This is a genomic window from Cupriavidus sp. 05L411 (assembly GCF_056398045.1).
Genome location: NZ_JBFTOQ010000034.1, coordinates 1 through 56179 on the forward strand (window position 1 = coordinate 1; position 56179 = coordinate 56179).

At 66.8% G+C, this 56179-nt stretch carries 51 protein-coding genes (1 of these 51 cut by a window edge); 33 read left to right on the forward strand and 18 right to left on the reverse strand.

From position 1 onward, the window contains the following. Positions 1 to 167: 167 nt before the first annotated feature. Complete coding sequence (locus tag AC1DQR_RS29680; RefSeq protein ID WP_416052707.1) at positions 168 to 1199, reverse strand: SPFH domain-containing protein; 1032 nt, start codon at positions 1197 to 1199, stop codon at positions 168 to 170. Positions 1200 to 1354: 155 nt separating this feature from the next. Between AC1DQR_RS29680 and AC1DQR_RS29685 the strand changes: the two genes are divergently transcribed. Further along, positions 1355 to 2068, forward strand: coding sequence for an NUDIX hydrolase (locus tag AC1DQR_RS29685; protein ID WP_416052706.1), 714 nt, complete (start codon positions 1355 to 1357; stop codon positions 2066 to 2068). Positions 2069 to 2122: 54 nt separating this feature from the next. Here the strand turns inward: AC1DQR_RS29685 and AC1DQR_RS29690 are convergent, their stop codons facing one another. After that, positions 2123 to 2443 (reverse strand): hypothetical protein, encoded by a 321-nt coding sequence (locus AC1DQR_RS29690; RefSeq protein ID WP_416052705.1) that lies wholly within the window; start codon positions 2441 to 2443, stop codon positions 2123 to 2125. 172 nt (positions 2444 to 2615) lie between these two features. Between AC1DQR_RS29690 and AC1DQR_RS29695 the strand changes: the two genes are divergently transcribed. Beyond that, a complete protein-coding gene (locus AC1DQR_RS29695) occupies positions 2616 to 3086 on the forward strand; it encodes an Lrp/AsnC family transcriptional regulator (RefSeq protein WP_045240794.1) in 471 nt (156 codons plus the stop codon). A 16-nt stretch (positions 3087 to 3102) separates the two neighbouring features. Here the strand turns inward: AC1DQR_RS29695 and bluB are convergent, their stop codons facing one another. The 6 genes from bluB to AC1DQR_RS29725 form a co-directional block, all read right to left on the reverse strand. Next, positions 3103 to 3780, reverse strand: coding sequence for a 5,6-dimethylbenzimidazole synthase (gene bluB, locus AC1DQR_RS29700; protein WP_416052704.1), 678 nt, complete (start codon positions 3778 to 3780; stop codon positions 3103 to 3105). A 198-nt stretch (positions 3781 to 3978) separates the two neighbouring features. Then, on the reverse strand, positions 3979 to 4224 hold the full coding sequence (locus AC1DQR_RS29705) for a FitA-like ribbon-helix-helix domain-containing protein (RefSeq protein ID WP_416052703.1): 246 nt from the start codon (positions 4222 to 4224) through the stop codon (positions 3979 to 3981). A gap of 58 nt (positions 4225 to 4282) precedes the next feature. Beyond that, a complete protein-coding gene (metC, locus tag AC1DQR_RS29710) occupies positions 4283 to 5500 on the reverse strand; it encodes a cystathionine beta-lyase (RefSeq protein ID WP_416052702.1) in 1218 nt (405 codons plus the stop codon). Between the two features lie 105 nt (positions 5501 to 5605). Continuing rightward, positions 5606 to 6613 carry a Bug family tripartite tricarboxylate transporter substrate binding protein gene (locus tag AC1DQR_RS29715; RefSeq protein WP_416052701.1) on the reverse strand — a complete coding sequence of 336 codons (1008 nt, stop codon included), beginning with the start codon at positions 6611 to 6613 and terminating at the stop codon, positions 5606 to 5608. Positions 6614 to 6898: 285 nt separating this feature from the next. Further along, entirely contained in the window at positions 6899 to 8539 is a 1641-nt protein-coding gene (locus tag AC1DQR_RS29720; protein WP_416052700.1) for a rhodanese-like domain-containing protein, read from the reverse strand. Positions 8540 to 8684: 145 nt separating this feature from the next. Continuing rightward, the gene (locus tag AC1DQR_RS29725; RefSeq protein ID WP_416052699.1) at positions 8685 to 9272 is read right to left on the reverse strand and encodes a cysteine dioxygenase family protein; all 588 of its coding nucleotides are present in this window, start codon (positions 9270 to 9272) and stop codon (positions 8685 to 8687) included. Positions 9273 to 9409: 137 nt separating this feature from the next. Here AC1DQR_RS29725 and AC1DQR_RS29730 point away from each other — a divergent pair, with 137 nt between their 5' ends. Further along, positions 9410 to 10276 carry a LysR substrate-binding domain-containing protein gene (locus AC1DQR_RS29730; RefSeq protein WP_416052698.1) on the forward strand — a complete coding sequence of 289 codons (867 nt, stop codon included), beginning with the start codon at positions 9410 to 9412 and terminating at the stop codon, positions 10274 to 10276. 60 nt (positions 10277 to 10336) lie between these two features. Here the strand turns inward: AC1DQR_RS29730 and AC1DQR_RS29735 are convergent, their stop codons facing one another. Beyond that, entirely contained in the window at positions 10337 to 11893 is a 1557-nt protein-coding gene (locus AC1DQR_RS29735) for a methyl-accepting chemotaxis protein (RefSeq protein ID WP_416053274.1), read from the reverse strand. 332 nt (positions 11894 to 12225) lie between these two features. Between AC1DQR_RS29735 and AC1DQR_RS29740 the strand changes: the two genes are divergently transcribed. Next, on the forward strand, positions 12226 to 12846 hold the full coding sequence (locus tag AC1DQR_RS29740; RefSeq protein ID WP_477134294.1) for a methyl-accepting chemotaxis protein: 621 nt from the start codon (positions 12226 to 12228) through the stop codon (positions 12844 to 12846). A gap of 262 nt (positions 12847 to 13108) precedes the next feature. Continuing rightward, positions 13109 to 16102 (forward strand): transglycosylase domain-containing protein, encoded by a 2994-nt coding sequence (locus AC1DQR_RS29745; RefSeq protein ID WP_477134281.1) that lies wholly within the window; start codon positions 13109 to 13111, stop codon positions 16100 to 16102. Between the two features lie 23 nt (positions 16103 to 16125). On the opposite strand, the gene AC1DQR_RS29750 is transcribed toward AC1DQR_RS29745, so the two are convergent. The 3 genes from AC1DQR_RS29750 to AC1DQR_RS29760 all read right to left on the reverse strand — a co-directional run bounded on the left by AC1DQR_RS29750 (position 16126) and on the right by AC1DQR_RS29760 (position 17884). Continuing rightward, positions 16126 to 16305 carry a hypothetical protein gene (locus tag AC1DQR_RS29750; protein WP_043355544.1) on the reverse strand — a complete coding sequence of 60 codons (180 nt, stop codon included), beginning with the start codon at positions 16303 to 16305 and terminating at the stop codon, positions 16126 to 16128. A 123-nt stretch (positions 16306 to 16428) separates the two neighbouring features. Continuing rightward, positions 16429 to 17571 carry a DUF1275 domain-containing transporter gene (locus AC1DQR_RS29755; protein ID WP_477134282.1) on the reverse strand — a complete coding sequence of 381 codons (1143 nt, stop codon included), beginning with the start codon at positions 17569 to 17571 and terminating at the stop codon, positions 16429 to 16431. A 25-nt stretch (positions 17572 to 17596) separates the two neighbouring features. Next, on the reverse strand, positions 17597 to 17884 hold the full coding sequence (locus AC1DQR_RS29760; protein ID WP_437341740.1) for an HPr family phosphocarrier protein: 288 nt from the start codon (positions 17882 to 17884) through the stop codon (positions 17597 to 17599). Positions 17885 to 18104: 220 nt separating this feature from the next. On the opposite strand from AC1DQR_RS29760, the gene AC1DQR_RS29765 reads away from it, so the two are divergent. Next, positions 18105 to 19460 carry a M20/M25/M40 family metallo-hydrolase gene (locus AC1DQR_RS29765; RefSeq protein ID WP_416052695.1) on the forward strand — a complete coding sequence of 452 codons (1356 nt, stop codon included), beginning with the start codon at positions 18105 to 18107 and terminating at the stop codon, positions 19458 to 19460. Positions 19461 to 19500: 40 nt separating this feature from the next. On the opposite strand, the gene AC1DQR_RS29770 is transcribed toward AC1DQR_RS29765, so the two are convergent. After that, positions 19501 to 22068 (reverse strand): sensor domain-containing protein, encoded by a 2568-nt coding sequence (locus AC1DQR_RS29770; RefSeq protein WP_416052694.1) that lies wholly within the window; start codon positions 22066 to 22068, stop codon positions 19501 to 19503. A 241-nt stretch (positions 22069 to 22309) separates the two neighbouring features. Here AC1DQR_RS29770 and AC1DQR_RS29775 point away from each other — a divergent pair, with 241 nt between their 5' ends. The 8 genes from AC1DQR_RS29775 to AC1DQR_RS29810 all read left to right on the forward strand — a co-directional run bounded on the left by AC1DQR_RS29775 (position 22310) and on the right by AC1DQR_RS29810 (position 29918). After that, positions 22310 to 22999 (forward strand): cobalt-precorrin-7 (C(5))-methyltransferase, encoded by a 690-nt coding sequence (locus tag AC1DQR_RS29775; protein WP_416052693.1) that lies wholly within the window; start codon positions 22310 to 22312, stop codon positions 22997 to 22999. 165 nt (positions 23000 to 23164) lie between these two features. Next, a complete protein-coding gene (locus AC1DQR_RS29780; protein WP_416052692.1) occupies positions 23165 to 24016 on the forward strand; it encodes a universal stress protein in 852 nt (283 codons plus the stop codon). 96 nt (positions 24017 to 24112) lie between these two features. Next, a complete protein-coding gene (locus AC1DQR_RS29785; RefSeq protein ID WP_416052691.1) occupies positions 24113 to 24433 on the forward strand; it encodes a metalloregulator ArsR/SmtB family transcription factor in 321 nt (106 codons plus the stop codon). Positions 24434 to 24447: 14 nt separating this feature from the next. Further along, positions 24448 to 24882 carry a YeeE/YedE family protein gene (locus AC1DQR_RS29790; RefSeq protein ID WP_416052690.1) on the forward strand — a complete coding sequence of 145 codons (435 nt, stop codon included), beginning with the start codon at positions 24448 to 24450 and terminating at the stop codon, positions 24880 to 24882. Between the two features lie 8 nt (positions 24883 to 24890). After that, entirely contained in the window at positions 24891 to 25355 is a 465-nt protein-coding gene (locus AC1DQR_RS29795) for a DUF6691 family protein (protein ID WP_416052689.1), read from the forward strand. 68 nt (positions 25356 to 25423) lie between these two features. Next, positions 25424 to 26374 (forward strand): cation diffusion facilitator family transporter, encoded by a 951-nt coding sequence (locus AC1DQR_RS29800; RefSeq protein WP_174425909.1) that lies wholly within the window; start codon positions 25424 to 25426, stop codon positions 26372 to 26374. A 191-nt stretch (positions 26375 to 26565) separates the two neighbouring features. Beyond that, positions 26566 to 27960: a DHA2 family efflux MFS transporter permease subunit gene (locus AC1DQR_RS29805; protein WP_477134283.1), complete on the forward strand. Its 1395-nt coding sequence runs from the start codon at positions 26566 to 26568 to the stop codon at positions 27958 to 27960. Between the two features lie 257 nt (positions 27961 to 28217). Next, positions 28218 to 29918 carry an ABC-F family ATP-binding cassette domain-containing protein gene (locus AC1DQR_RS29810; protein ID WP_477134284.1) on the forward strand — a complete coding sequence of 567 codons (1701 nt, stop codon included), beginning with the start codon at positions 28218 to 28220 and terminating at the stop codon, positions 29916 to 29918. A 16-nt stretch (positions 29919 to 29934) separates the two neighbouring features. Here the strand turns inward: AC1DQR_RS29810 and AC1DQR_RS29815 are convergent, their stop codons facing one another. Continuing rightward, positions 29935 to 30879 (reverse strand): LysR substrate-binding domain-containing protein, encoded by a 945-nt coding sequence (locus tag AC1DQR_RS29815; RefSeq protein WP_150984633.1) that lies wholly within the window; start codon positions 30877 to 30879, stop codon positions 29935 to 29937. Positions 30880 to 31036: 157 nt separating this feature from the next. Between AC1DQR_RS29815 and gtdA the strand changes: the two genes are divergently transcribed. The 12 genes from gtdA to AC1DQR_RS29875 all read left to right on the forward strand — a co-directional run bounded on the left by gtdA (position 31037) and on the right by AC1DQR_RS29875 (position 44799). After that, complete coding sequence (gene gtdA / locus AC1DQR_RS29820) at positions 31037 to 32083, forward strand: gentisate 1,2-dioxygenase (RefSeq protein ID WP_477134285.1); 1047 nt, start codon at positions 31037 to 31039, stop codon at positions 32081 to 32083. Positions 32084 to 32138: 55 nt separating this feature from the next. Further along, on the forward strand, positions 32139 to 32837 hold the full coding sequence (locus AC1DQR_RS29825) for a fumarylacetoacetate hydrolase family protein (protein WP_309406479.1): 699 nt from the start codon (positions 32139 to 32141) through the stop codon (positions 32835 to 32837). Positions 32838 to 32886: 49 nt separating this feature from the next. Continuing rightward, entirely contained in the window at positions 32887 to 33531 is a 645-nt protein-coding gene (maiA, locus tag AC1DQR_RS29830) for a maleylacetoacetate isomerase (protein WP_416052685.1), read from the forward strand. Positions 33532 to 33592: 61 nt separating this feature from the next. Next, on the forward strand, positions 33593 to 34801 hold the full coding sequence (locus AC1DQR_RS29835) for a 3-hydroxybenzoate 6-monooxygenase (protein ID WP_416052684.1): 1209 nt from the start codon (positions 33593 to 33595) through the stop codon (positions 34799 to 34801). Positions 34802 to 34945: 144 nt separating this feature from the next. Continuing rightward, entirely contained in the window at positions 34946 to 36289 is a 1344-nt protein-coding gene (locus tag AC1DQR_RS29840) for an MFS transporter (protein ID WP_416052683.1), read from the forward strand. A 315-nt stretch (positions 36290 to 36604) separates the two neighbouring features. After that, positions 36605 to 38455, forward strand: a complete 1851-nt coding sequence (locus AC1DQR_RS29845; RefSeq protein ID WP_477134286.1) for an OPT/YSL family transporter — start codon at positions 36605 to 36607, stop codon at positions 38453 to 38455. Between the two features lie 409 nt (positions 38456 to 38864). After that, a complete protein-coding gene (locus AC1DQR_RS29850; protein WP_416052681.1) occupies positions 38865 to 41684 on the forward strand; it encodes a monovalent cation/H+ antiporter subunit A in 2820 nt (939 codons plus the stop codon). After that, on the forward strand, positions 41684 to 42070 hold the full coding sequence (locus AC1DQR_RS29855) for a Na+/H+ antiporter subunit C (RefSeq protein WP_416052680.1): 387 nt from the start codon (positions 41684 to 41686) through the stop codon (positions 42068 to 42070). Before AC1DQR_RS29850 ends, AC1DQR_RS29855 begins: the two co-directional genes overlap by 1 nt. After that, positions 42067 to 43599: a monovalent cation/H+ antiporter subunit D gene (locus tag AC1DQR_RS29860; RefSeq protein ID WP_477134287.1), complete on the forward strand. Its 1533-nt coding sequence runs from the start codon at positions 42067 to 42069 to the stop codon at positions 43597 to 43599. The genes AC1DQR_RS29855 and AC1DQR_RS29860 overlap by 4 nt, the downstream gene beginning before the upstream one ends. A 4-nt stretch (positions 43600 to 43603) precedes the next feature. Beyond that, positions 43604 to 44107 (forward strand): Na+/H+ antiporter subunit E, encoded by a 504-nt coding sequence (locus AC1DQR_RS29865; protein ID WP_416052678.1) that lies wholly within the window; start codon positions 43604 to 43606, stop codon positions 44105 to 44107. Next, a complete protein-coding gene (locus AC1DQR_RS29870) occupies positions 44092 to 44367 on the forward strand; it encodes a K+/H+ antiporter subunit F (RefSeq protein WP_043355509.1) in 276 nt (91 codons plus the stop codon). The genes AC1DQR_RS29865 and AC1DQR_RS29870 overlap by 16 nt, the downstream gene beginning before the upstream one ends. 24 nt (positions 44368 to 44391) lie before the next feature. Continuing rightward, on the forward strand, positions 44392 to 44799 hold the full coding sequence (locus AC1DQR_RS29875) for a Na+/H+ antiporter subunit G (protein ID WP_416053271.1): 408 nt from the start codon (positions 44392 to 44394) through the stop codon (positions 44797 to 44799). Between the two features lie 18 nt (positions 44800 to 44817). Here AC1DQR_RS29875 and AC1DQR_RS29880 read toward each other — a convergent pair whose 3' ends face one another. After that, a complete protein-coding gene (locus AC1DQR_RS29880; RefSeq protein ID WP_174425926.1) occupies positions 44818 to 45135 on the reverse strand; it encodes a high-potential iron-sulfur protein in 318 nt (105 codons plus the stop codon). A gap of 220 nt (positions 45136 to 45355) precedes the next feature. On the opposite strand from AC1DQR_RS29880, the gene AC1DQR_RS29885 reads away from it, so the two are divergent. Next, entirely contained in the window at positions 45356 to 46063 is a 708-nt protein-coding gene (locus AC1DQR_RS29885) for a hypothetical protein (RefSeq protein WP_416052677.1), read from the forward strand. A gap of 109 nt (positions 46064 to 46172) precedes the next feature. Here AC1DQR_RS29885 and AC1DQR_RS29890 read toward each other — a convergent pair whose 3' ends face one another. After that, entirely contained in the window at positions 46173 to 46937 is a 765-nt protein-coding gene (locus AC1DQR_RS29890; RefSeq protein WP_416052676.1) for an SDR family oxidoreductase, read from the reverse strand. Positions 46938 to 47275: 338 nt separating this feature from the next. Between AC1DQR_RS29890 and AC1DQR_RS29895 the strand changes: the two genes are divergently transcribed. The 3 genes from AC1DQR_RS29895 (at position 47276) to AC1DQR_RS29905 (ending at position 50299) form a co-directional block, all read left to right on the forward strand. Then, a complete protein-coding gene (locus tag AC1DQR_RS29895) occupies positions 47276 to 47962 on the forward strand; it encodes a hydrolase (protein ID WP_416052675.1) in 687 nt (228 codons plus the stop codon). An 85-nt stretch (positions 47963 to 48047) separates the two neighbouring features. After that, positions 48048 to 49919 carry an amidohydrolase gene (locus AC1DQR_RS29900; protein WP_416052674.1) on the forward strand — a complete coding sequence of 624 codons (1872 nt, stop codon included), beginning with the start codon at positions 48048 to 48050 and terminating at the stop codon, positions 49917 to 49919. Between the two features lie 92 nt (positions 49920 to 50011). Continuing rightward, a complete protein-coding gene (locus AC1DQR_RS29905) occupies positions 50012 to 50299 on the forward strand; it encodes a XapX domain-containing protein (protein ID WP_416052673.1) in 288 nt (95 codons plus the stop codon). A gap of 68 nt (positions 50300 to 50367) precedes the next feature. Here AC1DQR_RS29905 and AC1DQR_RS29910 read toward each other — a convergent pair whose 3' ends face one another. Next, positions 50368 to 50586 (reverse strand): DUF2188 domain-containing protein, encoded by a 219-nt coding sequence (locus AC1DQR_RS29910; protein WP_416052672.1) that lies wholly within the window; start codon positions 50584 to 50586, stop codon positions 50368 to 50370. An 86-nt stretch (positions 50587 to 50672) separates the two neighbouring features. Next, positions 50673 to 51398, reverse strand: a complete 726-nt coding sequence (locus AC1DQR_RS29915) for a GntR family transcriptional regulator (RefSeq protein WP_150984617.1) — start codon at positions 51396 to 51398, stop codon at positions 50673 to 50675. A gap of 170 nt (positions 51399 to 51568) precedes the next feature. Between AC1DQR_RS29915 and AC1DQR_RS29920 the strand changes: the two genes are divergently transcribed. The 3 genes from AC1DQR_RS29920 to AC1DQR_RS29930 all read left to right on the forward strand — a co-directional run. Further along, the gene (locus AC1DQR_RS29920) at positions 51569 to 52789 is read left to right on the forward strand and encodes a pyridoxal-phosphate-dependent aminotransferase family protein (RefSeq protein ID WP_416052671.1); all 1221 of its coding nucleotides are present in this window, start codon (positions 51569 to 51571) and stop codon (positions 52787 to 52789) included. A 247-nt stretch (positions 52790 to 53036) separates the two neighbouring features. Further along, a complete protein-coding gene (locus AC1DQR_RS29925; protein ID WP_416052670.1) occupies positions 53037 to 54305 on the forward strand; it encodes an MFS transporter in 1269 nt (422 codons plus the stop codon). 210 nt (positions 54306 to 54515) lie between these two features. Next, positions 54516 to 56179 carry the 5' portion of an FAD-binding and (Fe-S)-binding domain-containing protein gene (locus AC1DQR_RS29930; RefSeq protein ID WP_477134288.1) on the forward strand. It continues 1381 nt past the right edge of the window, so the window shows 1664 of its 3045 coding nt (coding positions 1-1664); it begins with the start codon at positions 54516 to 54518; its stop codon lies off the right edge, out of view.

Sequence of the window (56179 nt, forward strand, 5' to 3'; positions counted from 1 at the left end):
TGACTCATCTCATCCAAGAACTCGCGCTTACGCGTGCGCTTTGTCGACAGGTTCAATCCCAATTCTCCTTGCTTCATGGCAGCTTCCTCCTGACTATTGCAACGTAGGGGAAGCGCCACTCGCTGACACGTTTTGCAGAGAATCCTTAAAGCTGCGCCGATCTTCGGTTATTTTGCGCGGCCGCTGCTCTGTGGTGCCAGCAGCGACTGAAGCAGTTCAGGCGACATATTCAGCTGCCCGATCTTTTCGGCCTTGTCGGCAATCCCGCCGAAGGCCTGCGCGATCAGCTGGCCCGGCGCCATGCCCGATGCGGCCAGCGCCTGCACGATGCGCGCGTCGGCGCCTTGCAGGGCCTGCATCACCGCGCCCAGGCGGTGTGCCTCGGCCTCGGCGGTGGTGCGTGTGTTGTCGGCCTCCAGGCCCACGAACTCCTTGCGGCGCGCTTCCAGCGTGATCTGCGCCTCCATGGTGCTGGCCTCCAGTTCCGCCTGTTTCTTCTGCACGGCGGCTTCGGCTTCCATCTGGGTTTCTCGGATCGTGCGCTGCTTGAGCTCCACCGCGACTTCGGTGTCGAGCTCGCTTTCCTTGATGGCGCGTTCGTTTTCCACCGCGGCGTTGCGGCGGGCGTAGATGGCGTCGTCGGCCGCCTTCAGGATCTGCTCGCGGACCTCGGCTTCCAGCGCCCGCGCGGTTTCGGCGCGCGGCTTCACGGCCACCATCGAGAACGACAGGATTTCCAGGCCGAGGGCCAGCACGTCCGGATGCGCCTTGAGCGCGCCTTCGACCTGGCGGGCCATGCGGTCGGACGCCTGCAGCGCGGAGCGCAGCGTTTCGGCGCTCACGGCCTGCTGCACCAGTACCTCCACCACGCCCTCCACGCGGGTGCGCAGGTTCTGCGGATCCTCGGAGATGTAGTTGCGGCCGTCCGGCTTGAGCGCGAAATTGAGCATGGCGGCCGTCTTGCGCGGCTCGGTGATGCGGTAGGAGAGGTTGCCTTGCACGGTGACGGACTGGAAGTCGGTCGTGATCAGCTCGAAGATATACGGCAGGATCTGGCTGCCCACGGGCACCGCAACGAGGGATGTGGTGGGCGCGTAGTAGTAGAACGACTGACCGCTGCCTTCGCGGATGATCTTGCCGCTCTTCATCTGCATCAGATAGGTGGTGGGATCTGCCTTGATGAATCGGATGCCGAACATGGTGGTCCTTTCCGGTGGTGGTGTTGGATTCGCCCGCGCCGGGCGCCTGGCATTAAGTGTGTCTGTGCCACTAATATAAGTGTGGCTGAGACACTTGTCAATCTATAATCCGGCGTGAATCGCTTGAATCGCCTCCTTCCAGGAACGCCCGCCCGATGACGAAACCCACCACCGCCGCATTCCCGCGCCCGCTGACCACCGTCGACGTGGTCATCCTGACGATCCGTGCGGGGGCGCTGCAGGTCCTGCTCGTGCAGCGGCCGCAGCAGTCCGGCGAGCCATTTCCTGGCCAATGGGCCTTGCCGGGCGGCTTTGTCGATATCGAACGGGACCAGGATCTGCAGAGCAGCGCGTTGCGCAAGCTGGCGGAGAAGACCGGGGTCAATAGTCCCTATCTGGAGCAGGTAGGCAGTTGGGGCAGCGCCACGCGCGACCCGCGCGGATGGTCCACCACCCATGTCTACGTTGCCTTGCTGGCGGATGACACGCTGGATCTGCAGAAGGGCGGCAACGCCGCCGACCTGCGTTGGGCGCCGGTGGAGGGCGATGGCGTGGGGATGGCGCTGGCCTTTGATCACGCCACGCTGCTGAGCGCGGCGCTCGGGCGCGTGCGCGGCAAGACCGAGTACACGTCGCTGCCCGCGCATTTGCTGCCGGCCGCGTTCACGTTAGGCGAACTGCAGCATGTCTACGAGATCGTGCTGGGCCGTCCTCTCGAAAAAAAGGCCTTCCGCACCCGCATGCTCGCGGCGGACTTGCTGGAAGACCTGGGCGCGCAAAAAGAGACCGGGCGCCGCCCGGCCTCCTTGTACCGCTTGCGCGAGCAGGCCGGCCTGGTCTACTTCACGCGCAGCTTCGAGCAGCGCTGAATCAGGCGGGCGCGGTGCCGGGCTGCGTACCGGGGCCCGTTCTTTGGCAACCGCCTAGGCTAATGCTAGTGAAGGTTCCACCTCGTCACGCCGCGCCTCGACGTGCGCCGGCGCCTCGGCAGCACGTTTGCCCGGCGCCGCGATCTCGAAGACTTCCAGCACGTCCACGCCGTTTTCCAGGCGCCTGACGAACAGGTCCAGCCGGTCCGCATCGTCCGCGCCGACCGACAGCGTGAGCTGGTAGGGCGCGGCCGCTTGCCCGAAGCACAGGTCGATCAGGTGCAGGCCGGTGCGGCGGGCGTTGGCCAGCGTCCATTCGACGGCGCCGAAGAGGTCAGTGCGGTCCAGCCGCAGGGCGAGGTTCAAGGTTGACATGGTATCGGCGGCAGGTTTAGTGAGGTTTGTGGCCGGGAAGGCATGTGACAAATTTACCAGCGCCACCCCAGAATGGGCTTCTTTATTGCCTCCGGTTTTGATCAATTTGGAGATAAATTATCTGTGGATGGTAGAGTTACGGGTGATTACTTCCTTATCCTAGGCAGAAGACATGGCAACCTCCCCAAAACTGGACGAAACCGACCGCCGCATCCTGCGCGCGCTGCGGCGCGACGGCAGGCTCTCCAACCTCAAGCTGGCCGAGCAGGTTGGCTTGTCGCCCACGCCGTGCTGGAACCGCGTGCGCGCTTTGGAAGAAAGCGGTGTGATCGAAGGCTATGCGGCCCTGCTGAACCAGAAGGCGCTCGGCCTGCCCGACACAGTGCTGATCGAGGTCACGCTGGACCGGCACGACGACGACATGCTGGATCGCTTCGGCGAAGCGCTGGCCGAATTGCCGGAAGTGATGGAGGCGTATCTGCTCACCGGCGAATACGATTACCTGATCAAGGTAGCGGTGGCGGGCACGGAAGGGTACGAGGAATTCCTGCGCCACAAGCTCTACAAGCTGCCGGGCTTGCGGCACAGCCATTCCACCTTCGTGCTGCGCTGCATGAAGCGGGAGCCGTCAGTGGCGCCTTGAGTGGCCCGATGGGGCCTCAGGCGTCCGGGTGGTCCCAGGTGTCCGTGGACATCAGGTCCGCGAGCGGGCGGCCCTGGCGCCAGCCTTCCAGCTCCAGCATCGGCGCGGGGTAGAAGGCCTGCACGGGGCCGAGACAGAGAATGGCGATAGGCTGGCCACCCGGCGGCAACCGCAATACCGCAGCCAGCGCATCGGGCGCGAACATCGAGACCCAGCCCAGCCCGAGGTTCTCCACGCGCGCCGCCAACCAGAGGTTTTCAATGGCGCAGGCCGCCGAGCACAGCGCCATCTCGCGCGGCATGGTGCGCCGGCCAAACACGGTGCCGTCATCCGGTGCCATCGCCACCACCAACAGCTCGGCGCACTCGCGCACGCCTTCCACCTTCAGCCGCAGGAATTCGCCATCGCGCTCGCCCAGCGCCACGGCGGTCTTCTGCCGTTCGGCCTCGACCAACGCGGCGATCTCTTCCCGCAAGGCCGCATCGGCGACGCGGATAAAGCGCCACGGCTGCATCAGCCCCACCGAAGGCGCACTGTGCGCGGCCCGCAGCAGGCGCATCAGGACCGCGTCATCGACCGACGCGCCCGCAATGAAATGCCGCATGTCGCGCCGCGAAGCGATGAGACGGTAGAAGCTCTCCTGTTCCTCGGGCGAGAAAACGGCGGAGTGGCTTTCGGTCAGGGGTGCAGGCATCGCGGGGCGCAAGGGCAAAAGCCGGCATTGTATGCCTGTGCGAAGCGGCGGATCGCAAGGTGGGCTTGCGAGGGGCACGGTCAGGACGTAGCGATGAGTCTTTGCGCTGACACGCTTGATGTCAGTCGAGCCAACGTATGACCGCTGGCTCAGGCCGGCTTCGCATGAATTCGGGCACCACATTGGTGTCGAGTACGATCATTCGGATAAATCCGCAGCCCGCGGTTGCGCTTCGCGCAGGGGAAGCTCGGGCACTGGATCGGACAGGCTTACGAAGCGCTGGCGCAGTCGACTTCCAAATGCGCCGGGGCCCGGGGGTTTGTTCAGCGCACGCCGCAGAATGGCGCGAACTTCCTCTTCCATCGAGTGGCCGTGCTGCGCGGCCTCCATGCGCAAACGTGCCTTGAGTTCCTCATCCACATGACGGATGGTCAGTGTTGCCACATCAATCTCCTGCGCAAGCAATGCATGCAATGCTAGCGCAAGACTGCAGATTGGTTCACTACGCCGTATCCAGGCGCGCCTCCAACACGCGCCCCGCAACCCGGCCGGCGCCAATCACCTCGAACCCCCGTGCCAGATCCGCCAGCAGGTCATCCACATCCTCCAGCCCGATATGCAGCCGGATCACCTGGCCGCGCCTGGACCAGTCGGTGACGCTGCGCGCGCCGCGCATGTCGGCGATCACGGCGAGGCTTTCGAAGCCTCCCCAGGAGGCGCCGATGCCGAACAGTGCAAGGCTGTCTATGAAACGTTCGGCGGCGTCCGGTGCCGCGGCGCGCAGCGAGAACGACAGCAGGCCGTTGGTGCCGTGGCAGTCGCGCTGCCAAAGCGCGTGGCCGGGGTCACCGGGCAGGGCGGGGCAAAAGACCTCCGCCACTTCGGGGCGGGTGCGCAGCCAGTGCGCGACCGCCAGCGCACTGCGCTCGTGCTGCGACAGGCGCGCGCCGAGGGAGCGCATGCCGCGCTGGACCAGGTAGGCGTCGTCCGGGCTGACGCTGATGCCGAAGGCGTCGGCCACCGCGGCGAGTGCCGGCCAGGCGGCTTCCAGGGTACAGACCGTGCCCATCATCACGTCCGAATGCCCGGACAGGTATTTGGTCGCGGCCATCAGGGAGATATCGGCGCCCAGCGCAAGGGGCTGGTACAGCAGGCCGGAGCCCCAGGTGTTGTCAGCGGCCACCAGCGCGCCGTGCCGGTGGGCGATGTCGGCGATGGCCGGCAGGTCGCACATTTCATAGGCCAGCGATCCGGGCGCCTCCACGTACACCAGCCGGGTTTCGCGCCGCAGCCTGGCTTGCAGGTCGTGGCCATCGGCCGCGTAGAAGCTGGCGGCGATGCCGTGCTGCGCCAGGAAACCTTCGGCCAGCTTGCGCACCGGCTCGTACACGCAATCGGGCAGCAGCACGTGCTGGCCGGGGCGCAGGTAGGCCAGCAGCGTCATCGCAGCGGCTGCCAGCCCGCTGGGGAACAGGCGCGTGCGGTAGCCGCCTTCCAGCTCGGTGACCATGTCTTCGAGCGCAAACGCCGTGGGATTGCCGCGCGCGCCGTAGGTGAACAGGCGTTCGCTGCCGCGCCGCGAGCGCATCTCGCGCATCTGTGCCACCGAGTCGAACAACACGGTGCTGGCGCGCACCACGGGCGGGTTGACGGGCTGTCCGCCATCCACGGCGCTGGCGCGGCCGGCGTGCGCGAGGTGGGTAAGGATGCTGGGCTTCATGGCTTGGCCTGGTGGGGTGCCGCGCCAGGGTGGCGCGGCTGGTATGACAACTTGTGGTGGCAGGCAGCAGCAAGAGCCATGCCGCCTGCACCGGCTGCGCCCGGATCAGTCCACGCGGGCGCCGGAGAGCTTGACGATCTGCGACCAGCGCGCGATGTCGCCCTTGAGCTGTGCGGCGAATGCCTCCGGCTTGCTGCCCACCACGTCGCTGCCGCCTTCGTTGATCAGCTTCACCACCTCTGGCATCTGCAGTACCTGCAGGATGGCGCGGTTCAGGTAGGCCACGCGCTCGGGCGAGGTGCCGGCGGGGGCGAATACGCCGTACCAGTCCTCGAAACGGGCATTGCGGTAGCCCAGCTCCTCCAGCGTCGGCACCTTGGCGAACACGCCCAGGCGGCGCGGGCTGGTGACCGCCAGCGCGCGCATGCGGCCGGCCTGGATAAAGCCCGCCACCGAGGAGGTCGAGGTGATCAGCACGTTCACCTGCCCGCCCAGCAGGTCATTGATGGCCGGGCCGGCGCCTTTGTAGGGCACGTGCTGCAAGGCGATGCCGCCATCCTTGTCCAGCACCACGCCGACCAGGTGCGAGAGCGTGCCGTTGCCGGGCGTGGCAAAGGTGATCTTTTGCGGCTGGGCCTTGGCCTGCGTGGCCAGTTCGGCAAAGGTCTGCCAGGGCGCGTTGGCTGCCACCACGATGGCCAGCGGCGCCGCATTGATTTGCGTGACCGGCATGAAGTTCTTGATCGGGTCGAAGCCAGGCGCGCTGTACAGCGTCGGGTTCACGGCCATGACCGACACCTGCGAGGTCAGCAGGGTGTAGCCGTCTGGCTTGGCCTCGGCGACGAAGCGCGTGCCGATATTGCCGCCGGCGCCGCCGCGGTTGTCGGTGACGGCGGTCTGCCCCAGCACTTCGCCGAGCCGCGTGGTGACGATGCGCGTGACGGCATCGTTGCCGCCGCCGGCGGGAAACGGCGAGACGAAGCGCAGCGGCTGCGAGGGAAAGCCGCCGACCGGCGCCATCGGCTGTGCGCTGGCGGGGGCGCCGGCCATGGCGAGGGTGACGGTGGCGACGGTGGAAAAGGTGCGGGTCAGGACTTGCTTGATGCGTGACATGAAAAACCCCTGTGTATGTAGAGAGATGTCAGAGCGAAGGGCGGCTGGGCAGGCTTCTTTGGCCCCGCTGGCCGCCGTGGCGTACCGGCTGTTGCCTCTTGCCCCTGTATCCCCGGAGTGCCGGGGCGTCCCCTTGGCGCTGCACCGTCGAGCCGGATGGGAATCAATGCCTTGCGACTCGCCTTGCCAGCCATGCGTACCGTTGCCCACCGCGAGAGGCGGGAGGTGGCTGCGTGACGGGCTCGGTCGCTGATGGCGGGTCATGTTGAAAGGACGCTGTGCGGATCAGGCGAAGCGGAAAGTGGCCAGTTCCTGGGCGTCGAGCTGGCCGATCAGGTTGGTTTCCCAGGCCAGGTAGCGGCGAGCGGCCTCCTTGTTGCCGTCGTGACGGTCGTGGACGAAGAACAGGAAATCGATGCAGCGCGCGTCGGGCAGGCTGCTTGCTGCATCGCCATCCCCGGCATCGCTTGCCAGCACATGGCCTGCCGCCTGCCAGGCGCCTGTGCCACCGGCGAGCAGCCTGATGTCGCTGTAGCCCAGTGCGGCCAGTTCGCCGGCGGCCAGCGCGGCCACACCCGGTTGATCGTCATCGCCGATGAGCGCGATCGGCGTGTCGCGCGGCACACCAGCGAGGTCGCGGGCAAACACCGGGCGGATCGACCAGCGGCTGCCCGGCACGTGCCCGGCGCGATACGCCATGCTGGCGCGCACGTCGAGCGCCAGCAGCTGCCGCCCGGCCAGGCCCGCCGCCAGCGAGCTGGCATCGATGCCCGGCAAGGCACGGGAGGGCGCCACGGGGCCGGCGGGCGCGGCGAGGCCGCAGGCAAGCGCAGCCGCAAGCCCGCCTTCGAGCACCACGGCGTCATGGCCCATCTGGCGCAGCCAGCTCGCCACCACCGTGGCGCGCACGCCATCGGCATCGATCAGCACGAGGCGCGCGCGGCGCACGCCCACGTATTGGTCGGTGGCCTGCATCAACTGGCCGCCCGGCGTGTTCTGGGCGCCGGGCACGGAGCCGGCGGCGTATTCCTGCGGCGTGCGCACGTCGCACAGGAAGGTGGTGCGCGAGCGGTCGTTGAGCCAAGCCCCCGCTTCGGCGGCGTCAATGTGCGGCACCGCAAAGCGCACCGCCATCGTCTGCGCCGCGGCCTGAGCGGCATTCAGCCCGGCAGGCGCGGCGCTGTCGGGATAGCGCCGGGTGCCGCCGTGCTCCAGCTTGTAATCGTTCAGGTACCAGCCCTGGGTGCCGTTTTCCAGCGCGAACACAGGGTTGGGCACGCCGAAGTTGATCAGGGTTTGCGCGCCGATGATGCTGCGCGTGCGGCCTGCGCAGTTGATCACGATGGGCGTGGCCGGATCCGGCACCAGGTCGCGCAGCCGGTAAGCCAGCTCGCCGTTGGGGCAGCAGATGGCACCGGGAATATTCATCTTGCGGAATTCCGAGACGGGCCGGCCATCAAGCACCACCGGAGCTGGCTCGCCTGCCTGCATGGCCGCCAGCTCCGCGGCTGAGACGCGCGGCGTGCCGTAATGGTGCTCGGCCAGCTCGCCGAAGGTCTTGGAGGGCACGTTGACGCCAGCGAACAAGGCGTAGCCGGCGGCCTGCCAGCCCGGCACGCCGCCGTCCAGCACGAACAGGCGGGTGTAGCCGAGGGTGGACAGGGCCTGCGCGGCGCGCGCTGCCACGCCGTCGGCGTTGTCCGCCAGCACGATGCGCGCCGCGGTGTTGGGGGCCAGGCGGCCGATATCCAGTTCCAGCCGGCTAAAGGGGAGCGGCACTGCGTAGAACGGATGGCCTTCGCCATACTGGCCATGCTCGCGGATATCGAACAGGGCGATCTCGTCCTGGTCGTGCAGCCAGCCCTTGAGGGTGACCGGGTCGACCTGGGTGTAGCGGGTGTCGGGCGTGTTCAGGATGGCGGGCATGCGTTTGTTCAGGCAAAAAGGGGGCCAGGCCTCCTGGCCGCGCGCGGGCGGGAGGCAACTGGAAAGGTGTTGGATATGGGCTTCGGCGGAAGCCGGGAGGTGCGGGTTGTGGGGGGGGCGTAACGCCGCACCTCCCGGGTGCCGTTTAGCGGCGCGTCTTGACGCCCACGCTCATGGCCTGGCAGCGGCCGGTCTCGAGGTCGTAGGCAGTGCGCCCGGTCAGGGTTTCCAGCGCGCGGCCGTACATGTGCAGGTGGCGGATCACGGATTCGCCGCGGATCTCCACCGAGTGGATGTCCTCGGGCAGCAGCGCGATGCCCGACCCCGGGCCCACTTCCACCGTGTGCGAGTGCTTCAGCGTGCCGACACCCGGCTCGCTGCCATCGTCGGTGCGCAGGTAGACGTCGTTGTACTCGGTGCCCACCACGCCGGCCACGCAGGCCCAGGTGGTGTGGTCGTGCGGGGGGATGCGCTTGCCGGGGCGCATGACGTTGAGGTACAGCGCGAAGGTCTGGTCGGGATCTTCGGCGATCAGGTAGCGGGCCTGGCGTTCGCCTTCCTCCGGTGGGGCGAATTCACTCTGCCCCCACAGGTGCGGCTTGGCCGCGAGCTGCTCCACCTGGCCCAGCACGCTGGCCAGCGATTCGCGGGTGACGCCACCGCTAGCTACGATTTCCTTGATGGATTGAATTGTGTCCCCGACGGCGGCCTGGCGTTGTTGTGCGATCGACATGTCTCTAGAATCCTTGCTGAGTCTTGATGGTTCTTGGTTTGCGGGGTGGTACATCACCTTGCATGGTTTCACTGTAATGAAGGCTGGCACCTGAAACCACTTAATCACTCATGAAAATACTTAAGCAAGTCTAATGAATGCGTAATCTCGATCTGGACCTCTTGCGCACCTTGGTGGCCATTGCCGATCACGGTACCTTTGCCGCCGCGGCGCAGCGGCTGCACCGCACCCAGTCCGCCGTCACCCAGCAGATGCAGCGGCTGGAGGAGCAGGTGGCGCTGGCGCTGTTCGAGCGGCACGGGCGCGGCAAGCAGCTCACGCGGCACGGCAACAAGCTGGTGGAATACGCGCGGCAATTGCTGAACCTGAACGACGAGGCACTGCGCGTGCTGCGCGAGGGCGACCTGACAGGCTCGCTGCGGATCGGGGCGCCGCACGATGTGGCCGACACGATCCTGCCGCCGCTGCTGTCGCATATCGCGCGCGCGTCGCCCGCCCTGCGGCTGGAGATCCATGTGGGACGCAGCCCCTTCCTGATGGAATCGTTGCGGCGGGGGGAGATCGACCTGACCGTTTCCACCCGGGAAGACACCAGCCTGGACGGCCTGGTCTTGCGCACCTCACCCACGATCTGGGTTTGCGCGGCGGATTTCGCCTATGAGAACGGCAGCACGGTGCCGCTGATCCTGGCTGACGAGCCCAGCCTGTTTCGCAAGCTGGCGCTGGATGCACTGAAGGAGGCCGGCGTGCCCTGGCGCGCGGCGTATTTCGCGCCGAGCCTGATCGGCATCAAGGCGGCGATCCGCGCCGGGTTGGGGATCACGGCGCGCAGCATCGACCTGCTGGGCGCCGACATGCGGGTGTTGGGCGACAAGGACGGGCTACCGCGCCTGCCCGATGTGACGTACTACTTGTGGGCGCGGCCCAATGCGGCCAACCCGGTGGCGCGGCAGGTGTTCTCCATGCTCAAGACCACCTTGCAGCGCGGCATCACGGCCGTGTGAAGGTGGCTTGAAGGTGGCTTGAGGATGGCTTGAGCTTGGCTTGGGGGGGCCAGCAGTCCCTCAGGCTGCCGGCGCAAGCCGGAAGGCACCCACCGCCTCGGCAAGCTGGCGCGCCTGCGCTTCCAGCGATCCGGCCGCGGCGGCTGCCTGCTCAACCAGCGCCGCGTTCTGCTGGGTGACGGCTTCCATCTGCGTCACCGCCTGGCTGACCTGCACGATGCCGGCACTTTGTTCCAGCGACGCCGACGAGATGTCTTCCATGATCCGCGCCAGGCGGCCCACGGCATCCACGGTCTCGCTCATGGTCTGGCCGGCCTGGGCGACGAGCGCGTTGCCGGCGCCCACCTTGCTGGCCGAGTCGTCGATCAGCGACTTGATCTCCCGTGCCGCGTTGGCGCTGCGCTGCGCCAGGGCGCGCACCTCGCCCGCCACCACGGCAAAGCCGCGGCCCGCCTCGCCCGCGCGCGCCGCTTCCACGGCGGCGTTGAGCGCCAGGATATTGGTCTGGAAGGCAATGCCGTCGATCACGCCGATGATGTCGGCGATCCGTTGCGAACTGCTGCTGATGTCGCCCATGGTCTGGACCACGCCGCGCACGTCGTTGCCGCCGCGCGTGGCCAGCCGCGCCGCTTCTGCGGCCAGCGCGCTGGCCTGGCGCGCGCTCTCCGTGTTGTTGCTCACCGTGGAGGTGAGCTCCTCCATGCTGGCCGCGGTTTGCTCGAGCGACGCGGACTGCTGCTCGGTGCGCGAGGACAGGTCTGTATTGCCGGCCGCGATCTCGCGCGCGCCGATGTTGACCGAGTCCGAGCTGGCGCGCACCTGGCTGACGGTGCGCGTGAGCGCCACCTGCATGCGCGCCACGGCGGCGAGCACGCGGCCCACCTCGTTGTTGCCGGCGGCCGCGGCGGGATGGCTCAGGTCGCCCTGCGCCACACGGTCGAGGTGCTCGGCGGCCGTGGCCAGCGGCGCCACGATGGCCGCGCGCAGTCCGAGGTGCACCGCCACGATCAGGCCCAGCGCGGCGGTGATGCCAACCACCACGAGCCGCACCACCCACTGGTAGCGCGAGCTGCTGGTCTCGGTTTCCTGCCGCGCCAGCTGGCTCGCCTGTTCCTGGAAGCGCTCGACGCCCACTGAATACTCGGCCCCGGAGGTGGTGATGTCGCGGTCGTTGATCGCCGCGTAGGCGGCGGGGTCCCCCGCGCGCAAGGCGGCCAGGGCTCGCTCGACCGTGCCGGCATGCCGGCGCGCGGCATCCACGGCCTGGCGGCGCTGGGCGTCGTCCTGGCCTTCCAGCGGAGGTGCGGCCTCGAAGCGCTGCAACGCCTCGGCCGAGCGCTTGAGCGATTTGCCGGCGGCATCGAGCGCGCCGGTGTTGACTTCAGTGCTGCCCTCGCGGGCCGAGGCGTAGGCGCGCGCGAGCGCCGAGCGCGCCCGGGTCATGTCCTTGTACGCATCGTTGAGCAGCAGGGCGCTGGCGGAGAGTTGCTCCACGCGCCCGGTCGCCTGGTCCGCGGCGCGCAGCGCGAGCACGCCAACGCCCGCGCCGAACACGATCATGCAGGCAAAGGTCACCAGGACTGCCAGCAGGGCAGTACGCACGCTCAGGTTTTTCATCATCGTCTGGAACAGGGGTTTGAGATCACTGGGCTAACGGACGGCTTTGGCCGGACTTGACCGAGGCCGTCGCGCGGACGCATGAAAGTTTGCGCAAAATCAATCGCGGGGCCTGAATTCGCCCTCCAGGTGCGGTCTTGCGCACAGCGGATAGCGCAGCCTCAAGTTGTTGCTGCACCGCCAGCCTTGCGCTTACCGTGGGGCGGGTGCGCCAGGGCTCGGATGCGATCACGGCGGCCACCCGGCAGATCGCCGCGGGCAACGCGGATTTGTCCAGCCGCACGGAAGCGCAGGCTGCCTCGCTCGAGGAAACGGCCTCTAGCATGGAGCAGATGACCTCCACCGTGCGCCAGAACGCAGACAACGCGCGCCAGGCCAGCCAGCTTGCCGTCAGCGCGGTCGAGGTGGCTAGCCAGGGCGGAGCGGTGGTGGGCGATGTGCTGGCCACCATGGGCGATATCAGCACGGCGGCCAGGACGGTCGCAGAGATCATCGGCGTGGTCGACGGTATCGCCTTCCAGACCAATATCCTGGCGCTCAACGCCGCCGTGGAAGCTGCCCGCGCCGGGGAGCAGGGGCGCGGGTTCGCCGTGGTTGCCGGCGAAGTGCGCGGCCTGGCCCAGCGCAGCGCCGGGGCGGCCCGCGAGATCAAGTCCATGATCGAGACGTCGCTGGCGCATGTGGCTTTGGGCAGTGGCCAGGCCGGGCGCGCGGCCAGCACCATGGAGGAGGTGGCCGCGGCGATCCGCCGGGTGACCGACATCATGAGCGAGATTGCGGCGGCTTCGGTCGAGCAGAGCAGCGGCATCGAGCAGGTCAATCAGGCGGTGGCGTCGATGGACCAGTCCACCCAGCAGAACGCGGCGCTGGTCGACGAGGCCGCTGCTGCTGCCGCGTCGATGGAGGACCAGGCGCGCCAGCTTAACCAGGCTATCGCGGCGTTCCGCATATAGGCGGCCGGGCGGCCAGGCGGGCCGGGAGTGCCGGCGCGCGGCAGGAAATGACGGGAACATGGCAGCAAACGCCGGGATGGCGCACGCGCACTTTGTGCGTTAGGCCCCATTAGACTAGGGTATACGTTGTGACGAGAGTGGCGGAATAGTGCCATCGTTGCCAGCAGGCGCCCGGCATAGGCCGACGCGCCGGGAAAAGCCCCGGTTTCCTCGCAAACGGACCTGAATCGTGCGTCGACGTGTCTGGCCCAGGCTCCTGGTATTGGCTCTGCTTGTAGGGGGCGGTTACCTCCTTTGCGCCGTCGTTGCCGAGGAACTCGCCACCTCGCGGTTGCAGGCGCGCTACTTCGCCGGGCGGGCGAAAGACGTCGCCTTCGCGGTAAAGGACGGCCCGAGCGACCGCATCCGCTTTCCGGACGACGGCCCCTATGACCTGCGCTTCGGCTATAGCCGGATGCCGCAGTTCACCGAATTGCTGGAAGCACGGGGCTTTCGGCGCGAACGCCAGGCACAGTGGTCCGACCGCATGCTGGAACTGACGGACTCCGGCCTGTTCGCGCCCTATCACGAGAAGACCCAGGCCGGCCTGGACCTGCTTGACTGCAATGACCTGCCATTTGGCGCCAGGCGCACGCTGCCTCGTACCTACGCCAGCTTCGAGGACATTCCGGTCCTGCTCGTGAACGCGCTGCTCTTCATCGAGAACCGCGATCTGCTCGATCCCGAATTTCCCACGCGCAATCCCGCGCTGGATGTGCGGCGCTTCACGCGCGCCGCATTGGATCAGGGCGTGCATTTCTTCAATGACAAGCACGACGCCGCCGGCGGCAGCACGCTCGCTACCCAGATCGAGAAATACCGGCATTCGCGCTCCGGCCGCACCGGTTCGCCCAAGGAAAAGTTGCGCCAGATGGCTAGCGCATCGATGCGCGCCTACCTGGACGGCCCGAACACCGTGGCCGCCAGGGAGCGCATCCTGCTGGATTACCTCAACACCGTGCCGCTCTCGGCCCGGGCCGGCCTGGGCGAGGTCAACGGACTGGGCGATGGCCTGTGGGCCTGGTACGGGCAGGACTTCGACGAGGCCAACCGCTTGCTGGCGAATGCCGCCGGGCCGGGACCCGGCGCGGGACAGGGCGAGGGCGAACTCGGCCAGCGGCAGGCGCGGGTGTTCAAGCAAGCGCTCTCGCTGATCATTGCCCAGCGCGGGCCATCGCATTTCCTGCGGCGCGATACAGCCACGCTGGTAGAGCTGACCGACAGCTATATCCGCTTGCTCTCGGCCGCTGGCGCCATTCCGCCCTGGCTGCGCGACGCTTCGCTGGCCCAGTCCTTGACGCTGGGCGCCCCGGCGCTGGACCGGCCGGAGGTGTCATTTATCTCGCGCAAGGCCATCAGCGGGGTGCGCACCGATTTGCTGCGCTATCTTGACCTCGGCAGCAGCTACGAACTGGACCGGCTCGACCTGACTGCCCACAGCACCATCAATACGGGCCTGCAACGGGTGGTCACCGAGGCGCTGCTGCGGGCGGGTACGCGTGACGGCGCGCATGGCTTCGGGATGTACGGCCACAACCTGCTGCGCGAGGGCGACGACCCGGGCAAGCTGGCGATCAGCTTCACGCTCTACGAGAAGGTCGACGGCGCCAACCTGCTGCGCGTGCAAGCCGACAACCTGGACCTGCCGTTCGACCTGAACCGCGGCGCGCGGCTGAACCTGGGCTCGACCGCCAAGCTGCGCACGCTGGTGACCTACCTGGAAATCCTCTCCGAGCTCCACGAGAAATATGCCGGCATGTCCGCGGCCGAGCTGCGCGAAATCAAGCCGGCCAAGCTGGATGCACTGACCCAGTGGGTGGTGAGCTACCTGCTCGCCGCGCCCGACAAGAGCCGCCGCGCCATGCTGGAAGCCGCCATGCTGCGCCGCTATTCCGGCGGCGCGGGAGAGGCCTTCTTTACCGGGGGCGGGCTGCAGACGTTTACCAACTTCGAGCGCTGGGAAAACATGAAGATCATGACCGTGCGCGAAGCGTTCGAGCACTCGGTGAACCTGGTCTTTATCCGCCTGATGCGCGATATCGTGCGCTACGAAACCTATCGCTTGCATCCCGATGCCGACGACTGGCTGAACAATCCGGCCGCGCCGCAGCGCCGCGCGTACCTGGTGCGCTTTGCCGACAAGGAGGGCAGCGACTACCTGCGTGCCTTCTACGGGAAATATCGCGGCATGACCCAGCAGGAAGCGGCCAGGCGCGTGCTCCAGAACCGCCACTTCTCGCCAGTGGGGCTGGCGGTGACGCTGCGCAGCATCGATCCCGACATCGATCCGGCGCAGTTCAACAAGGTCATGCTCGCCATCCTGCCCAAGGCGGGGCTGACCGATGAGAAGCTGGCCAAGCTGTACAGCAAATACGGACCGACCAGCTTTTCGCTGAATGACCGGGGCTACCTGGCGCGGGTGCATCCGCTTGAGCTATGGCTGCTCAATTACCTGCGCCAGCGCCCCGATGCCAGCCTGGATGAAGCCTTGCGCGACAGCACCGAGCAACGCCAGGAGGTGTATGCGTGGCTGTTCAAGACCCGCCATCCCGGCGGCCAGACGCGCCGCATCCGCAGCCAGCTGGAGCGCCAGGCCTTTGTAGAAATTGCGCGCCGGTGGCAGCGCCTGGGCTATCCGTTCAGTGCGATCACGGCGTCCTATGCCTCGGCGATCGGCGCGGCGGGGGACCGGCCGGCTGCGCTGGCCGAGCTGGTCGGTATCGTGCAGGGCAATGGCGTGCGCCAGCAGGCCACGGCGCTGCGCAGCCTGGAGTTTGCGGCGGGCACGCCGTACGCGACTGATTTTGGGTTGGGGCAGAAGGGCACGCGCTTGCTGAGCGAGGATATCACCGAGGTGGTGCGCGCCGCGCTGATCGGCGTGGTGGATTCGGGCACGGCGGGCATGCTGAAGTCGGCGCTGGGTGGCAGCGGCATCGTGGCAGGCGGCAAGACAGGCACGGGCGATCATCGCTACGAAGTCTACGGGCCAGGCGGCAGGCTGATTTCCTCGCGCGTGGTCAGCCGCTCGGCCACCTTCGTGTTCTTCCTTGGCGACCGTTACTTCGGCAACGTCACGGCGTACGTGCAAGAGCCTTACGCCGCGCGCTATGCCTTCACCAGCGCGCTGTCCGTGCAGTTGCTGAAATCGCTGGCGCCGACCATCCTGCCGCTGGTGCGCGACGGCGGCGTGCGTTCACCGCTGGCATGCAAGCACTGAGCGGCAGCGCTGCCGGGGCGAGTCTAGTCCCAGCTATGTCGTCGGGCGCAGTAATTGTCTTCGGAGGTGCGGGCGTGCCGTTCGTACTCGGCAATGACCTGCAAGGTGGCGGACTGGAGCAGGGAGCCTGCGGTGAGCAGGGCCGCGAGATCGCGCAGGCCCTGCAGGCAGGTCACGGTGGGGGGTAAGGCTTGGTCCTGCATGATGCGTTGCTGGCTCGGTGATGGGCGGGATGTGCCTCCCGACAATTCGATTGTAGGTAGCGCCGGCCGTGCCAAATGCAAACCAATGTGTCCGCGCGTACCTTCAGGGCCTGGAATCGCAAATCAGTTGCTTCGGAGCCACGGAACATAGCGCGCGAGCAGCGCCGCCATCACAAGCGCGCTTCCAATCCACAGCGCGATGATGACCGCGGCCGCCACGCGGCTGCTTGGGCGTTGCCCGGCCGCAACGGCGGCGGCCCGATACTCGCGCATGAGGTCCGGCGGGATCATCCGGATGGCTAGCATGACCCCGAGCGGCACCAGCACGACGTCGTCCAGGTAGCCGAGCACCGGGATGAAGTCGGGGATCAGGTCGATCGGCGACAGCGCGTAGCCCGCCACCAGCAGGGCCATGGCTTTTGCGTACCACGGCGTGCGCGGATCGCGCGCGGCCAGCCACAGGGCATGGACATCGCGCAAGACCTCGCGCGCCCATGTGCGCCCGTAGGCGGCCAACCGCGCGCCGTGGGCCCGCACGTCGTCCACCACCGGCACGAATGCCAGCACCAGCAGCAACGCCGCCAGCGCCAGCGTGGCGCTGAATCCCAGATGCTTGAAGCCCAGCGCGCCAACGACGCCGCCGAAGAAGAACAGCGCCACCAGCATGGCCAGCATGCGCAGCCGGGACCGGTTGGCCAGCACCGGCGGCCTGGCCTCGTCGGATTTGGCGAGGTTCCAGTAGAACAGCTTGCCGAGTTCGATGCCGATATCGGTCACCATCCCGGTGATATGGGTAGTGCGGATCTCGGCGTGGGAAATCTTGGTGATCATGGCGTTTTGCAGGCCCATGATGAAGCACAGCACCATCACCGTGGCGGGTATGAACAGCCATTGGTGATTGCCAAGGTTGCCGCCGAGCAAGCCAAAGCACAGCAACAAGAAGGCCTCCAGCATCAGGGGCAGGGCATATTCGCTGTTCAGGTGCTCGCGCCGTGCCCAGTTGATGAGCACGGCGGAAGTGGCCGCGCCAGCCAGGAAGGACAGCAGCGCGCCAAGTCCCTCCAGGATCAGCCCGACCTGCCCCAGCGCCAGGTGGTCCRCCATGGCCGAGACGATGCCCGTCATGTGAGAGGTGTACTGCTGCACGGCAAGGAAGCCCCCGGCGTTGGTGGCGCCGGCCACAAAGCTCAGATAGCCGGCAAGCTGCCGGTTGGCGCGCGGGCTGCGTACCCGTCCGGTGAGGTTGCGCAGGTAGGTGATGGGCATGGTCGCTGACTGCCGGGCCGGCCGCTTAATCGGTCAGCAAGGCGCAGATGACGCGCAGCGCCACCGACTCGTCCGCGCCGCTGGCCTGGATGCGCAAGCGCAGGCCGGCGCGCGCCGACAAGCGCATGACTTCGGACACATTCTTGGCGTCCGCCGTGCAGTCGTTGCTGCTCAGCTGGATGTTGCACTCGAACTGGCTGGCCGTGGTGGTCAGCCGTGTGGCCCTGCGGCCCTGCAGGCCGTGAGGGCTGGACATCTCAATCGTTGCTTCTACCACATCACCCTCGGTAAAACCGCTATGCAGCGTGGACACCGGGCAAGCCGGAAGGCGGGCAACAGGCACGGCATCGCCTGCCGCCAAGTATTGAATGGTAATCCAATTACCTTGCCCGGCACATGGATGCCTCATGCCGCCCACTGCTTGCCGCCCACTATCTCCCGCCTCGCTGGCAGAATATGGCTTCGCCCGGCCAGGCCCGATGCCTGTGCCGTTTGTCTTGCCGCCATGTCCTTTCCGGAGCCATCGCCCCACCATGCAAGCACGCCCCCAATCTGTTGCCATCCCGTTCCGTCCGCTTTCCCTGGCGCTCGCCCTGGCAGGCACCCACGCCGTTGCGCAGACCATCCCCGTGCCAGCGGTCTCGCCTGCGGTGGAGCGCACCTACGCCACGCTCGAAGCCGCCCCGCTGGTCAAGAAGGTGCTGGCCGACGTGAAGGCAGATGACGCGCGCTCGCTGGGCGATCTCAAGGCGCTGACCGAGATCCCCGCGCCGCCGTTCAAGGAGAAGGCACGGGCCGAGCATTTCCTCTCCCGGCTCAAGGCGCTTGGCCTTGCCGATGCGCATATCGATGCCGAGGGCAATGCCATCGGCATCCGCAAGGGCAGCGGGAACGGCCCCAAGCTGCTGATCTCGGCGCATCTGGACACGGTCTTTCCCGAAGGCACCGATGTCACGGTCAAGCCGCGCGATGGCCGTCTCTATGCGCCAGGCATCTCGGATGACACGCGCGGGCTGACGGTCCTGTTGTCATGGCTCAAGGTGCTCAACGACAACCAGGTGCGCACCGTGGGCGACCTGGTGTTCGTTGGCAACGTGGGCGAGGAAGAACTGGGCAACCTGCGCGGCATGAAGGCCGTGTTCCGCGACCACCCGGATATCGACGGCATGGTCGGGCTGGAGCCGGGCGTGGGCGACCGGGTGCTGTCGCTCGGCACCGGCAGCCATCGTTACGAGGTGACGTTCCGTGGCCCGGGGGGCCACAGCTTCGGCGCCTTCGGCCTGCCCAGCGCCATCCACGCGATGGGACGGGCCATTGCCAAGGTGAGCGACGTGCGCCCGCCGGAGGATCCCAAGACCACGTTCACGGTGGGCACGGTGGGTGGCGGCACGTCGGTSAACGCGATTGCGGGCGATGCGCGCATGGCGGTGGATATCCGCTCCAACGCTACGCCGTCGCTGCTGGAAACCGAGAAGCAGATCATGGCTGCCATCGAGGCCGGGGTTGCGGAGGAAAACCGCCGCTGGCATCCGGCCGACGCCGCCAGCCAGATCACTTACCAGGTCAAGCAGATCGGCGACCGTCCGGCGGGCCGCACGCCACCTGACGCCACGATCGTGCAGGCGGCGGTGCGCGCCATCAAGGGTTACGGCAAGGGCACGCCCAGCCTGCGCGGCGGCAGCACCGACGCCAACGTGCCGATGTCGCTCGGCATTCCCGCCATCATCATCGGCAGCGGCGGCAAGACCGGCGGCTTCCATGCCCGCGATGAGTGGTACGACCCGACCAACGCCTGGGAAGGCGCCCAGGTCGGGCTAACCACCGTGCTCGGGCTGGTGGGCGTGCAGGGCGTGAGCCAGCCGTTGCTGGAAAAGCGCGCCGCCAAGTAGCCAGCGGGCGGTGCCGGCCAAGTTGCCACCGCCTCTTCTTTCAACGCCGCGAATGCAGCTCTCCATGTTCCGCCGGCTGCCGCTCAACCGCCCGCGGCGCGGCGATCCATTTCGCCACCGCCAGGGCATCCAGCGGGCGCGAGAACAGGTAGCCTTGCCCCATATGGCATCCCTGCGATAGCAGGAAGCGCCGCTGGGCTTCGTTTTCCACGCCTTCGGCGATCACCGCGAGCTTCAGGCTGTCGCCGATGCGGATGACGGCGCTGGCCAGCTCGCGGGCGGCGGCATCGCTTTCCAGATCGATCACAAAGCTCTTGTCCAGCTTGAGCTGATGCACGGGCAACTGCCTGAGGTAGCCCAGGCTGGAATATCCGGTGCCGAAGTCGTCCATGGACAAGCGCACGCCCTGCGCGTGGATGGCGGCAACGGTGGCGGCGAGTCCCGCGTCATCTTCCATCAGCAGCCCTTCGGTCATTTCCAGCACCAGCGCCTGGGCGGGCAGCCCATGGCGGGCCAGGGTCTCGGCCACTTGCGCCGGCAGCCCCGGGTCGCGGAAGCTGGCGGGAGAAATATTGACGGAGATCGTGGGTACGGAAAGCCCTTCCTCGCGCCAGGCGGCTAGCTGTGCGCACGATTGCTCCAGCACCCAGCGATCTAGCGTGCCGATCAGGCCGCTGTCTTCGGCCAGTGGCACGAAGCGGTCCGGCGACACCATCCCAAAGTGCGGGTGGTGCCAGCGCACCAGCACCTCCAGGCCGTAGAGGCGCCCATCGCGCAGGAACACCTGGGGCTGGAAGTTGAGATGAAGCTCCTCGGCCAGCAGGGCGTCGCGCAGCGCGGACTCCAGCGCCAGGCGCTCCTGGGCGGCCCAGTTCATCTCGATGCTGAAGAAGCGGAACAGGTTGCGCCCCGCGGCCTTGGCGTCGTACATGGCCATCTCGGCGCAGTGCAGCAGGTAGTCCAGCGCATCGCCGTCGGCCGGGAACATGCTGATGCCGATGCTGGCCGAGGGCGCAATGCTGGCGTGGTCGATGCGCAGCGGCTGGCGCAGCGCGGCCAGGATGCGCTTGCCCGCCGCAATGGTCTGGGTGCGGTCGCTGTCGGGCAGCACCAGCGCGAATTCGTCGCCCGACAGCCGCGCCACCAGCGCGGTATCCCCGGCGTGCGCGCTAAGGCGTTGCGCAACCTCGCGCAGCAGCTTGTCGCCGCCGACGTGGCCGAGCGAGTCGTTGATATGCTTGAAGCGGTCCAGGTCGACGAACAGCACGCTGAGCGTGGTGCCGGCCGAGCGCGCCGCGAGCAGCAGGGTGCCGGCCTGCATCTGCAGCAGGCTGCGGTTGGGCAAGCCGGTCAGTGAATCGTAGTGGTCGAGCTGCAGGATCCGCTCGGCGGCTTCTTCGCGCTCGAACGCGAGCTTGCACAGCGAGGCGCATACCTCGGCCAGTTGCTGGTGGAAGGCGTCGGGCTGGCGGACGGTGCGGCAGTAGAAGGCCAGCGTGGCAAGCACGCGGCCATCGCTTGCCTTGATCGGATAGGACCAGCATGCCGCCAGGCCGAGGGGTAGGGCAAGATCGCGAAAATCCGCCCATAGCGGATCGTTGGCGATATCGCTGACCATCACCGGCTCGCCCAGCCAGGCGGCTGTGCCGCAGGAGCCCACGGATGGCCCGATGGTCAGGCTGTCCAGCGCCGCCGAATAGTCCGGCGGCAGGCCGGGCGCGGCCAGCGGGTGCAGGCGCCCATCGGCGTCCACCCGCAGCACGGACGCGATCACGGAGGGTGCCACGCGTTGTACTTCTTCGCAGATCAACTCCATCACGGCCGGCAGCGGCTGCTCCATCACCATGGCTTGCAGGACCTTTCGCTGCAGCATCTCGTAGGTCCGCTGCTGGGTGATGTCGGAGAGGATGACGATGGCGTGATGCCGGTCGCCGGTCGCACTGACCAGGTGGCGCACGGTGGCGCTGACCCAGAGTGCGCTGCCGTCGCGCGCATACACCAGGGCCTCGTGGCGCTCGCCGCCCGGGGATGAGCGCTGGGCATGCAAGCGCTGCATCACGCCGGGATCGGTGAACTCGCCGGCCAGTATCTCGCGCGGGGTCTTGCCCCTCAGCTCGCAGGGCTTGTAGCCCAGCATGCGCGTGAGCCCGGCGTTGGCATACACGATGTGCCAGTCGGCATCGACCACCAGCACGGCACTGTCGATCTCGTCGGCGATGACGGATAGCAACGGGTGATCGTCGCGGCTGGCATCCCGGTGGCTGGCCACCTTCACCAGCAGCGTGCGCAGTGTAACGTCTCCCAGGCGGGTGCTGGATTCCGCGACATGGCCAAAGCGAAGTTCGCCATCCGGCCTCAGGATCTGGACGGCTGGCAAGGGCTGGGCACGCTGCGCGTCGGCATCCGGCAGCTTTTGCACCAGCGCCTCCACGTTCATGCCGAAGACTTGCGTACGGGATGCGCCATAGAGTGCCTCCGCAGCAGCGTTCAAGAAGATCACCTTGTTGTCCGTGTTCAGGATGAAGACGGCATCGGTGGCTTGCTCGAGCGAATTGCGGAACAACTGATGGGGGTCGGCTATGCTGAGCGCTTTGTCTCTATCTGGCATGAGTGAGGTAAACGTCGCTAACGACCGAGGATGCCTGCCTTGCCCGGTGGGGCTCGCGGGACATTGACTCGGCTCTGAAGCAGCTATCGGCATCCTGTGCCGGATCCTGAAGTACTTTTTTTTGCGCCAGGCGTTCCTCGGCGCAGGCCTCGCGCTCCGATGGCTTGGCATAATTGCGCCCTGTCTTGACGGGGCGATGCGCGCGCCGTCCCCTTGTGCATCGATCGAACCGGGATTCTTCATGATCATCTGCGCCGGCGTTGGCCCCGGGCACCTTGACTTCCTGACCCACGGCGTGGCGGAACTGATCCGTGGCGCCGACATCGTGGCCGGCTTCGACACCGTCATCGACGTCATCCGCCCGCTGGTGCCGCCGGCGGCCCAGGTGGTCACCATGGGATACCAGGACCAGGTGGAGCGGCTTGCCTGGGTTGCCGCCGAGCACCATGGCGGCCGGCGCTGCGTGGTGCTGTTCATGGGCGACATGCATTTCAGCGGTTTCCAGTACCTGGAGCGGGTCGAGCGGGCATGCGGCCATCCGGTGGATACCGTGCCCGGCATCTCTTCGGCCCAGGTGCTGGCTGCGCGCGGCAAGGTTTGCTTTGACGAGACCACCTTCCTGACTTTTCACCGGCGCGGAGACCTGGAGCCGTTCAAGCGCCATCTGGTGCACGTGCTGGCGGACCAGCGCAACGCCATCGTGATTCCGCGCCCGTGGGATTTCATGCCCAGCGATATCGCCGCCTGGCTGGTGGCACAGGGCGTGCCGCCCGAGCATCCGGTCGAGGTCTGGGAGAATCTGACGCTGGCCGATGCGGACTGGCGTGGCACGCTGGCCAGTTGCACACTGGCGTTCACCGATATGAGCATCATGCTGATCCGTGCGCTGGCGCCAATGGCCAGCCAGATCGAGCCGCCGCCGCTTGCGTAGCCCCGCGCGCCGGCCGCGCCCGGTGGGGCCTCGGCGTTGATCTGCCGCAAGTCGCCCGCATTGCCCGCTTGCGCTGCCCCGCGCACGGAGTAGAGTCCATTTTCGGATAGTCGGAAAAACGTCTGCAACCGTGTGCAGGGGTCTCCGGATCGGAGGGAAAACATCATGGATTTCAAGACCGTGCTGGTCGAACTCGGCGCCGACCCCGGCTGTGCGGATCGCGTCAACCTGGCGGCGGAACTGGCGCAGCGCTCGGCCGGCCATGTGATCGGGGTAACCGCCACCGGCATGCGGCTGGAGCCGTTCCGGGGCGCGGGCGACGAGGCGGGATACTACGCGGAACTAGCCCGGCGCCAGTTGCTGGCGCAGGGCGCCGAAGCCAGCGCCGCATTTCATCGGGCCATGAGCGAAGCGGCGCCCGGCGTGGGTTTCACCCACAGGGTCATCGAGGACGATGTGGGCTGGGCGCTGGTCCAGCAAGGGCGGGTGGCGGACGTGGTAGTCCTGGCCCGCTTGCCCGGGCCGGAGTCCATTCCCGTGCTGGTGGCACAGACCCCGGAATATGTGTTGCTCAACACCGGCCGCCCGGTGCTGCTGGTGCCGCCGGGCGTGCGGCATCTGCCCTGCGAGCATGTCGCCATCGCATGGGATGGTGGGCGCGAAGCCGCCCGGGCCGTGGCCGATGCGATGCCCCTGCTGCGCCTGGCCAAGCGTGTCACCGTGGTGTCGGCGTCCAGCACGCATGACGGCTCGGCGACCCACGGCATGCCCGATGTGCCCGGTGCGCACGCCGGCCTGCGCGATCACCTGGCGCGCCAGGGCATCACCAGCGTCATGCACGCCGTGCAAGGCAGCCATGGGATCGGCCAGTTGCTGCTGGAGGCGGTGGGGCACTTGCAGGCCGACTTGCTGGTGGCAGGTGGCTATGGGCACGCCCGGTTGCGTGAACTGGTCACTGGCGGCACCACCCGCACCCTGATGCGCCACGCCGGCATTCCGGTGTTGATGTCGCATTGAAGGTCGGTCTCGGCTGGCATCAATATACTTTTTGATATAATATTCAGCCGTATATTGATTAGCAGGCCGGGGTCTCGCCCGGCCCTTGCCGAACCCATGCAAGCGGCTTCTCCCTCGCTGAGCCTGGACACGATGCGCGCCGCCGCGGGCGACGCCACCGCCATGCTGCGCGCCCTCGCCAATGAAGACAGGCTGCTGCTGCTTTGCCAGCTCAGCCAGGGCGAGATGTCGGTGGGCGAACTCGAAGCGCTGCTCGGCATCCACCAACCCACCTTGTCGCAACAACTCGGTGTGCTGCGCGCGGAAGGGCTGGTCAACACGCGGCGCGATGGCAAGCGGATTTTTTACGCGGTGGCCGATGCGCGGGTGCTGGCCGTGCTCGAAACGCTCTACGCCTTGTATTGCCCCGCTGAATGAAGGAGCCACTGGCCATGATCATTGACTGGACACACTTCACGCCCTGGTCCGCGCTGGGCGGGGGCCTGCTGATTGGCTTGGCCGCCGCCGCGCTCGTGCTGCTCAACGGGCGCATCGCGGGCATCAGCGGCATCGTTGGTGGCTTGCTGCGGCCAGCGCGCGCGGAAGCGGGCTGGCGTATCGCCTTTGTGCTTGGCCTGCTGGCGGCGCCGCTGCTGTGGCGCCTGTTCGGCGCGCTGCCGCAGATCCGCGTCCATGCCGGCGCCGGCCTGCTGGTCGTGGCCGGCTTGCTGGTGGGATTGGGTACCCGCTACGGCGCCGGCTGCACCAGCGGGCATGGCGTCTGCGGGCTGTCGCGGCTCTCGCCACGCTCGCTGGCGGCCACCGCGGCCTTCATGGCGGCCGGTTTTGCGACGGTCTTTGTCGCACGGCACCTGCTCGGCGCATGAGGAGCGATATGAACCGCCTTTTTTCCTTGCTGATCTCGCTGGCCTCTGGCCTGGTGTTCGGCCTCGGGCTGATCCTGGCCGGCATGGCCAATCCGGACAAGGTGCTCGGATTCCTCGACCTTGCCGGGCGCTGGGATCCCTCGCTGGCGCTGGTGATGGGCGGTGCGATCGCGGTGGGCGTGGTGGCGTTCGGCATCGCCCGGCGGCGTGCCGTCTCGCTGCTGGGCTTGCCCATGCAACTGCCGGCGTCGCGCCGGATTGACCGGCGCTTGCTTGGTGGTAGCCTGTTGTTCGGCGTGGGCTGGGGGCTGGCGGGGATCTGCCCGGGGCCCGCGCTGGTACTGCTGGGCGCGGGCGCATGGCAAGACGCGGTCTTTGTGCTGGCCATGCTGGCCGGCATGGCGCTGTTCGAGTGGCTAGAATGGCTGGGGCGCGGCCGCGCTTTAGCCGGCAAGGCATTAACTGGACGTTAGCCGGACATTAGCCGGACGCTATTTGGACATGAACCGGACGTTAACCGGACAACAGGAGTCATCCATCGATGCGAACTGATGAGGTCATCGACGAGGCCGAGGTAGAAACGCCTGCCAGGGCTCAGGCGGCGCGGCGCAGCACCTGGGTGAGCGTGGCCGTGAATATCCTGCTGACCTGCATGCAGCTGGTGGCGGGCGTGGTGGCCGGCTCGCAGGCGTTGATCGCGGATGCCATTCACTCACTCTCCGACCTGGTCTCGGACTTTGTGGTGCTGTTTGCCAGCCACCATAGCCGCAAGGGCGCGGATGCCGACCACCAATACGGCCACCAGCGTTTCGAGACCGCCGCCTCGCTGGCAATCGGCTTGCTGCTGCTCGCGGTCGGCGTTGGCATGCTGTGGTCGGCCGTGCAAAAGCTGGAGCATCCCGAGTTGATCCAGCCGGTCAAGGGTGTTGCGCTGTGGGTGGCATTGGGCGCGCTGGCGGCAAAGGAATCGTTGTTCCGCTACATGCTCGCCGTGGCCGAGCGCGTGCGCTCCAGCATGCTGGTTGCCAACGCATGGCATGCGCGCTCGGATGCGGCATCGTCGCTGGTGGTCGCCGTGGGCATCGGCGGCAACCTGCTCGGCTACCACATGCTCGACCCAGTGGCCGCCCTGGTGGTCGGGCTGATGGTGACCCGGATGGGCTGGAAATTCTCCTGGGATGCTCTGCATGACCTGATGGACCGTGCCGTGGACGCGCAGAGCATCGAGGCGATTCGTCAGGCCATGCTGGCCACGCCAGGCGTGCTGGGCCTGCATGACCTGAAGACCCGCAAGATGGGCGACGCGATCCTGGTCGACGTGCATCTGGAGATCGATGGCGCAATGACGGTCGAGGCAGGGCACCGTATTGCGGTGGAGGCGCGCCTCGCCGCCATGCAGATTCAGGACGTGCTGAATGTGATGACCCATGTCGACCCGGTGCGCGTGCCGCAGCGCCAGGCGGAGGACCCGGCGCGCGCAGGCGCGGCATGATGGACTGACCAAAGCGTGGGCCGGGCGTGGGCAAACGTCGTTTGCCGATGCCCGGTATGATTGCCATCCTGGCTTGAAATGGCTCTCCCGGTGGCAAAAAGCGGTCCGCCCGCTTCGCCGCGCAGACACGCAGACACGCAGCCCCCCGCACCCGCCGCTCCATGGACCAAACGCGAACCCAGTCATCGTCGATGAGATTCCTGCCGTATCTCGTCGCCGCTACCTTCTTCATGGAGTACCTCGATACCACCGTGCTCGCCACTGCGCTGCCGCAGATGGCGCAGTCGTTCGGGGTCGGGCCGAATGACCTGAGCCTGGGCATGACGGCCTATATGCTGGCGCTGGCGGTGTTTATCCCGATCAGCGGATGGATCGCTGATCGCTTCGGGTCAAGGACGGTGTTCGGCGGGGCGATCGTTGTTTTCACGGTGGCCTCGGTGCTGTGCGGCGCATCGAACGGGTTGTTCGCGTTCACCGCGGCGCGCGTGCTGCAGGGCATTGGCGGCGCGATGATGGTGCCGGTCGGGCGGCTGATCGTGGTGCGTAACACGGATAAGCGCCAGTTGATCAAGGCCATTTCCACCATCACCTGGCCGGCCATCGTGGCGCCTGTGGTGGGACCGCCCATCGGCGGGTTCATCACCACCTACGCCTCCTGGCGCTGGATCTTCCTGCTCAACGTGCCATTCGGCATTGCGGCGCTGATCGCCACCTTCATGATGATCCGCAACGAACGCGCGAACGAGCCCAAGCCGCTGGATATCGTTGGCTTTTTGCTCAGCGGCGCCACGCTCACCTTCGTGCTGTATGGCACGGAGCTGGCCAGCCAGCAAGGCTCCAGCCTGGCAACGGCGGGCGCGTTCGTGGCCGCCGGCCTCGCCCTGGGCGTGCTGGCCGTGCGCCATGCAGCGGGGCGCGAGCACCCGCTGCTCGATTTCACGACGCTGCGCGTGCCGACGTTCTCGGTCACCGTGATCACCGGGTCCGTCACCCGCATCGGCATCGGGGCGGTGCCGTACCTGATGCCGCTGCTGTTCCAGGTGGGCTTCGGGCTGTCCGCGTTCCGCTCCGGGCTGTTGCTGCTCGCCAGCGCGCTCGGCAACCTCGGCATGAAGGCCTTGACCACGCGCGTGCTGCAGTACTACGGCTTTCGCGCCACCGCGATCGTCGACGTGGCTTTTGCCAGCGTGTTCATCGTCGCGTGCGGGTTGCTCACGCCCGAGACGCCGCTCGCCATCGTGCTGTTCGTGGTGTTTATCTACGGCGTGACGCGCTCGATGCAGTTCTCCACGCTCGCCACGCTGGCCTACGCCGATATCCCGCAAAACCAGATGAGCAGCGCCAATACGCTATGGAATGCTGCCCAGCAGATGTCGATCGGCCTTGGCATTGCGTTTGGCTCGCTGTCGCTGAGGATTGCCGCATCGCTGCGCGGCGAGGCCAGCGACGTGCCGCACTTTACGCTCGGTGATTTTCGCTGGGCGTTTCTCTTCGCGGGCGCGCTCACGCTGGTGTCGTTGATCGGGTATGTCCGGCTCGCGCCGGATGCGGGGCGGCATCTGTCGAGCCGGCGGGCGGCTGGATGACAGGGTCCTCCCGATATGGCGAGGGACGGGCGAGCGTGAGCCGGGCGAACACGCCGCAATGCTCGCCCGCTGCGGGCTACACAAACTGAACGGAACTCGGCAGGGGCCTGACCGGTCACACCATCCGTATCCACCGGAGTCAACGCAACATGATCCTGTAAGCCCACTTCAAACCTGTTCGCGCTTGCTGAACCCTTGTTGTGCCCTCCTTGAGCACTTGGGTTCCAGGCGCGCTACCTGTCTTGTCTGGAGCTTGCATGGCTGACTTCACATCGATTCCGTTCGCGGTTTTCTCCGCGCCGCCGTCCTGCGGCAATTCTGGTGCTACCCCCATAGCTACCCCCATAGATTCCCACTCAGGTTCGCAGCCGGCGTTCTGGATTTCCCTGCGCCACGTCACCGTGGCGCTGCCCGATGGGCGGGTGCTGCTGGACGACCTGAGCGACACCTTCCCGCCCCGGCGCATCGGCCTGGTTGGCCGCAACGGCACCGGCAAGAGCGTGCTGGCAAAGGTGCTGGCGGGCCTGGTCACGCCGGATGCCGGGCGCATCGTCAGGCATGCCACCGTTGCCTATGTGCCGCAAGACGGCAGGCTGGCGCCAGGCGCGACGCTGGCGGATGTCGCCGGCCTGACGCCGGCTTTCGATGCGCTCGCCCGTGTGGAGCGGGGCGAGCCGGAGGGCGCGGACTTCGACCTGCTGGAAGGGCGGCTGGCCTGCGAGGCGGCTGGCCTGGGACATCTGGAGCCGGAGCGGCTGGCCGCCAGCCTCAGCGGTGGCGAACTCACGCGCGTGGCGCTGGTGGGGGCCTTTCTTTCCAGGGCAGATGGACTGGTGCTCGACGAGCCCAGCAATCACCTGGACCTCGTCGCCCGGCAATGGCTGCGCGCTCAGTTGCGGCAATGGCGCGGCGGCGTGGTGGTGGTCAGCCACGACCGCGAATTGCTGGAAGACATGGACCATATCGCCGCGCTGACGCCGGATGGCTTGCGCCACTACGGCGGCAACTACACGCTGTATGCGGCGCAGCGCGATGCCGAAGCCGTCGCCGCGCAGGCCGCGCTGGATCACGCGCGGACCAGCCGCAACTCGGCCTTGCGCGACTTGCGGCGCCAGCACGATGCCCATCAGCGCCGTGCCGCGCGCAACGACCGCGCGGGCACGATGGCCAACCTGCCCGGCATCTACCTCAGCCGGCTGAAGGACGGTGCGCAGGCGTATTCCGGCCGCGAGCAGCGGCGCCAGCAGGAAACCCGCGCAACGCTGGACGATGCCGTGCGGCAAGCCGCGCAGCGCATCGAGGCTGGCCCGCCGGTGGCGCTGATGCTGCCCGGTGCGGTGGTCGCCGCGGGCAAGCGCGTGGTGCACGCGCAAGATGCGATCCTGCCGTTTGCGGCCGGCGCAAAGCCGCTCAGCCTGACGCTGGCGGGGCCGGTGCGCATTGCCGTGACCGGGCCGAACGGCTGCGGTAAAACCACGTTGCTCAAGCTGCTGGCCGGCGTCGAGAACCCGGCGTCCGGGACCTGCTCGGCAGGTGTTCCCAATGCCTGGCTCGATCAGCAGGCGGCGACCCTGCTGCCGCCGGCAATGTCCGTGCTGGAGCGGCTGCGCGAATTGGACAGCCCCTTGCCGGAGGGCGTGCTGCGCAGTCATTTGTCGTTGCTCGGGCTGGGTGCGGCGCTGGTGCGGCAGCCTTCCGGCGAATTGAGCGGGGGCGAGCGCCTGAAGGCGGCGCTTGCCTGCGCTTTATGGGCCGCGGAGCCTGCCCAAATGCTCTTGCTCGATGAGCCTACCAATCACCTCGACCTGGATTCGGTGCGCGCGCTGGAGCAGGCCTTGAGCGCCTATCCCGGCGCCATCCTGGTGGCGTCGCACGACCGGCGCTTCCTCGACGCGCTGGGGTTGACCCACATGCTGGCGTGGCAAGGCGGGGACTGGGAACTGGCGGCTTGCAGGTAAGCCGCGCGGGCTGGTGTCACCCGTGCGTGTCGTCGGGGATTTCATCGACCGAGCGCACCGCCGCGCGCCGCAGGGCATCCAGCGCGGCACTGACCGCGATACGGCCAAAGCCGTCGTCGCGCCAGTACATGGATACCGAGCCAAAGCCCGCCAGCCGCAGCGGCAGGATGCGCAGGGCGCCGAGATGCTCCAGGCGCCGTGCGGTCCGGTGCGAGGCCACGCCGATCATATTGCTGTGGTTGAGCAAGGTCAGGTTGAGGATGACCGAGTTCGACTCCACGCAATCGGCCGGCATGCCCTGGCCAGCCGCGTTCAGCGCCGACTCCAGCGTGTTGCGGATGGGCGTGCCGCGTGGCCACACGATCCACCGGTATGCCTGCAGGTCGCTCCAGCCCGGTTCGGCCAGCTCAAACAGCGGATGCCGCGGGCGCGTGACGAAATGGATCGGCTCCATGTAGAGCGCCTCGGCGCGCATTTGCCCGTCCTGCAGTTCCGGCGCGGAGCGGCCCACCACGATATCGACCTCGCCCCGGGCCAGTTGCGCCATCAACAGGTTCATGGTGCTTTCCACCAGCCGGACATGGGCTTTCGGCAGACGCTGCAACAGCGAGGTGACGGCTAGCGGCACGGTATCGGCAGCCGACGCGCCGGAGGCGCCGATCACCACCAGGCCGCTGCCGCCTTCGCGCATGGCCTGCATGTCGTCGCGGGCGGTATCCAGGTGCGCCTCGATGCGCCTGGCATGGGCAATCATCGATTCGCCATAGGGCGTGGGGCGCAGGCCGCGCGCGTGGCGCTCGAACAGCGGCAGCCCGATGTCGTCTTCGAGTTCCTTGAGCCATTTCGACAAGGCGGGCTGCGTGGTGCTGAGAGCGGCGGCTGTCTGGCTCATGTTTCCGGTCTGCGCCAGGCTAAGCAGCATCTGCAGGTTGCGCAGCCGAAGCCGCTGGGTCCAATCCATCAGGGTATTCCCTTTGAGGTATATCCATATTCATATGGATAAGAGGAATCTGTCATTTTACAAGGTATATCTCCGGGCGTATAAATCTTCCATCGCACCCCGCAGCCCATAGCGGCTGCCCAGCGCCCCGACCGGGCGATGAATCGGAGACAAGGCCATGCCAGACGCAAAGAAGAGCACCGACCGTTCAGCTTATTACAGCCGCATCGGCCGCAACCAGATGGCGCCCCTGTGGGAATCGCTGCACGCGCTGGTCCCGCGCGAGCCTCGTCCGCAAGCGCAGCCGGCGATCTGGAAATACGCCGAGATCCGCCCGCTGGTGATGCAGGCGGGCGAGGTCATCAGCGCGGAAGAAGCCGTGCGCCGCGTGCTGGTGCTGGAGAATCCTGGCCTGCCCGGCAAGTCCAGCATCACCTCCACGCTGTACGCCGGCTTGCAGCTGATCCTGCCCGGCGAGATTGCCCCCAGCCATCGCCATACCCAGTCCGCGCTGCGCTTTATCGTGGAGGGCCGCGGCGCCTGGACCGCCGTCAACGGCGAGCGCACCACCATGCATCCGGGCGATTTCATCATCACGCCATCGTGGACCTGGCATGACCACGGCAACCCGTCCGTGGCGCAGGGCGGCGAGCCGGTGGTCTGGCTCGACGGGCTGGATATCCCGCTGCTGCAGCACCTGGACGCCGGTTTTGCGGAAAACTACCCCGAAGCCTCGCAGCCGGTGCTGCGTCCCGAAGGCGACAGTTTTGCCCGCTTCGGCCACAACATGCTGCCGGTGCGCCACCGCGTCACCGATCCCACCTCGCCCATCTTCAGCTATCCCTATGCCCGCAGCCGCGAGGCGCTGGACCAGCTCTACCGCAACGGCGAGCTCGATGCCTGGGATGGCGTGAAGCTGCGCTATGTGAACCCGGCCACCGGCGGCTGGCCGATGCCGACCATGGCTACCTTCATGCAATACCTCCCTGCCGGTTTCCAGGGCAAAACGTATCGCAGTACCGACGCCACCATCTATTCCGTGGTGGAAGGGCGCGGCACCGTGCGCATCGGCGAGGCGCAGTTCCAGTTCGAGCCGCGCGACACCTTCGTGGCGCCGTCCTGGCAGCCGGTGCAACTGGCTTCGGTCGAGGACACGGTGCTGTTCAGCTATTCCGACCGCCCGGTGCTGTCCGCGCTCAACCTGCTGCGCGAGGAGCGCACCTGATCCGGCGCAGTCCCATTTCTTTGTCTTTTTCCCGTTTCCTTGCCTGAGGTCTTCCATGTCTTTCGTCATTACCCCTCCCGCTGCCGTGGCCGTGCCGGTCGTTGGCACCAGCGACCAGTTTCCCGTGCGCCGCGTCTACTGCGTGGGCCGCAACTACGCCGCGCATGCCCGCGAGATGGGCTTCGATCCGGACCGCGAGCCGCCGTTCTTCTTCTGCAAGCCGGCCGACGCCGTGATCCCGGTCGCCTATGGCGAAACCCTGACGCTGGCGTACCCGGCCCAGACCAGCAACTACCACTATGAATCCGAGCTGGTTGTCGCCATTGGCAAGGGCGGCTCCGATATTCCGCTGGAACAGGCGCTGGAGCACGTCTGGGGCTATGCCGTGGGCCTGGACATGACCCGCCGCGACCTGCAGATGAAGATGCGCGAGATGGGCCGCCCGTGGGAAATCGGCAAGGCCTTCGATGCCTCGGCGCCGATCGGCCCGATCCATCCGGCCAGCGATGTGGGGCATTTCGAGCAGGCCGCGATCTGGCTGACCGTCAACGGCGCCGACAAGCAGCGCAGCGACGTCACGCACCTGATCTGGTCGGTGGCCGAGACCGTGGCGGACCTCTCCAAGTACTTCCGCCTGGAACCGGGCGACCTGATCTACACCGGTACGCCGGAAGGCGTCGGGGCCGTCAAGCCGGGTGACCTGATGGTTGCCGGCGTGGAGCGCCTCGGCGAGCTGTCGGTGCGGGTGGCCTGACGGCGTCGAGATTCCGGGATTTCGAGATTTCGAGAAAAAGGGCTTCACCGTGCAGATCTATAGTTTCTTCAACAGCTCCACGTCGTACCGCGTGCGCATCGCGCTGGCGCTCAAGGGCCTGCCGTACGACTACCAGCCGGTCAACATCCGCGTGGGCGAGCATCGCGTCGCGGACTATGTGACGGCCATCAACCCCTCGGCGGTGGTGCCGGCGCTGGTGGACGGCGACTTCCACCTGGGCCAGTCGATGGCGATCATCGACTACCTCGACGCCCGCCATCCCGAGCCGCGGCTGATCCCGCAAGCGGCGGAGCTGCGCGCGCGGGTGCTGGAGCTGGCCAATGTGATTGCCTGCGATATCCATCCGGTCAACAACCTGCGCATCCTGCGCTACCTGCAGGACACGCTGGGCGTGACGCCGGAGCAAAAGGACGCCTGGTACCAGCATTGGGTGGACGAAGGACTGGGCGCGGTGGAGCGGCTGCTGGCGCAGCACGGGCGCGGCCCGTGGTGTTTCGGCGACCAGCCCACGCTGGCCGACTGCTGCCTGGTGCCGCAGATCGCCAATGCGCAGCGCATGGGCTGCCGTACCGAACATTTCGAGCGCGCCATGGCGGTCTACCGCCATGCCTGCGAGCACCCGGCCTTCCAGCAGGCAGAACCTCAGCGGCAGCCGGACTACACGGCGCGCTAACCAACGCGACAGGGCACCCCGAGGCCGGATGGCCACCGGGTGCGCACCCAAGGAGACGAACATGAACAACACGCGCAGCACGGACCGCAAGGTGATCGTGGTCGGCGGCGGCATCGGCGGCCTGGCCGCCGCACTGGCGCTCGCCCGGCAGGGCATCCGCGTTGAATTGCTGGAACAGGCGGCCCAGATCGGTGAAATCGGCGCCGGCATCCAGCTTGGTGCCAACGCCTTTGCCGCGCTGGATGCCTTGGGCGTGGGCGACGCCGCGCGCAAGCGCTCTGTTTTCACCGACTACCTGGTGATGATGGATGCGATCGACGCCACGGAAGTCGCCAAGGTGGATGTCGGCGAGCGCTATCGCCAGCGCTTCGGCAACCCCTATGCGGTGATCCATCGCGCTGACATCCACCTGTCCATCCTGGAAGCCGTGCGGGATCACCCGCTGATTCAGTTCCGCACCGCCACCACGGTGTGCGCGCTGGAGCAGGACGAGCGCGGCGTGACCGTGATCGACCAGCACGGCGAACGCCACCAGGGCGATGCCGTGATCGGCTGCGACGGCGTGAAATCCGCCGTGCGCCAGGCCTTGCTCGGCGACGAACCGCGTGTGACCGGCCACGTGGTGTACCGCGCCGTGGTGGATGTGGCCGACATGCCGGCCGACCTGCAGATCAATGCGCCGGTGGTGTGGGCCGGCCCCAACTGCCATCTGGTGCACTACCCGCTGCGTGGCGGCGAGCAGTACAACCTGGTGGTGACCTTCCATAGCCGCGAGAAAGAAGTCTGGGGCGTGCGCGATGGCAGCAAGGAAGAAGTGCTGTCGTACTTCGAGGGCATCCACGCCCGCCCGCACCAGATGCTGGACCGGCCCACCTCCTGGCGGCGCTGGGCCACCGCGGACCGCGACCCGGTGGAGCAATGGAGCTTTGGCCGCGCCACCATCCTGGGCGATGCCGCCCACCCCATGACGCAGTACCTCGCGCAGGGCGCCTGCCAGGCGCTGGAAGACGCCGTGACACTGGGTGCGGCCGTGGCCGAGACCGACGGCGATTTCGTGGCGGCCTTTGCCCTGTACGAGAAGGCGCGCATCCCGCGCACCGCGCGCGTGCTGTACTCCGCCCGCGAGATGGGCCGGCTGTATCACGCCAAGGGCGTGGAGCGGCTGGTGCGCAATTCGCTGTGGGTCGGACGCACGCAGGACCAGTTCTACGACGCGCTGCAATGGCTGCACGGCTGGCGCGCGGAAGACTGCCTGGGCGGGGCGCGGTAGGGGGAGCGCCGGCCCGAAGTGGTCCGAAGTGGCCCGAAGTGTCCAAAAGAAGCAAAGAGCAGCCAAAGAGCGGCCAAAGAGCGGCCAAAGAATGGCGAGCCGATCGCAAGTCGGCCGCTTCGAAACACAATGCAGGAGACCGCTGTGCCCACGCAACCATCCATCGGCATCACCGAGTTCATCGATCGCCAGCCGCTATCGGCCTTCCAGGTCACGATCGTCGCGCTTTGCTTCTTGATCGTCGCCATCGACGGGTTTGATACCGCCGCGATCGGCTTTATCGCACCCGCGATCCGCGCCGAATGGCAGCTCACGCCAGCGCACCTGGCGCCGTTATTTGGCGCCGGGCTCACCGGCCTGATGGCCGGCGCGTTCCTGTTCGGCCCGCTGGCCGACCGCTTTGGCCGCAAGAACGTGCTGCTCTTCTGCGTGCTGTTCTTTGGCATCGCGAGCCTGGCCTCCGCGTTCTCCGGTTCACTGTGGGGGTTGGTGGCGCTGCGTTTCCTGACCGGCCTGGGGCTGGGCGGCGCCATGCCCAATACCATCACGCTGACTTCCGAGTATTGCCCGGCCAAGCGCCGCTCCTTCCTGGTCACGACCATGTTCTGCGGCTTCACGATAGGCTCGGCCCTCGGCGGCCTGGCCTCGGCGAACCTGATCGAAGAGCACGGCTGGCGCGCCGTGCTGCTGCTGGGTGGCGTGCTGCCGTTGCTGCTGCTGCCGCTCCTGCTCTGGAAGCTGCCTGAGTCGGTCCGCTACCTGGTACTGAGCGGCAAGCACCCGGAAAAGGTGGCGGCCATCCTGGAGCGGATCGCGCCGCGCGAGCGTGTCGCACCTGGCAGCATCGTGGTGGCGGACAAGCGCGCGCCCGGCTCGCCGGTTGCGCACCTGTTCAAGCCCGAACTGGTGCGCGGGACCTTGCTGCTGTGGCTGACCTTCTTCATGAGCTTGCTGGTGATCTACCTGCTGTCCAGCTGGCTGCCCACGCTGCTGCGGGCGACCGGGATCTCGCTCAAGACGGCTGCCCTTGTCACCATGATGTTCCAGGTGGGCGGCACCCTTGGCGCCATCGTGCTGGGCTGGCTGATGGACCGGGCCAACCCGCACTATGTGCTGGCCGCAAGCTACGCGCTGGCGGGTGTGTTCATCACCGCCATCGGCAGCCTGACCACGGCGCCATGGCTGGCCGGGGCGGCGGTATTCGCCGCTGGCTTCTGCATCTCCGGCTCGCAAGTGGGCGCCAATGCCTTGTCGGCGGCTTACTATCCCACCGATTGCCGCGCCACCGGCGTGAGCTGGGCCAATGGCGTCGGGCGGATGGGCTCGGTGGTTGGCTCGGTCGGGGGCGGCACGATGTTGTCGATGGGCCTGACCATGCCGGCGCTGTTCCTGATGGTGGGGATACCGGCGGTGATCGCTGGCGCCACCATGCTCCGGTTCGGACGCCATCGCGCGGGCCAGGCACGGCGCATGGTGGTGGCGGCTTGAGGGCTTCCAGCGGGGAGGTGTGTTTCATCCTTGAGTATTCAAATGATAATCGTTATCATTTTATGTCTCGGGTTAGTGACACGATCTGAGTCAGCAAATGGGTTGCCGGACACGCCTTGTGTCCGGTTTTTTTTGTGCCACCGCCTTACGCATTCCTGCGTCTTAACGTGCCCTTGCGCACGCACGCCGTGCCCGCGGTGCGCCGCTTGCGGTAGCATCTGCCCAGCACCGGCAGCGTTGTCCTCGCCGCGCGGGCTTTTTCCTTTTCCTTCGATCCAGCGCCACCGATGCGGCTTGCCCGCATGGGGGAAGCCAATGACGGCAGTCGGCAGGCCACCGCAAGACGCTACCTCGCCGGCACACGCCGGGAGGCTCGGTGCCACTGCCGCCAGTGGCCGGCGCTGGGCATGGCTGCCAGAGCAGGGCGGCTGGAAATACTATGCGCTGCTCGGCGCCATCGGGGTCCTTGTCCTCGGCCCGCTGGGCGGGATTGCCGCGGCGTACATGAACTTCTCGCTCGGCTTCTTCGTAGGCGGGCAGGTGCTGGCGGGCATTCTCGGCTCCACGGTGACCTACGGCTATGGCGCGGACGGCCGCCATGGCGCGAACTATATCCAGACCATTGCCGCATCGGTCGCCGGCATGAGCGGCATGGCCGTGGTGATCCAGGCGATGACCTGGATGGGCCTGCCCGAGCCGCCGATCTGGCAGTTGATGCTGTACATGCTTTGCGTGGGCATGTTCGGTGTGGGCGTGGGCATGTTGTACATGCCAATCCTGGTCGACCGGCTGCAACTCACCTTTCCCTCCGGGCTGGCGGTGGCCAATATCCTGCGCGCCCTGACGGATCCGGTGCTGCTCAGGCAGTCGGTGTCGCGGCTGGCTGGCGGCACGGCGCTGGGCATCGTCAGCGGCATCGGTGCGGCCCGCGTGGAGCGGCTTGCCGCCATCGATTTGTCCGCGTCCACCTTTGGCGCGGGCATGATCGTCGGGGCCCGCATCGGCGTGGCGGCGCTGGTTGCCGGGCTGGCGGGCCAGGCGCTGATCCCCTTCTTTGTCTCGCTCGGCTGGCTGGCGCCGGGCGATCCCTTTCGCAAGATCACCTTCCTGATTGCGCTCGGCATGATCATGGGCGCCGCGCTGCTCGATATCTCGCTGATCCTGCTCAAGGTGTATCGGCATGGCCGGCAGTTGCCCGCCCGGATACGGCGCGAGCCCTCTGCGGCGGCAGGTGGCGGCAGCCTGTGGCGGATGGTGGCGTGGGTGATGTTCTGGGGGCTCGCGGTGGTGGCGGTGGGCGTGGGCCTGCTGCATCAGCCCGCGGGCTACATGGTGCTGGCGGTGCTGCTGGTGTTCGTGTTCGCCATGGTCAACGGCATCTCGGTGGGCATGGTCGACCAGAACCCGATTTCTTCCGCTTTCGTGCTGTCCGTGATCCTGATGGCCGCGCTGGGTTTGCGTGACCCGAATGTGGGGCTGATCGCGGCGACGGTGCTGCTGGTCTCGACCAGCGAGGCGTGCGACATGCAGCAAGACCGCTCCACCGGCTGGCGGCTCGGCACCAGCCGCACCGTGCAGTTTCGCTTCCAGGTGGCGGGCATCGTTGCCGGCGCGGTGCTGGCGGTGTTGTTCGCCAGGCTGTTCATGCGGGCTTATCCGGAGCTTGCGCTCGACCAGACTGTGCTCTCGGCCGGCGAGCAGCCCCAGCACTGGGCTTCGGCCATGACTTACAAGATCGTCGGCGCGTTGCGCGGCCTGACCAACGACTTGCCGCACCTGCGCACGGCGGTTGTGCTGGGCATCGTTCTTGGGTTGGCCACGGCGGTGCTGCGCCTTCTGGTCAAGTCGTGGCCGCGCTACCAGCGCTTTGCCCGGGCGGGAAGAGGTGGCAGCGTTGCCGATTTCCTGCTGGATGCGGTGGTGCTGCCGTCGCCCTATGCCTCGTCCTTTGGTGGATTCGTCAACCTGCCCACCTCGGCGTGGTTTGCGCTGGGCGGCGTCGTGGCCAGTGTGCTCAACCGCTTGCGCCAGCCCGGAGACGCGCCGGATGCGTTGCCCGAGGACATGAGCACGACATCGCTGGTGGGGGGCGGGCTGATCGCAGGGGATGCGCTGGCGGCGGTCGGGCTTGGCATCGCGGGGCTGCTGTTTACGGCTTTGCGCTAGCGCATGTGAGAAATCGATGACGAGCCTGCCATTTATGACATTTGGCGCGAAGCCCAGCCTCGTGTTCAATTCTATTGAGATGGATCTGAATTCTTTATCCGGGAAGGCGGGGCCACGCCGGAGGCGAGTGGTTCTGGCGCAAAATAGGCCGCGGCAGCTGGGGGGGGGGGGACCTGGCAGCGTGGGCACGCCCGGCCCCGTCGCCACCGCCCTTGTCGCGAGATCGGATGTGCCGGTGGTTGTCGTCAACCTGCCTGAGGCGCAGACGCCATCCCACGTACCCCAAGCATCTCCATGAACGCCACGGAGCTTCCCAGGACGCCGACACATTGAACGCCATCGAATACCCTTTTAACCTCATTGATGCCCCCGTCGCCGGCAGCACGCGGCGCGCTTGCGGAGCCCGCCGATGGTGATGGTCTGGTTGATCGCGCTTCCCTTGCTGGCAGCGTTGCTGTTGTTGCCGGTGCGGCGCCGCGTACGCTTTTTGGCCACGCCCTTCGTGGTGGGCACGCCGTTGCTTGGCCTTGGCTTGCTGCTCAGCGTGCGCAGCGCGGTGTTCGCGGGCCGCACCATTGCCTGGCGCCAGCCCTGGCTCGAGGACATCGGGCTAAGCCTCAGCCTGCGGCTGGACGGACTGGCCTACGTGTTTGCGCTGCTGGTGCTGGGCATCGGGTTGCTGGTCATCCTTTATGCGCGCTACTACCTGCCGCGCAGCGAATCCACCATACGTTTCTTCTCCCTGCTGCTGCTGTTCATGGCGGCGATGCTGGGCGTGGTGCTGTCCAGCAACCTGCTGCTGCTGGCGGTGTTCTGGGAGATGACCAGCATCGTGTCGTTCCTGCTGATCGGCTTCTGGTCCTATCGCTCCGATGCGCGCAAGGGCGCGCGCATGGCGTTGACGGTGACCGGCGGGGGCGGCCTGGCGTTGCTGGCCGGCGTGCTGTTGCTCGGGCATATCTGCGGCAGCATGGAGCTCTCCGTGGTGCTGGCCCAGGCCGGCACCGTGCAGCGCCACCCGCTGTATCCGGTGATGCTGAGCTTGATCTTGCTGGCAGCGTTTACCAAGTCCGCGCAATTTCCCTTCAGTTTCTGGCTGCCGCACGCGATGGCGGCGCCCACGCCGGTGTCCGCCTACCTGCATTCCGCCACGATGGTCAAGGCCGGCGTCTTCCTGCTGGCGCGGCTGTATCCGGTGCTGGACGGCACCAACTGGTGGTTCTACATGGTCAGCCTTACCGGCCTTGCCACGCTGGTGCTTGGCGCGGGCATGGCCTTGCTGCAACGGGACCTCAAAGGCCTGCTGGCGTATTCCACCATCAGCCATCTTGGCCTGATCACGCTGCTGTTCGGCCTGGACACGCAGCTGAGCACGGTGGCCGCGCTGTTCCACATCCTCAACCATGCGGTGTTCAAGGCGTCGCTGTTCATGGCGGCGGGCATCATCGACCATGAGACCGGCACGCGCGACCTGCAAAGGCTGCGGGGCCTGCGCCGCTATATGCCGCACACCGCGTTGCTGGCCATCGTGGCGTCGCTCTCGATGGCGGGCGTGCCACTGTTCAACGGCTTCCTGAGCAAGGAGATGTTCTTCGGCGAGACGCTCGCACAGGGCCTGCTGGGGGATTTCAACTGGATCATCCCGGCGGCGGCGACCCTTGCCGGGGCGTTGACGGTGGCGTACTCGCTGCGCTTTATCTACGGCGTGTTCTTTGGCGGCGAGCCGGACGACCTGCCGAACTATCCGCCGCATGAGCCGCCGCGCTCCATGAAGATTCCGGTGGAGGTGCTGGTTGCCATCTGCCTTGTGGTCGGGCTGTTCCCGGCGTATACGGTGGGGCCCTTGCTGGCGACGGCCGCCCTGGCCACGCTGGGCGGGCCGCTGCCGGAATACAGCCTCAGCCTGTGGCATGGCGTCAATCTGCCCCTGGTGATGAGCCTGGTCTCGATGGGCGGCGGCGGCGTGCTGTTCTTCTTGCGGCGCAACGCTTTTCATCGGACGCACGCGCGTTTTGCCCATCTGAACGCGCGCGATGCATTCGAGGCCGGCATCGACAGCCTGGCGCGGATGGCCGGGCGCATCACCGGCGCATTCGAGACCGGCTCGCTGCAAGGCTACCTGGCGTGGATGCTGGCCGCCATGCTGCTGATTCCCGCCGTCTTCCTGTCGGAGCTGGACACGCTGGCTGGCCCGGTGCCAGCGATCCCGCTCGACCTCATGACGGTGGCGGGGATGGGTTTGCTGGGGCTGTCGGCGATCGGCGTGGTGATTGCCCACCGGCAACGGCTGAACGCGCTTGTGCTGCTGAGCGCGTGCGGCTTGCTGGTGGCACTGCTGTTCACGCGCTTCTCGGCGCCGGACCTGGCGCTGACGCAGGTCTCGGTCGAGGTCGTCACGATCCTGCTGCTGGTGCTGGCCTTGTACTTCCTGCCCGTCGACCGGCCGGATTCGTCCTCGGTGGGCCGGCATGTGCGCGACGGCTGCCTGGCGCTGGGCGGCGGCACGTTGCTGGCCATCCTGGCCTACGCGGTGATGACCCGGCCTTACGACGCGATCTCCTCGTTCTTCCTGGCCAACAGCGTGGAAGGCGGCGGTGGCCATAATGCGGTCAACGTGATCCTGGTGGACTTCCGCGGCTTCGATACGATGGGCGAGATCTGCGTGCTGCTGGTCGCCGGCCTGGCGGTGCAGGCGCTGCTCAAGGGCATGCGCCTGACAGCGCCGCCAGCGGGGCCCAACGGGCTGCCATGGTCAAGCCAGAGCCATCCCTTGCTGCTCGCCATCCTGGCCCGGCTGATGTTGCCGCTGACCATGCTGGTCGCGGTCTTCGTGCTGCTGCGCGGGCACAACCTGCCGGGCGGCGGCTTTATCGCCGCGCTGATCACGGCGGTAGCCTTGCTGCTGCAGTACGTGGCCAGCGGCGTGCTGTGGACGCAGGCGCGCATCGCGCTGAACTATCGCGCGCTGGCCGGTGGCGGCATCCTGGTGGCGGGGCTGACCGGCCTGGGCAGCTGGGCGTTTGGTTTTCCGTTCCTGACCACGGCCTTTGGCCATTTCCACATACCGGTGCTGGGAGAAATCGAACTGGCGACCGCCATGGTGTTTGACCTTGGCGTTTATTTCACGGTGGTGGGCACGACCTTGCTGATCGTGTCCCACCTCGGTGTGCGCGACAAGCGCGTCAGTGTCAACGGCAATGGCAACGTCAATGCGAAGGAGGGGGACTGATGGAAGCCGTCTACGCCGGCACGGTCGGCATCCTGATGGCCTGCGGCATCTACCTGCTGCTGCGTGCCCGCACGTTTTCCGTGGTGGTGGGGCTGGCGCTGATCTCGTACGCCGTGAGCCTGTTCCTGCTGGGGATGGGGCGGCTCTCCACCGGCCGCCCGCCGATCATTGCCACGGGCGCGCAGTATGCCGATCCGCTGCCGCAGGGCCTCGTGCTGACGGCCATCGTCATCGGCTTCGCCATGACGGCACTCGCGGTGGTGCTGGCCTTGCGCTCCCTCGGCATCACGGGCAGCGATCATGTGGACGGCAGGGAAGCGGGCCCGGCGCAGGGCGAGCCGCCGGCCGCCGGCACCCCCGGCACAGACACGGCGAGCGGCCAATGACCCACAGCCTCCAACTGTCGATTCTCCTGCCCATCCTGCTACCGATGTTTGCCGGCGGCCTGCTGGTGGCCGCGCCGGCGCGCTGGGCACGGGCCCAGCGCGTGCTGAGCACCGCGGTCACGCTGCTGTTGCTGCCGGTCGCGGCGTGCATGGTCGGCGTGGCGGCCACGGGCGCCATCATGGTCGATCACATCGGGAACTGGCCTGCGCCGTTTGGCATCGTGCTCCAGCTCGACCGGCTGGGCGCCCTGATGCTGTTGCTGACCGCGGTGCTGGGCGCGGCCGCCGTGGTGGCGGCGGGCCGGGGCGATGCGCGCCTCGGGCGGCATTTCCATGCGCTGTTCCAGTTCCAGCTGATGGGGCTGAACGGCGCCTTCCTGGCCGGCGACCTGTTCAATCTCTTCGTCTTCTTCGAGATCCTGCTGATCGCCTCCTATGCCTTGCTGCTGCATGGCGGCGGGCGGGCACGCATCGGCGCCGGGCTGCACTACGTCGTGCTGAACCTGGCCGGATCCGCTTTCTTCCTGATCGCGATCGGCGTGCTGTACGGGCTGAGCGGCACGCTCAACATGGCGCATATGGGCGTGCGGCTGGCCGGGCTGGCGCCGGCCGATGTGCCGCTGGCCACGGCGGCGGGCGTCATGCTGATGCTGGTCTTCGCGCTCAAGGCCGCGCTGTTTCCCATGGTTTTCTGGTTGCCCAAGGCCTACGCCAGCGCCACGGGCTCGGCCGCGGCGCTGTTCGCCATCATGACCAAGGTGGGCATCTATGCCATCCTGCGCTGCGCCGCGCTGGTTTTCGATGCCCCGGATGGCATGCTGGGCGTGTTCCTGCATGACTGGGTGTGGTGGCTGGCCCTTGCCACCATGGCGTTCGGCGCCCTCGGCGCGCTGGCTGCTCCGAACCTCAAATCGCTGACCTGCTACCTTGTGCTGGCATCGGTAGGGCTGCTGGCGGCCAGCGTGTCGATGCAGACAGCGCAGAGCTGGGCGGGCGCGCTGTATTACCTGCTCAGCACCACGTTGTGCACGGCGGCGCTGTTCCTGCTGGCGGACGCGCTGGAGCCGGCGCCGCCTGCCGCCCCGGCGCGCGAGCCGGCGGCGGTGGTCCGTGGCTCGCGGCTGGCCGGCTTGCTGTTCCTGGTCGCGGCGGTGGCGGCGATCGGCCTGCCGCCGTTATCCGGCTTCATCGGCAAGGTCATGGTCATGCGCAGTGCCTCGCTGCCGGCGGCGGCGGTGTTGTGGCCTTGCATCCTGCTGTCCAGCCTGGCGCTGTTGATTGCGGTCAGCCGCACGGGCACGCGCCTGTTGTGGCGCCTGCCTCAGGATCACGATCCGGAGCGCCATGGCGCTTGCCAGCGCATTGCGCCCGATGGCTGGAAGCTGGGCTGCTGCGCGTTCCTGCTGGTCTGCAGCTTGGCCCTGGTCGTGTGTGCCCGTCCGCTGAGCCAGTATCTTGCCGACACGACCGCCCAGTTGTTCGACCGTGGCGCGTACCTGCGCGCGGTGCTGCCGCCCGGGGGAGGCTGACACCATGTGGAAACGCTTGTTCCCGCATCCTTGGCTCAGCCTGGCGCTGCTAGCGATCTGGTTGCTGCTGACTAATAGCGCATCGCCAGGCAACTTGGTGCTGGGTGCCTTCCTCGGCTGGGCATTTTCGCTGCGGATCGGGGCACGGCTCTGGCTGCGGCCGGTGCGGGTGTCTCGTCCCGACCTGATGCTGCGCTTGTTCGTGCATGTGCTTATCGACATCGTGGTGGCCAATGTGGAAGTGGCCATCCTGGTGCTGGGGCCGGTGTCCCGGATGCGCCCGGCCTTTATCCAGGTGCCGATCGATGTCGAGCACGAGCTGGCGCTGTCCGCGCTGATCGGCATTGTGTCGCTCAGCCCTGGCACCTTGTGCGCCGAACTCAGCGACGACCGCCGCCGCCTGCTGGTGCATGTGCTGGATCTTGACGATGAGGCCAGCCTGATCGCGCTGATCAAGACGCGCTACGAGACACCGTTAAGGGAGATATTCGAATGCTTGCCGTCGTAATGCCGATCTCGCTGGCGATCCTCGGGATCGCCTGCCTGCTGACCTTTATCCGCCTGGTGCGCGGCCCGGGCCTGCCCGACCGCATCGTGGCGCTCGATACGCTCAATATCAATGCCATCGCGCTGATCATGGTGTTCGGCATCTGGCTGCGCTCGGCGCTGTTCTTCGAGATCGCGCTGCTGATCGCGGTGATGGGCTTCATTGGCACCGTCGCGCTGACCAAGTACCTGCAGCGCGGCGACATCATCGAACTCAAGTAAACGGCACCGGGAGACCCCATGGACTTGATGAGCCCCGTCGCGGAAATCGCCACCTGCGCGCTGCTGCTGATCGGCAGCGTCTTCACCCTAGTCGGTGCCATCGGCCTCGTCCGGCTGCCGGATTTCTTCATGCGCCTGCACGGCCCGACCAAGTCGACCACGCTTGGCGTTGGCGGCGTGGTGTTGGCGTCGGTGGTGTTCTTCAGCAACCAAGGCGACGGCCTGAGCCTGCATGCGTTGCTGGTGACTGCGTTCCTGTTTCTTACCGCGCCGATCAGCGCCCATATGCTGGCCAAGGCGGCCATGCAGCAGCGGCTGCCGGTGGACCCGCGCACGCGCGGGCGATTGTGGGATGCGCAGGACCGGGAGCGCAGCGAAGCGCCGGCGCAGGGCGCGGAGCCGGCTTCGCCCCGGGACGCTCGGGGCAACTGAGCGTGCAACCTTCGGTCTTTATCCCTGTTCCCACGAACTGCACCATCCGGCGGCAGCTACCTGCTTGTCGCCAAACAGCACGCAGCCGCCCGTTGCCGGGTTGGCGCCTTCCTGGAACAGCTGGCAGTTGGCGCAGGTCTGGCTGGCGGCATGCCTGGGATATTTGGCCTGGTCCACCTTGCGGGTATCCGCCTTGTAGCCCAGCTTGACCGCCTGCGGATCGGCCTCGTCGAGCGTGGGCGCGGCGGCGTAAGCGCCACGCCAGGCCGGGACGGCGGCGAGGCTTGCGACAACCGCCACCGGCATTGTTTTCATGAATTGACGGCGAGAGGACATGGGGCTTCCTTCTTTCTGTGGGCCGGCGGATATTTTGCGGGGTGTTTCGGCATCCGGCGGGGCGATTGTGGCACAGGCGCTGGTTGCGGGTTGATGCGGCGCCAACCCATCCGAGCGCTTCGCCGCGCCATATCTGTGGCAAACTCGGCGCTAACTTTTTTTGTGCCTGCGCCGCTGGTGCGCATTCAATCCCAAGCCCTCATCAAGTCCAATCAAGCTCATGACCGCGTCCACCAATACCGACACTCTCCGCCAAGCCCTGCAGGAGCCGCTGCCTTTGCAGCTCGCGCCCTTGATGGGCACCGCCTTTGCCGAGGCGGGCGAGGCAGAGCGGTTTGCCATCTATACGGAACCGCCGGAAGCGCCCGGGCGCGATGAGGTGCTCGCTGCGCTGCGCAGCCATCTCGAAGTGCACGCCGGCGACGAGCCGGCCGTTGGCGAGGTCCTCGACAGCGAGGACTGGGAGCCGGGCCAGGCATTCGAGATGGACATGGATACCGATGAGGTTTGCGGCCAGGTGCTGTTCTACCGCCTGATCCTCGCGCGAGACCTGGATCCGGTCGGGTACTGCGCGTTCGAGATCAATGCCGACGAAACCGGCGTGATCTTCGTCACGCTGGTCGAGTCGTGGATTCGCCCGCAGTACCAGCCGCTTGGCCTGCAGCGCGGCTTTGTGCAACTGCTGGCCAATGCCGTCTACGCCTTGCTGGGCGACCTGGATGCGCGGCTGCAGGTGGCGGGCGAGCGCAGCGCGTCGTTCGAGGTCCTGCTGGGGCTGGACCAAGCGTCCACCACGGGGGCGGCGCTGTTGCAGTCGGTCGCCGAGACGCTGAAGGCGTGGACGGTCGCGCCGGATGCTGCCGGGCGCGAGCCGCTGGGCATTACCAGCGTCCGTGTTTCGGTGCTTCCCGCCAGTTCGGCGAGCTAATCGGCGTCGGCCAACATTCCGGCTGCTGGCCTCCAGCTTGCCTGGCAGGCAGCGGGGCCGGTCCACCACGTGCTGCGCCACCAGGTGGCCTCCTATTGGTGGCTTTCGCTCAGGTGCGCGTGATCGATGCGCCACCATCCACCAGGGACGCGGTGCCGGTCACGAAGGCTGAATCGTCGGATGCCAGGTACAGCACCGACCGGGCCAGTTCGTCCGCGCTGGCCACGCGCTTCAGGGCGTGGAGGTTGGTGATAAAGGACTGGGACTCCGCGGTGCTGTTCATGCTGCGGTACATGTCGGTGTCCACCGCCCCGGGCAATATCGCATTGACACGCACCCCTTGCGGCCCGAATTCGGCGGCCAGCGCCTGGGTTAGGCCGATCAGCCCCGATTTGCTCGCCGCATAGGCTGCCACACCGGGGAACGCAAAGCTGTAGCCGACGAACGTCGAGGTGAAGATGACCGAGCCGCCGCCGTTCTTGAGCATTTGCGCGATCTGATGCTTGGCGCCGAGGAAGGAGCCCGTCAGGTTGATCGCGATGGCGTCATTCCAGCCCGCTTCGGAAACACTGGTGCTGGGGCCGGATTCGCCCAGCGTGCCCGCGTTGTTGAACGCGACATCCAGCCTGCCGTAGCGCTCGACCGCCAGCGCGACCAGTGCCTTGGCATAGTCCTCCACGCGCACATCGCCAGCCAACGCGATGGCGTCGCCACCGGCCGCGCGGATCTGCGCGGCCAGTTCGTCCAGTTCTGCCTGGCGCCGCGCCCCGATGACAACCTTGGCGCCCTGGGCGGCAAACAGCTTTGCCGTAGCGAATCCGATGCCGCCGCTGGCACCGGTGACGATGGCGACCTTTCCGGCCAAGCGTTCCATGGCGTTTCTCCCTTTTTCCGTTCGGCGCATGCGGATGGCTCCGCCTGATGGCGCCTGGTTAAGCGAGTATGGTTGCCAAAAGCGATTTTCAACAGGCCCGGATCACAAATTTCACTTAAGCGCATGACGCCATGCAGGGGCTGATGAAGCGTGCACGCCGCCGCGCAAGAAAAGCCTGGCCCGTTTGAAAAGAGTTCCTATATTAGTAAGGCTCAAAGCATGGGGCCTGCTTCGCATCGCTTCATGCGCGCACGCGGGCGCTGCACCCGCGACGCGAATCCAAGGCGAGGGCGCCACGCGTCCTTGATCGATCCGTACGTCCGCATCGGAGAAACACCATGACTAACCCGAAGCTCGAGGTATTGACGCCGCAGAACAGTCAGTTGATTTTCATCGATCACCAGCCGCAGATGGCCTTCGGCGTGCAATCCATGGACCGGCAGGCCCTGAAGAACAATACGGTCGGATTGGCCAAGGCCGCGAAGATCTTCAATATTCCCACCACGATCACTACCGTGGAGTCCGAAAGTTTTTCGGGCTTCACCTATCCGGAATTGCTCGATGTGTTTCCTGGCAAGACGCTGCTTGAACGCACGTCGATGAACTCCTGGGATGACCAGAAGGTGCGTGACGCGCTCGCGGCGAACGGGCGCAAGAAAGTCGTCGTCTCCGGGTTGTGGACCGAGGTGTGCAACAACAGTTTTGCGCTGTGCGCGATGGCCGAGGGCAACTACGAAATCTACATGGTGGCCGACGCCTCGGGCGGCACTTCCAAGGAAGCGCACGACTACGCCATGCAACGCATGATCCAGGCCGGCGTCGTCCCCGTGACCTGGCAGCAGGTGCTGCTCGAATGGCAGCGTGACTGGGCGCACCGCGACACCTATGACGCCGTGATGAAACTGGTCAAGGAGCACTCCGGCGCTTACGGCATGGGCGTGGATTATGCCTACACGATGGTGCACAAGGCCGAGCAACGGACCAGCGACAAGCACGAGGCCCTGCCGGCCGTGCCCGCCCGCTAGCGCTCAGACTGCGCTTTGCTGAACCAGCGGGTGCCGCTTTGCCGCGGCCCCGCTGCATGTCGTTGCCATCGACCGGAGCCTCGCCATGGATGCCACCGCCAAGCCCGAACTGATCCTGATGAACGGGCGCTTTGCCACGCTTGACCGCGCCAACCCGCAGGCCGATGCCGTTGCCATCCGGGATGGCAAGTTCGTTGCCGTGGGCACGCGGCAGGATGTGATGGCCCTGGCGGACAGCGGCACCCAGGTGATCGACCTGCATGGCCGTTGCGTCGTGCCGGGGCTGATCGACAGCCATATGCACATCATCCGCGGCGGGCTGAACTACAACATGGAGTTGCGCTGGGATGGCGTGCGCTCGCTGGCCGATGCCATGCGCATGCTCAAGGAGCAAGTGGCGCGCACACCGGCACCGCAATGGGTGCGCGTGGTGGGCGGCTTTACCGACCAGCAGTTCGCGGAGAGGCGCCTGCCTACCATCGACGAGCTGAACGCGGCCGCGCCGGATACTCCGGTATTCATCCTGCACCTTTACGACCGTGCCATCCTCAACGGCGCCGCCCTGCGTACCGTGGGCTACACGAGGGACACGCCAAATCCGCCGGGCGGCGAGATCGTGCATGATGCCCTGGGCAATCCCACCGGGCTGCTGCTGGCCAAGCCGAATGCGACCATTCTCTATGCGACGCTGGCCAAGGGCCCCAAGCTGCCGCCCGAGTACCAGAAGAATTCCACGCGGCATTTCATGCGCGAGGTCAACCGGCTTGGCGTCACCGGCGTGATCGATGCCGGCGGCGGCTTCCAGAATTATCCGCAGGACTACAGCATCATCGAGTCCCTGCATGCCGAAGGGCTGCTGACCATCCGGCTGGCCTACAACCTCTTCACGCAAAAGCCCAAGGACGAGCTCAGTGATTTCAAGACCTGGGCCGGCAAGGTCAGGCCGGGGCAGGGCGACGACGTCTACCGGCACAACGGCGCCGGCGAAATGCTGGTCTATAGCGCCGCGGACTTCGAGGACTTTCGTGTCGAGCGTCCCGAGATGCCGCCATCGATGGAGGGCGACCTGGAGCCGGTGATCCGGCTGCTGGCGGAAAACCGCTGGCCATGGCGGCTGCACGCCACCTATGACGAGACCATCTCCCGCGCGCTGGACGTCTACGAAAAGGTGGCGCGGGACGTGCCGTTCGATGGCCTGCACTGGTTCTTCGACCACGCGGAGACCATCACCGACCGCAACATCGACCGCATTGCCGCGCTTGGCGGCGGCATTGCCGTGCAGCACCGCATGGCCTACCAGGGCGAGTATTTCGTCGAGCGCTACGGCGCCAAGGCCGCCGAGAGCACGCCGCCCATCAAGCGCATGCTGGAGCGCGGAGTCAAGGTGGGCGGCGGCACCGATGCTACGCGCGTGGCGTCGTACAACCCCTGGGTGTCGCTGTCCTGGATGGTCACGGGCAAGACCCTGGGCGGACTCTCGCTGTATCCGCAGGCCAACCTGCTCGACCGCGAGGCTGCGTTGCGCCTGTGGACCGAGGCCAATACCTGGTTCTCCTCCGAGCAAGGCAAGAAGGGCCAGATCCAGGCCGGGCAGCTGGCCGACCTGGCGGTGCTGTCGAGCGACTATTTCTCCGTGCCGGGCGACGAGATCCAGGACATCACCTCCGTGCTGACCATGCTGGGCGGCAAAGTCGTGTATGGCGATGGCGACTTCGGCAAGCTGGCGCCGCCGCTGCCGCCCGCCATGCCGGACTGGGCGCCGGTGCGCGCTTTTGGCGGCTACCAGCCACGGCGGGCGCCAGGCGCACAGGCGCTGGCCGTGACGGCTGGCTGCGGCTGCGCGAGCGCCTGCGGCGTGCACGGCCATGCACACGCGGGTGCGTGGCAGTCCAGCGCGCCGGTGTCGGATCACCGCGGGTTCTGGGGCGCGTTGGGTTGCTCCTGCTGGGCGTTCTGATGGCAGGGAAGACGCTTTGGTCCGCACCACCATCCTGACCGGCGGCTACTACCGGCGGCTACTACCGGCGGCTACTTCCAGGGAGAAGCACCATGAAACTGTTTCTTGTTTCGTTCGGCGCGGGGATTCTGGTTGGCATCATCTATGCGCTGTTGCAGGTCCGCTCGCCGGCCCCGCCCGCCATTGCCTTGATCGGGCTGCTTGGGATGCTGATTGGCGAGCAGGTGGTGCCTACCGCGAAGCGCTTGATGGCCGGCGAGCCGATCACCGTTGCGTGGTTCCGCTCCGAGTGCGTGCCCAAGATCAGTGGTGCGCCGCCTGCGCCGGCACAAGGGGCGGCGGCAACGGTGGCCAGCACGGGGGACAAGAACGGCACGTAGGTGCCGGCCCACGCGGGGGGCATGGCGCCAGGACCGGGACTTATGCCCCGGCTTGCCCATCTTCAGCGCTATATCGAGCGAGGCTCATGCCCAAAGCTGCTGCGGGTACGGATCTGTCCGTCCAATCCGTGAATCAATAACTCGACCTGCTCGCGCTGGGCGTCGCGCGTGCCGGCCTCCACGGCGTCTTCCTGCGACGCGTGATGCGAGTTGGCATAGCGCGCGCCTTCCTGGATCACATCCCATCCGGAACCATGCGGCAAAACGTGGATGTTTTGGGCTGTCATGACAATCTCCTGTGGGCTTCTAGCAGATAGCAGCTGACTCCATTCTGGTCCAGTGCCAGCACATGGCTATCGGAGACCGTCTGACTTTAATCGTTGTGGGCAGGCGGGTCGCCGACCGGGTCCGGATGGATCTGCATGATGGCGTCGCGCTTTTCCAGCAAGTGGCGCTTGAGGATGGCGCCCAGCAGCTTGCCGTCACGCGCCTCCAGTGCCTTGATCATGTCTTCGTGATCATGCACGGCGCGGTCCCACTTGTCAGTCTGGTGGTTGGAGCGAAAGCGCAGCGCCTTCAGGCGGCGGTTGATGCCCTGGTAGGTCTGGCGCAGCGCGGTGTTGCGCGCCGCCTCGTTGATGCGGTCGTGGATTTCCTGGTTGCGGCTGTAGTAGCCCGGCAGGTCGTTCTGCACGCGGCAGGCCAGCATCGAATAATGCAGCGCCTTGATCTCGGCCAGCTCGGCCGGCGTGATGCGCTCGCAAGCCAGCTCGCCCGAGAAGGCTTCCAGACCGCTCATCAGCTCGAACGTCTCCCAGACTTCCGCCTCCGTCATGCGCGAGACGCTGGCGCCCCGGTTGGGCGAGATCTCGATCAGGCCCTCCGCCGCCAGCACCTTGAACGCCTCGCGCAGCGGCGTGCGGGAGATGCCCAGCGTTTCACATAGCTCACGTTCGTTGAGCTTCATGCCCGGGGACAGCACGCCTTCCACGATGAACTTGCGCAGGTGGTCGACTACCGTGTCGTGCAGCCGCTGGCGCTCGACCTTGGGGAGGACCGCGGCAGGGCGCGTGAGGTCGCTGCCAGATGGATTCTGCATTCAAAGTCCTTATCTTTGCGTTTTTCGCATTCTACTGCATCTCCTGGCAGGCACCCAAATTCGGGGTAAACACCCAGTGTTCAGGCCAAAACAGCGCTTGGATGTGGCGCGGTTCGTCTGCTAAAGTATTTTGAATGCAAAATGCATAATTCACAAAGGAGGGACAACCCATGATCAAACTCGACTTCCACCCCGCCGGCCGCCACTTCCTGCAGATCCCCGGCCCGAGCCCCGTGCCCGACCGGATCCTGCGTGCCATGAGCTACCCGACCATCGACCACCGTGGCCCGGAGTTCGGCGCGCTGGGCCGCAAGGTGCTGGCGGACATCAAGAAGATCTTCAAGACCGAGCAGCCGGTCATCATCTATCCGGCCTCTGGCACCGGCGCCTGGGAGGCCGCGCTGACCAATACGCTGAGCCCCGGCGACACGGTGCTGATGTTCGAGACGGGTCACTTCGCCACGCTGTGGAAAAAGATGGCGCAAGCGCTCGGGTTGAAGCCGGAATTCCTCGGGCTGCCCGGCATCGAGGGCTGGCGCCGTGGCGTGCAGGCCGACATGATCGAAGCCCGCCTGCGCGCCGACAGCGCGCACGTCATCCAGGCGGTGTGCGTGGTGCACAACGAGACCTCGACCGGCGTGACCTCCGACATCGCCGCGGTGCGCCGCGCCATCGACGCGGCCGGCCACCCGGCGCTGCTGCTGGTGGACACCATCTCCGGCCTGGCCTCGGCGGACTATCGCCACGACGAGTGGGGCGTGGATGTGACGGTATCGGGCTCGCAGAAGGGGCTGATGCTGCCGCCGGGGATCAGCTTCAATGCGCTGTCGCCCAAGGCCATCGCGGCCAGCAAGGCGGCAAAGCTGCCGCGCGCGTTCTGGGCCTGGGACGAGATCATCGAAGCCAACAAGAACGGCTACTGGCCGTACACGCCGAACACCAATCTGCTCTATGGCCTGTCCGAGGCGCTGGACATGATCCTGGAGGAGGGCCTGGACAACGTCTTCGCGCGGCACCAGCGGCTGGCCGAAGCCACGCGCCGCGCGGTGCGGGCCTGGGGCCTGGAGATCCAGTGCGCGGACGCCTCCGTGTACAGCCCCGTGCTGACGGGCGTGATGATGCCCGACGGCGTGGATGCCGACGACGTGCGCAAGCGCATCTATGAACGCTTCGACATGTCGCTGGGACAGGCACTGGGCAAGATACGCGGCAAGATGTTCCGCATCGGGCATCTCGGCGACTGCAACGACCTCACGCTGATGGCCACGCTGTCCGGCTGCGAGATGGGGCTGAAGCTCACCGGCGTGCCGGTGGCGGCCAGCGGCGTCGTGGCGGCGATGGAGTACCTGGCATCACATGCGGATAGCCCGGTGCTGAAGGCCGCGGCATAAGCCAGCACGGGAGGGCCGGGCGGCCTTCCTGAACCGCGCAACGCAATAACAAGCGAGCGAGTGCAAGCAGGCATGGCTTCACCCCTGGGGTGAGGCCAGGGACAGGTGTTGCCCATTTTTGCTGTTCGGCAGCCGTGGCACCGCCTGTGCGCAGTAGCGGGAACCGGCCATAGAGCCGGCCGCGATGAATTCGCCCTGGCCCCGGCGTCCCGCCGGGCGGGCAGGAACAACACAACGGAGACAAACCATGAAGCGCCTGCGTGCAACCAGCGTCGTGCTGGGGATGTTATGCATCATGTATTTCATCACCTACCTGGACCGCGTCAATGTGAGCACGGCCGCGGCCGGCTTTGGCCAGGAGTTCAACCTCAGCAAGACCGAGATCGGCCTGGTGTTCTCGGCCTTTGCCTATCCCTACCTGGTGTTCCAGATCATCGGCGGCTGGGTGAGCGACCGGTTCGGCGCCAAGCGCACCCTGATGGTCTGCGGCGTGCTGTGGGCCGTTGCCACGTTGCTCACGGGCTTTGCCGGCGGTCTGGTTTCCCTGCTCGCCGCGCGCTTGCTGCTGGGCCTGGGCGAGGGCGCTACCTTTCCGGCGGCCACCGCCGCCATGGCACGCTGGGTGCCCAAGGAAAAGCGCGGCTTCGCGCAGGGCATCACCCATGCCTGCGCCCGGGTCGGCAACGCCGTGGCCCCGGCCGCGGTCGTCGCCATCATGGCGGTCTACGGCTGGCGCGAGTCGTTTTACATCTGCGGCGCGATCAGCCTGGTCTGGGTGGCGCTGTGGGCGGTGACCTTCACCGAGCATCCGAAGGACCATCCCCGCATGACTCCGGCAGAACTCGAGACGCTGCCCGCCCCCAGGAAAAAGGCTGCCAACGTGCCCTGGCGCCGCCTGTTCAAGCGCATGGCCCCCGTGACCATCGTCTACTTCTGCTACGGCTGGACCCTGTGGTTGTTCCTGAGCTGGATTCCGCAGTACTTCCTGCATAGCTACGACCTGGACCTGAAGAAGTCCGCCATCTTTGCCTCCGCCGTATTCTTTGCCGGTGTGATCGGCGACACCCTGGGCGGCATCGTCACCGACAAGCTCTACGACCGCACCGGCAGCCTGAAGCGCGCGCGCAGCGGGATGGTGGCGGTCTGCATGCTGCTGACCATGTTGTCGCTGCTCCCCCTGCTGTTTACGCACAACCTCTATGTCTCGATGGCTTGCCTGGCCGCCGGCTTCTTCTTTGCCGAGATGACGATCGGGCCAATGTGGGCGATTCCCATGGATATCGCGCCGGAGCATTCCGGCACCGCGAGCGGGATGATGAATTCCGGCTCGGCGCTGGCCGCGATCATCTCGCCAGTGCTCTCGGGCTACCTGATCGACCGCTTCGGCAGCTGGGAGCTGCCCTTTATCGGCAGCATGGTGCTGATGGGTATCGGCGTGATCCTGGCCTTGCGCATGCAGCCTGAGAGCAAGTTCGAAGCCGAGCCCGCGGATGCCACGAAGCCGTTGCGCGCCTGAGCCACGCAGACATGCCAACCGACCCGCAAACCATGCGCCAGCCCTATGCCCATCTCTATCCATCGCCGGGTCGTGCACGGGCATGCATTTTCCCGCCCGGGCGGGCGTGGCGCTGGGCCGGATCGCCGGCCTGCCGCCGGCTGAACTGATCCTCGCATGACACGGCGCGCCGGTACGGCGCCGCTCCCACACAAGCCCTGGTAGAAAGCCATGAACCCATCCTCCTCCCCGATGCTCGTCAAGCCGATCCATCTCGTGCCGTCGCCGGGCCGCGCCGGCCCGGCGCTGTCGCCGCTCTCGGCCCGTTTGCGCAAGGAACTGCGCGGCGACGTGTTCTTCGACCGCGCCAGCCGGGGCCGCTACGCCACCGATGCCTCGATCTACCAGATCACGCCCATCGGCGTGGTGGTGCCGCGGGACCAGGCGGACCTGTTGCTGGCGCTGGAGATCGCCCGCGACGAAAAAGCCCCGGTACTGGCGCGCGGCGCAGGCACCAGCCAGTGCGGCCAGACGGTTGGCGAGGCGCTGGTGATTGACAACAGCAAGTGGCTGAACAACGTGGTGGATTTCGATCCCGTGGCCGCCACCGTTACGGTTGAGCCCGGCATTGTGCTGGACCACCTCAATGCCTGGCTGAAACCGCACGGCCTGTGGTTCCCGGTAGATGTGTCGACGGGGGCGCAATGCACCATCGGCGGCATGGCCGGCAACAACTCTTGCGGCTCGCGCTCCATCGAGTACGGCAACATGGTGCACAACGTGCTGGGCATCGATACCGTGCTGGCAGATGGCAGCCAATGCCATTTCGGCTCGCTGAAGGCACCCGTTTCCGATCCGCGCGCAGCGGGCATCCTGAAGGGCTTGCAACGCATCGCCACGCGCGAGCGCGACGAGATTGCCGAGCGTATGCCCAAGGTGCTGCGCCGTGTGGCCGGCTACAACATCGACCTGTTCGCATGCCAGAATCCGCGCGCCTATACCGACGATGGCTACGCCAATCTCTCGCATATCCTCGTGGGTTCGGAGGGCACGCTGGCGTATAGCCGGCAGGTCACGCTGAAGCTATCCGCGCTGCCGCGGCACAAGGTGCTGGGCGTGGTGAATTTCCCCACGTTCTACCAGGCCATGGACATGACGCAGCATATCGTCAGGCTCAAGCCGGTTGCGGTGGAACTGGTGGATCGCACCATGATCGACCTGTCGATGGAGAACCCGGCGTTCCGCCCCGTCATCGAGAGCGCCTTGTCCGGCGAGCCGCAGGCCATCCTGCTGGTCGAGTTCGCAGGGGAGGAACACAGCGCGCTGCTGGCGCAGCTCGACGACCTGGCGGCGCTGATGAGCGACCTGGGTCTGCCCGGCTCGGTGGTCAAGATGGCCGACGCCAGGTCGCAGAAGGCGTTGTGGGATGTGCGCAAGGCCGGGCTCAATATCATGATGAGCATGAAGGGCGACGGCAAGCCGGTCTCCTTCATCGAGGATTGCGCCGTGCCGCTGGAGCACCTGGCCGAGTACACCCGCCGGCTTACCGCCGTGTTCCACAAGCACGAGACCGAAGGCACCTGGTATGCCCATGCCAGCGTGGGCACGCTGCATGTGCGCCCGATCCTGGACATGCGGCGCGACGGCGCGGTGCGCATGCGCGAGATCGCCGAGGAAGCCGCGGAGCTGGTGCGCGAGTACAAGGGCGCGTACTCCGGAGAACATGGCGACGGCCTGTGCCGGGGCGAATGGGTGGCCTGGCAGTATGGCCCGCGCGTCAACGCCGCCTTCGGCGAGATCAAGGCGCTGTTCGATCCGGACAACCGCTTCAACCCGGACAAGATCGTGCGCCCGCCCAAGATGGACGCGCGCGAGAACTTCCGCTTTGCGCCGGG

What these genes read in the sequence shown, in the direction of transcription:
- AC1DQR_RS29680 (WP_416052707.1), bottom strand. Translation starts at nt 1,199, where the DNA reads ATGTTCGGCATCCGATTCATCAAGGCAGATCCCACCACCTATCTGATG.
- AC1DQR_RS29685 (WP_416052706.1), top strand. Translation starts at nt 1,355, where the DNA reads ATGACGAAACCCACCACCGCCGCATTCCCGCGCCCGCTGACCACCGTC.
- AC1DQR_RS29690 (WP_416052705.1), bottom strand. Translation starts at nt 2,443, where the DNA reads ATGTCAACCTTGAACCTCGCCCTGCGGCTGGACCGCACTGACCTCTTC.
- AC1DQR_RS29695 (WP_045240794.1), top strand. Translation starts at nt 2,616, where the DNA reads ATGGCAACCTCCCCAAAACTGGACGAAACCGACCGCCGCATCCTGCGC.
- bluB (WP_416052704.1), bottom strand. Translation starts at nt 3,780, where the DNA reads ATGCCTGCACCCCTGACCGAAAGCCACTCCGCCGTTTTCTCGCCCGAG.
- metC (WP_416052702.1), bottom strand. Translation starts at nt 5,500, where the DNA reads ATGAAGCCCAGCATCCTTACCCACCTCGCGCACGCCGGCCGCGCCAGC.
- AC1DQR_RS29715 (WP_416052701.1), bottom strand. Translation starts at nt 6,613, where the DNA reads ATGTCACGCATCAAGCAAGTCCTGACCCGCACCTTTTCCACCGTCGCC.
- AC1DQR_RS29720 (WP_416052700.1), bottom strand. Translation starts at nt 8,539, where the DNA reads ATGCCCGCCATCCTGAACACGCCCGACACCCGCTACACCCAGGTCGAC.
- AC1DQR_RS29725 (WP_416052699.1), bottom strand. Translation starts at nt 9,272, where the DNA reads ATGTCGATCGCACAACAACGCCAGGCCGCCGTCGGGGACACAATTCAA.
- AC1DQR_RS29730 (WP_416052698.1), top strand. Translation starts at nt 9,410, where the DNA reads ATGCGTAATCTCGATCTGGACCTCTTGCGCACCTTGGTGGCCATTGCC.
- AC1DQR_RS29735 (WP_416053274.1), bottom strand. Translation starts at nt 11,893, where the DNA reads ATGAAAAACCTGAGCGTGCGTACTGCCCTGCTGGCAGTCCTGGTGACC.
- AC1DQR_RS29740 (WP_477134294.1), top strand. Translation starts at nt 12,226, where the DNA reads ATGACCTCCACCGTGCGCCAGAACGCAGACAACGCGCGCCAGGCCAGC.
- AC1DQR_RS29750 (WP_043355544.1), bottom strand. Translation starts at nt 16,305, where the DNA reads ATGCAGGACCAAGCCTTACCCCCCACCGTGACCTGCCTGCAGGGCCTG.
- AC1DQR_RS29770 (WP_416052694.1), bottom strand. Translation starts at nt 22,068, where the DNA reads ATGCCAGATAGAGACAAAGCGCTCAGCATAGCCGACCCCCATCAGTTG.
- AC1DQR_RS29775 (WP_416052693.1), top strand. Translation starts at nt 22,310, where the DNA reads ATGATCATCTGCGCCGGCGTTGGCCCCGGGCACCTTGACTTCCTGACC.
- AC1DQR_RS29780 (WP_416052692.1), top strand. Translation starts at nt 23,165, where the DNA reads ATGGATTTCAAGACCGTGCTGGTCGAACTCGGCGCCGACCCCGGCTGT.
- AC1DQR_RS29785 (WP_416052691.1), top strand. Translation starts at nt 24,113, where the DNA reads ATGCAAGCGGCTTCTCCCTCGCTGAGCCTGGACACGATGCGCGCCGCC.
- AC1DQR_RS29790 (WP_416052690.1), top strand. Translation starts at nt 24,448, where the DNA reads ATGATCATTGACTGGACACACTTCACGCCCTGGTCCGCGCTGGGCGGG.
- AC1DQR_RS29795 (WP_416052689.1), top strand. Translation starts at nt 24,891, where the DNA reads ATGAACCGCCTTTTTTCCTTGCTGATCTCGCTGGCCTCTGGCCTGGTG.
- AC1DQR_RS29800 (WP_174425909.1), top strand. Translation starts at nt 25,424, where the DNA reads ATGCGAACTGATGAGGTCATCGACGAGGCCGAGGTAGAAACGCCTGCC.
- AC1DQR_RS29805 (WP_477134283.1), top strand. Translation starts at nt 26,566, where the DNA reads ATGAGATTCCTGCCGTATCTCGTCGCCGCTACCTTCTTCATGGAGTAC.
- AC1DQR_RS29810 (WP_477134284.1), top strand. Translation starts at nt 28,218, where the DNA reads ATGGCTGACTTCACATCGATTCCGTTCGCGGTTTTCTCCGCGCCGCCG.
- AC1DQR_RS29815 (WP_150984633.1), bottom strand. Translation starts at nt 30,879, where the DNA reads ATGGATTGGACCCAGCGGCTTCGGCTGCGCAACCTGCAGATGCTGCTT.
- gtdA (WP_477134285.1), top strand. Translation starts at nt 31,037, where the DNA reads ATGCCAGACGCAAAGAAGAGCACCGACCGTTCAGCTTATTACAGCCGC.
- AC1DQR_RS29825 (WP_309406479.1), top strand. Translation starts at nt 32,139, where the DNA reads ATGTCTTTCGTCATTACCCCTCCCGCTGCCGTGGCCGTGCCGGTCGTT.
- AC1DQR_RS29835 (WP_416052684.1), top strand. Translation starts at nt 33,593, where the DNA reads ATGAACAACACGCGCAGCACGGACCGCAAGGTGATCGTGGTCGGCGGC.
- AC1DQR_RS29845 (WP_477134286.1), top strand. Translation starts at nt 36,605, where the DNA reads ATGACGGCAGTCGGCAGGCCACCGCAAGACGCTACCTCGCCGGCACAC.
- AC1DQR_RS29850 (WP_416052681.1), top strand. Translation starts at nt 38,865, where the DNA reads ATGGTGATGGTCTGGTTGATCGCGCTTCCCTTGCTGGCAGCGTTGCTG.
- AC1DQR_RS29855 (WP_416052680.1), top strand. Translation starts at nt 41,684, where the DNA reads ATGGAAGCCGTCTACGCCGGCACGGTCGGCATCCTGATGGCCTGCGGC.
- AC1DQR_RS29860 (WP_477134287.1), top strand. Translation starts at nt 42,067, where the DNA reads ATGACCCACAGCCTCCAACTGTCGATTCTCCTGCCCATCCTGCTACCG.
- AC1DQR_RS29865 (WP_416052678.1), top strand. Translation starts at nt 43,604, where the DNA reads ATGTGGAAACGCTTGTTCCCGCATCCTTGGCTCAGCCTGGCGCTGCTA.
- AC1DQR_RS29870 (WP_043355509.1), top strand. Translation starts at nt 44,092, where the DNA reads ATGCTTGCCGTCGTAATGCCGATCTCGCTGGCGATCCTCGGGATCGCC.
- AC1DQR_RS29880 (WP_174425926.1), bottom strand. Translation starts at nt 45,135, where the DNA reads ATGTCCTCTCGCCGTCAATTCATGAAAACAATGCCGGTGGCGGTTGTC.
- AC1DQR_RS29885 (WP_416052677.1), top strand. Translation starts at nt 45,356, where the DNA reads ATGACCGCGTCCACCAATACCGACACTCTCCGCCAAGCCCTGCAGGAG.
- AC1DQR_RS29890 (WP_416052676.1), bottom strand. Translation starts at nt 46,937, where the DNA reads ATGGAACGCTTGGCCGGAAAGGTCGCCATCGTCACCGGTGCCAGCGGC.
- AC1DQR_RS29895 (WP_416052675.1), top strand. Translation starts at nt 47,276, where the DNA reads ATGACTAACCCGAAGCTCGAGGTATTGACGCCGCAGAACAGTCAGTTG.
- AC1DQR_RS29900 (WP_416052674.1), top strand. Translation starts at nt 48,048, where the DNA reads ATGGATGCCACCGCCAAGCCCGAACTGATCCTGATGAACGGGCGCTTT.
- AC1DQR_RS29905 (WP_416052673.1), top strand. Translation starts at nt 50,012, where the DNA reads ATGAAACTGTTTCTTGTTTCGTTCGGCGCGGGGATTCTGGTTGGCATC.
- AC1DQR_RS29910 (WP_416052672.1), bottom strand. Translation starts at nt 50,586, where the DNA reads ATGACAGCCCAAAACATCCACGTTTTGCCGCATGGTTCCGGATGGGAT.
- AC1DQR_RS29915 (WP_150984617.1), bottom strand. Translation starts at nt 51,398, where the DNA reads ATGCAGAATCCATCTGGCAGCGACCTCACGCGCCCTGCCGCGGTCCTC.
- AC1DQR_RS29920 (WP_416052671.1), top strand. Translation starts at nt 51,569, where the DNA reads ATGATCAAACTCGACTTCCACCCCGCCGGCCGCCACTTCCTGCAGATC.
- AC1DQR_RS29925 (WP_416052670.1), top strand. Translation starts at nt 53,037, where the DNA reads ATGAAGCGCCTGCGTGCAACCAGCGTCGTGCTGGGGATGTTATGCATC.